The following is a 57,671-nucleotide window of genomic DNA, read 5'->3' as shown; positions in this document are numbered from 1 at the left end:
AAAATGAAGAAACACCTTTTAATCCAAGCAATCCTTATGCTGCTTCCAAAGTATTTAGCCATCAGATGATGCGTATCTATCGCGAAAGCTATGGGTTATTTATTGTTAATGGTATTTTGTTCAATCACGAAAGCGAGCGTCGCCCTCTTCATTTTCTTACCCAAAAGATAGCTTATGGTGCGGCCTGTGCTAAGCTCGGGATTAATAAGTCACCCGATGTGAACGAACGAGGCCTTGCACTGGTATCACAAGGTAAATTAGCGCTGGGTAATTTAAACATTGCACGTGATTGGGGTTATGCACCCGATTTTGTGCATGCAATGTGGCTTATGCTGCAGCAAGATAAACCCGAGGATTTTGTGATTGGTACAGGAAAATTACACACTTTAGCTGAAGTATGTGCTATCGCATACCAACATGTGGGTAAAGAATGGCAAGCACATGTAATCAGCGATCCAGCCCTGATTCGACCTTTAGAAACGTCACAGACGGTTGCAGATGCCTCCAAAGCACGACGGGTTTTAAATTGGGAGCCAAGAGTAAATATCCAAGATATGATTCAAAAAATGGTAGATGTACAAGTCGCGAGATTATTGAGAGTTATCTCACAATAGAAATGACAAAAAAAGGACAATGTTTTAGGGATAGATGAAATATGGATTTCTGGAAGCTACTTTTGTCTTTATTATTCGGGGCACATTTATTTTTTTTTAGCGGCTATGCAATTCGGTGGTTGTTTCTAGTATTTTATCCACAGAAATTAAATAATCGTATTACTCCTGACGCATTAGAATCTGTGACCGGTTATGCCTTGACGGCATTGTTATGTTTCCTTTCTTTAATCACCTTTGGGACATTAGTATATGGAGGGTTAATAGCTTCTGTCTGCTCCTGTGTTGCCCTATTCTATTTATATAAAACACAACAGCTAAGGATTAGAAAATCTTTTCGATTTACTCCATCGTTCATTATAAAAATTGCTTATTTAAGCGTAATTTTAATTATTTATTTACCCTCCCTTATTGGAAAAAGTACAGTATTTCATTTACCACCTATCGATGAGTTACCTAACGGAATCGCTGCAGTTATAGCTGCTGCTCATGCAGAACAATGGCCCGCTCCTAATCCTTATTTCCCAGAGCTAAGCTTTGCATACAATCTATTATTTTATTTCCCTTTAGGACTAATTGTTCGTGGTATTGCTAAAGCCAGTTATGTCATACCTGTATATAGCTGCGCTGTTTTATGGGCTTCATGGCAAGCACTGGGTATGCTTGAAATCACAATGGATAAGTTCAAGCTCAGTAAATATCAACAAATAACAGGATTATTATTTGCTACTTTTTTAAGTAGCTTATTACCATTTATCATAGCGTCAGATGCACCAATGGGTTATTTACTCAATTTTAATGGTTTGACTAATTTTAATATGGAAGAACCATTGACCTATTCCCTTTACCTACCACAATATATTTTTGTTTGTTGCTGCATCATTGGTTCCTGGGTTGTATACAACATGCCTCCCTCTCTATTGCGCAGCATACTTTATTCTTTGCTATTGAGCTCTGCTGCACTTTCCGGATTTTTATTTGCTCTAATTATTTTTATAACCTTTTTTCTATATTGGATATGGGACTGTTGGAAATATTATAGTACCTCTAAGTATCAAATTACCTCCCTTGTTTTATTCCTATGCGCTACAAGTTATTTTATATTGGAAGCTAAAAACTGGGCTGGTTATTCAAAGCTACTGGGTTTGTGGCCTCGCACCGGGTGGTCATATTTCCTTTTAAGTGAAGGGATTTTATTCTTGGGAATGCTGATGTTTTTTATTGCGTATAGAAGAAAAAAATGGACTCAGCTTGCTATGAGTTACGCCATTCCTTTTGCAGCTGCATTGTTAATGTTAATGATTGCTAAGGATACAGATCTTGCTTCAAAATCCGCTTTTTTCATCCATTCAGTATCCATTGTTATTGCAGTAATGGGTTATACATGGGCATGGAATAAACTTGGGAATTTTAATTTACTGAAGTGGCTATTATTTATAACTCCCTTGGCTTATTTTTGTTGCTTAAGCTTCATTCTAATTGGTTTTTATTTTGCGCATAGTTATATACCTTATTCTCAAAATGAGACTGCAGAATTAGAAAAGATGCAAGAACTGCCGTTTGGCTTAAGAATACTATTCAAAGAGCCAGACCAGCAGCGAGCTGCTTTGAGCGGACATCTTGTCTATATGGATTTTAAACCTTATCGAAAAGATGCTTACTTACCTGAGAATGAGCGGGTAAAAGCAAATATATTTTTTAGTAAAGAAGACATCGATCTTAAAAATAAAAAAATAAATGCTATATTCTCAAATAATGAACTTATAATAATCTCACCTACATCCAGTTCAATAAAACCATTAACATTATCTCAATTGACAAATTGGCAAGCATGGCAAAATAAATCTAAAAAATCAGAATTAAAAGTTGCTTTTGATATTTCTACTTTGGCTATAAAAAGTACTAAACAGTTGGTGGATGCAGCATTAATTATTCCCTTAACACTTCCAGAGGGAGTTTACCAAATATCCGCTAAAGTAATGGGGCAGGTTACGGCAGGAAGTGGGCATATTTCTCTCCATGGTTTAAAAAAATTAATTAATATTCCTGTTGGAAACTACAACAAGCCAACAAAATTCTCCACTATTTTTCAAATCATTGAAAAACCTAAAAGTCGATATGTTTTGGCCTTTGGCTTGGGTGGTTGGACACAAGGTCGAGGCCACATTCAATTAAAAGATGTGGTAATAGAGGAACTATCTTAATGGATGATAAATGAGTCAATTTGCTTCAGTTTTATTTTTAGTTTTTTTTCTTAAAATTCTATCAGTCGGATTGATTGCGCGACTTTTTATAAAACAATATTCAGATCTCCTTGGTTGTATTCTTGGGGCTTGGATGCTTGCCCAATGTTTTTATATTTTATGGATGTTGATTTTATCTGGTTTTAACATGTTAACTACTTTCTACATGTGGATTGGATTAATACTCTTTAATTTTTTTCTTTTGATTTTTTGTATGAGAATAAATGAAAGCCCCCAATTAAAACTAAGTAATTACAAATTATTGATGAACACTAATAGTTTAATCACTATCATCGGTGCATTAACGATTTTTCTGACTCTAACTTATCGAAGTTTATATTATTATGATAATACTTGGGATGCTATTACCTATGGATTAACACGTATTGATTTTTACGCGCATTATCACACTTTATTTATTATACAACCTACAAAGGCTATAAATATTTTCAGCAATGAATGGAATGGTGAATTAAATTGCCTATTTTATTTGTTGTGCGTCGGTAAAGAACAAGCTTGCTCTTTTGGGAATGTTGAAATTTGGTTACTTAGTTTTCTGGGTTATAGTTGGTTAAGTGCGATATTTGCAGTTCCTGTACGTTTTAGGCTTTTAGCAGGTTTATTACTAGCTACTACCCCAGTTATTCTAGGATTAACTAGTACAATTAAAGGAGATTTATTTGCAATCACTTGTTTTGCAATCGGTTTAGGCTTTACTTTTCGTGCTTTAGCTAAAGAAGACTCACAAAACAGTGTTTTAAATTTACTCTTTGCCTATACTTCATTTGGACTCGCGATGGGAGCAAAAATAATTGTTCTACCTTTCGTAGCCCTAGTGATCAGTTTCCTTTTCTTCCTAGTTGTTTTTCTACCTAATAAAAAAAGCAATTGGCTAATATTTCTAGGTAGTATTTTTCTATTTGCCATTGCAAATAGCAAGTATATTCTAAATTATTTTACTTTCGGTTCTTTTTTCAAACATCTAGAATCGCCTTACCCATCATTTAATAATATTATTAATAACTTAAAGGGGATAATTCACTCAGGAAGTGATATTTCGTTTCTTTTTTCACTACATCCAGGGTATCCGGTATTGAATTATGGTCTTGGATTTCTAGCTTTTCCAATCCTACTTTGGTTTATTTATAGCCTATGGTTAAGAAAGCATAATGTTTCCACATACAAAAAATTGCAAAATTATCGTTATAGGATTGTTATTTTTTTTCTGGGAATAGGCTTTAGTTATTTATTAATAAACCTACCCTGGTATCCATGGTGTTTTCGTTATTTCGCCCCATATCTATTGGTGCTAGTCACCTTTATAATAGCATTGCCTTTTCATTTTAAAACTCAGTTAGTATCCAATTATTATCACAACAAATTTCTGGTAATTTGTTCTGCTATTATAATAATGATTAATAGTATTTTTACTTTTTTACAACCTGGAGAGCTATTTCCTGTTTCCTATAATAGAGCGATGAAACAATCAGAAATGGAAAGAAAAGTCGCTCGTCATCCGTACCTATGGACTATCCTGAACAATAATCTAAAAGAGCTGAATTTAGATAAAATGCATAATAAGAATATTTTATTATTCAATGAAATTGGTTCAGCAGTTCTGCCATTTTTTGGTGAAAAACATCAAAATAATATTGAATTAACTGATAGTTTAAACTCTTTTAAAGAAAAAGCTTCTGTAAAAAAATATGATCTTGTGGTAATTGCTATACGTCCATCAACATCAATAGAATCAATAGAGAAATTTGCTACAGTGAAGTTACCCGGATATACCCGCATCAGTAACAATCCTTCTGATATTCTTTTCTTTTGGCTTCTATTTGTTCCTAATCAAGTTAATACTGCTAATGGTCAGAAAATATATCATCCCACAGTTTAACACTATGGGGATAAAAATAGTTGCAACATGGGCTCGATGCATTAACGAGGCTTAAATATTAGGTTATGATGCTGCTTATGCTGCATTCAGCATACATCATCCGAGGTTAAAAAAAAGTTACCATGCAGTATAGGTAATTTAGTATTGTACTTGATCAGAGTCAGCCTTTGAAATCGTTAATGTTCAGGATATGATTAAAAAACAGTTGATAGACTACCTACTCGGTTTTTGAAAGTCTAGTCTCAATAAAAAAAATAGGGAAATGACAATGTTTTTAGGAACCAGTCTATTTTGGATAACTATCGCGGGGATTTCCTTACTAACATTTATCGCTACAGTGTTAGGACGAGGTTGTGCTGCTTTTTTTCCTTATCGATTGAATGCACCTGCTTTATTTTTTCTATCCCCTATATTGGGTTTGGCACTGCTCACCATCATAGCGTCACTTCTGGGACGTTTTTTGCCGCTGGGAAATACAATATTTTTACCACTATTGGTAATCATAGTGTTCATTGGCGTTATTATACGTGAGCGAGATCCTTGGCAACTGTCATCTCATGCTTTAATGATGATCGTTTTTACTTTTCTTTGTGGAAGCAGCTTATTATTGACTCTGTATCTGTATGGGGGGTTTAATGCCCATAATGACGCATTTACTTATTTAGTACATAGCAATTGGTTACAAACGCACGCTTTTTACGAGCAGATTTCCCCAAATAGTATAACTCCCTCAACAACTCAGGTCGTTCTTTATCAAACCTTAGGTTTAAGGATGGGAGCAAGTTTTTTACTGGCATTAGTACAAGCATTGCTTCATCTTCAATGGTCATATGAAGCGTATCCTACGGTTGCTATTGTCAGTATAGCCAGTTGTTGCTTGGCAATTGGATTTCCTTTAGTGGGGATACTAAGAACTATGCCCCGGTTTCTACAATTAGTGCTTTTATCATTACCTGGATTTAGTTTAGGTGGACTGGTTTTTGGCGCTCATTTTGGTTTTTTACCACAAACTCTTGGTCTTGCTTTAGGCGCCGCATTACTGTTCACTCTCGGACCCTTATTTCAACGCTTGAGTACAATCCGAAAACCTATTCTCCTACTTCAACCGGCACTCCCTTGTGCTTTGCTATTCTCTGCGGCTGTTTATGCCTATTCTGAATTTTTACCATTTCTTTTATTTGGAGTTTTAGCAAGCGGTTTGTTGGTGGCTTGGCGTTTTCATGCTTGGAAAAATTTCACTCTTTTTTATTTGGTATTTCTGTTATTTTTTCTCGTGATATTGAATATGGAGTTAATGCGTACTTATAGCGCTTTGCGTCTTCAATCTCACACGATTGTAGGTACTGCCGTGGATTGGAAGTTAATTGGCTATCTAGCCCATGCATTAGGAATTCATGGCGGCGCTTGGGATATTTTCCAATGGACTAAACCTGATTATACCGGTAAGGATATTTTTGAGTGGACTGATCCTAGTTATGCAGACAGGTATATTTTATCTGGATATTGTATTTTGCTCTTGATATTTGCTTGTTTGACTCTAAGGGTTAAGCAGCTAAAGCGTTTTGTATTGAGTGGAGTTTTTTTACCCACGATTATGGTTTTACTTGTTTTAGGGGCTGGATTTATCTATTTCCGTTATTTTGTTCAAGCACCGTTTCCAATAGGTAAAGGACAAAGTTGGAGTCAGTTTAAATTGTCTGACTGGTCGCATCCTTTCCTGATGGCGATATTACTTTTCGCTTTCGCGAGTTGGTGGCAGCGTGGTAAAAGGTTATTTTATGTAACGATAAGTGTAGTATTATTTATCAGTTCATCGAGTGCCTTATGGCTGAGTATGATGCGAATTCAACCCTTGTTAGCAGAGTATGAGGGTATAAACAATTTAGATCAATTTTATCTCAATCTTCGCAAAGAAGTCTTAACCAATTGTCAGCCTGATGCGCCTATTTATCTTGCACTGCAAAAAAATGATAAGTTAAGACAAATGATCACTTATTTTTTGGCGGATCGTACATTAAATTCGGATTGGCGTAATGACGGTTATATTTCACCTTGGCTGCCATTGGCACAACAGTCTCCGAGCTTGAAAGCAAAACAGTGTGTCCTTGAATCTGTTAATAATAAAATGCTCTTGGATAAAGGCATAGTCATTGGTCCAATTCAATTAGGCATACTCTCCGGCAAAGAACGGGTACAAATTGTTGATGTCAGTGGAACATATGATAAAGAAAGCGATGAATATAATTGGTGGTATTGGGTAGAACATAAGGCACATTTTAAATTAACTCCCCTTTTTATTTCTAAAGAAATAAAACATACTCGGTTGCAATTTGAATATTCAACAAGAGGTCAACAACAACTAACATTGCACATTATGACTAAAAATGGCGTTTATAAAAATATAGTTATGGATAGTAAAGGAGATGAGTTGTTGAAATTTAGTCAAATTATCAATCTTTCACCCAATGAGTTAACAGAAATTGTTATTGAAACCAACGGCAAATCGTCTCCTTTGAGCTTAAACGATCAGCGAAAAGCAGCTTGGATCATTCGTAATTTATCAGTACGTCCGACAATAGATGTTTAAAATTCTTATCTTAGGCTTGGGAGGTATAGAGGAAATGATATCAAAATAGATAATTTCGGGACTTGAGATAGCTCAATGTGTTTAACCGATTGGAATAATTTTTAGATTAAAGATAGCATAAGCAGCAAGTCTGGAATCGGCTTCACTTAAACGCGTTGCGTTCCCATTTGTCGTAATGATAATTTTAGTTAGGAGTTCAGGAGGGATATCAAGTATCTGCTCATAGACTGCTCTCTTTTCATTTTTAGCATGATCAATAATAATCTGATGTTTAATACCTTTTCCTTTCAAATAAACGATTAATTGTTGCGACCCATGGAGATCGTACTCAAAAGACAATCTTGTTTTTTTCATTTCTAAAAATATATCTGGATGTTTTAGTTGGAAGATAATTTTATCCTTAACCCAATACCACCAATTTCTCCCATTCTTTTCTTGAGGATATGCATTATTAACATTAATAATTTCCATCTCAGCTATGGGGGGTATGAAATGAGGTTGAACCTCGGGATTAGTACTGATATTTAATCGCTCCAACAAAGCATCTACAAACCCATACCCAAATGCATTAATATTGTAATCCACCATTTGTAATACAATTAAATCGCTCTTCATCACATCATCTAAGATATCACCTTGGATCTGTTTTTCAGTCAATGAAGGAAAATCGTTAAAAGAGAAACTGCGTCCTGGTTTATGAATTGTTCGGGTTTTGAAGTAGCGTGAAAAAACTAAATCATCATAAGCTTTTGAACGATCCAGTGCAGATATGATTTGATCCATGAAACTATCACCTACGAAAAGGATTTTAGGGTGGTAATTAGCAGAAAATCTCGCTGAGGGTTGAGGGTATGGACTCAGTTTTTCCAAATTAACATTAGAAAATACATTCAACAGCCATAAACCATCCAAATCAACCAGTTCTGGTTTTTTGTAAATTGGATTGCCGCACTCAAGCTTAGGAATATCGGTTAATGTCTTCGTGGCATTATCAAATAACTGCTGAGCAACCATGCATCCTGTATAATAGTTCCAATGAACTCCTGTATTCGCATGGGTTTCAATAGCCTTCTTCCGATAAAGTGTGCGCAAAAACGGTGCGGAATCTATAACATTCACTCCTTGCTTTTTCAACTCATAACCAAGATTAGCTATTTTTCGAAATAGATTTTTATCTGTAGAAACTAATAATCTTTTACCGAGCCCTTGGGGATGAACATAAGGTTTGGAACTACTAATAACCACGACAAAATGCTTGCCATTGACTTCTAGCAATTGTTGAATTTTCTGAATTTTTTTAGCAAATTCATTATAAGACTTGGTTAAATTCTTGCGATTCGTATATGCATTGTTTAATTGATCAATCGATACTTTGAGGTATAGCCCATGTTCCTTGGTAGAATAAAGGTTTAGGCGTGGCATCTCTGAAAAAAGACGAAAGGATATTTCATTAAAACCGCGAATGAGAACCGTTCTAAATCCCGCTTTCTCATCAAACACGTTTTCCCAATATTTTTGCCATTTCCTATCAAACCAACTCGTTATCAAACTACTGGGTTTTTCCAAATTCTTTTCCACATAACCATACAACGGTTTTTCATGGACAATATGAAAAACCGATTGAAGAAGAGGTAGACATAAGAACAGTACAATGATAATTGAAAATATTCGGGTAAATACCTTTTCTTTGCTGTTCATGATCTAAAACCTAAAATAAAGAAAAGGCGTATAATCTGAACTAAACATCCCCATAGTTGCCAATGCTAACAAAACCACAGTCGCAGCAAATAGAAATGATTGCTCCCTAATACCCTGTATCACCATAGTATCGCTCCAGGCACTATGCCACCATGCGGGCAAACGTAATGTATTTCCAGGAACTTTAAAAAATACGATAATTGAACCAAGAAGTAATAAAAACAAATCACGATTGCCAATCAATAAACCCCAGGGGTGGTGATTGAATTTCAACGTAGTAATGCCCAACATCACTTTTATAAAACCAAGAGCATAGGCAAATGTTGGTGATCTAAAAAGTACCCAACCAAATAAAACAATGACCATGGTCATAGCAAAACGCAACAAATCGGGAAAATAATCCTTTAGTTTGGGATAGAGCTCTGAACAATATTTTTCCAAGCAAAGGAAAAAACCATAATAGGCCCCCCATGCTATAAAAGTCCAATTGGCTCCGTGCCAAAAACCAGAAATCAGAAAAACAATCCATAAATTAACAAAGGCTCTGAATTTAGAAGTTCGATTGCCCCCAAGAGGAATATACAAATACAAACGCATCCAGCTGGATAAACTAATATGCCATCGTCGCCAAAATTCGCTGATACTTTTAGATAAATAAGGTTGATTAAAGTTTTCGGGAAAACGAAAACCCATCATAGCACCTAAGCCAATGGCCATATCTGAGTATCCAGAAAAATCAAAATAAATTTGCAGCATATAAGAAAATGCTCCTGACCATGCCGCGCCCAAAGACAATTCATGTATAGGGAGAGAAAAAACACGGTCAGCAACGAAACCTAATTGATCAGCAATTAATATTTTTTTAGAAAATCCGACACAAAAACGAAAAAAACCAACTAAAAATAAAGAACTAGGATATGTTCTTTTTTGGATTTGATTACCAATATCATGATATCGAATAATTGGTCCTGCAATCAGTTGGGGGAATAAAAAAATATACAGTGCGCAATCGTAAAAATTTCTCGGAGGCGTAGCCCTTCCCTTAAAACTATCTACCAAATAACTGATTTTATGAAATGTGATAAAAGAAATTCCTAATAGTAATGGCCCACTGCCTTGAGGCAAAACTCCATGATATAAATTCAATGGGTACAAAATATCTTTAAGTATAAATGCAGTATATTTGAATCCAATCAAGATACTCACATTCAGAAAAACACCCAAACCTAAAAGTATTTTTTTTCTTGGAAGGGACAGAGTAGATGTTGTCGATACAGCTTTTGATAAAAGATAATCCAAATAAACCAAAAACAATAAAAGAAAAACATAAACCGGTTCCCCCCAAGAGAAAAAAATAATGCTTCCAATTAACGCAAACACATTGCGCCATTCTCCATGAGCTGGGCATAGATAATAGAGGGAAATAAAAATCGGTAGAAAGAAAAATAAAAACATGGGGGTGGTAAACAACATAATAAATCCCTTTAATCGTCTTAAAAGTATAATGATGTAAAATAAGTTTTATTTCCTTACCCACTTCTATATGTCAGCTATACCCTCTCGAATGTTTTGGTAGAACTTGCATTCTTCATTGGGGTACTTAAAAGACCCAACCTTATTTTCTCAGCAATATTTCGTCCTTCACGAATTGCATAATTAGTTCCGCGATCCTCTGGGTAGATATGAGCCATAGTAGATATCCATGCATTCGAGTATGGCGTTTTCTCATTAGGTAAATATTGTGAGTAATTTCGTTCGGTAACGGGTTGTGCGAATTCGGCACGCCATAATTTGTATTCCAACACCCAACTACGATCAAGCTTAGGAAACATGCGTTTTAAATGCTGGAGTGCAAATTCGAGATATTGTTCGTCACTGTAATGCCAAAGCGGATCTTCAACAGCAAGATAGCGCGACAAGAATGCGATATGGGTTCCACGATAATTGTCAGGAGAATCAAAATTGGTATGCTCTATCACACCGACAAAAGGAAACCCGGGATCATTAACATTCGTCCAATAAATATTCGATAAACTTTGTTTTAAGCGTAAGACAAGACATAAATTTCCTAAATATTTAACCCGTCTTAAGCGTTCAATCCACACAGGATCGGCAGTTCCTTCAAACAAATTGGCAATGATGGCAAAAGCAGGAGTAAAAAGAAATTGCTTCCCCTCTATGTTTCCTTGATTTGTAATCACTGAGCGTAGGTATTGACCATCGTTGTTAACACTAATTACTTTTTCGTTAAAGCTAACGGTACCTCCGGCTGCTTGTATTGCCTTAACCATAGCTTCTGCAAGGCGTCCGAATCCACCTTTAAAATAAGCAAGCTCCTCCCCTCCTTTTTTATCGCGCGTGCTACCCCGCAGTAATAATTTCTTCCAAAACCAAACAGCAGAAACTTCTTCAGCAAAGAGGGAAAATTTGGAAGTAATTAAAGGTTCCCAGACAGTTCGATATACATTTTTACCACATAGTGGTTCCAACCATTCACGAATCGTCAAATGTTCAATTTTGCGCCAATCTTTTACCTTACGTACTTGAAAGACAAGTAAACCTAAACGAATGCGATCAATAAAAGATAAGGCTTTGAAGCGGAGCAAATCCATGGGGGTCGATAATTTCCACATTCGGCCGTTAAAATACATCCCAGTACGGGAGGGTAACGTTATGATGTCCTCTTGCATTCCCAATTCTTTTACCAACTCAGGAACATAAAGATCGTTATTAAACCAATGATGGTAAAATTTTTCTAGTCTCACTCCATCTGCAAATTCAAATGTTCCTGCTAAACCTCCAGGTGTATCATCTGCTTCAATGGCACGTACACGATATCCCTGCTTTGATAGAACATAAGCAGCAGTAAGTCCAGTAAATCCTGCCCCAATAATAACAACATCATATTGTTCCATGTATCATTACCTTAATGATTAGTTAAAACAGTATTATTTTTACTCGAGTACCGCCATACAGAACGGAATAATTCAGGGGTAAATAATACAACGAGGCCGCCAATCACTGTGATTGGCAACCAAAGCGTAATATGAGCCAAAACCGCATAACTGGCAGCTTGTTCCGTGCTGCCTCCTAACATAGTTAACGCGGTAAAAGCAGCTAAGTGGAAAGGACCAATATATCCTGGAGAAGAAGGAAATAATGTGGATAAGGTAACCATAGCCATGATGAGGACAGCCAGGCTAAGTCCCTTGCTGAGGTCAAATCCCATGAGTACAAAGAGATACAGTCCGGCTTCAAAAAACCAGGCTAATAAAGATAATCCCAACAACGTTAAGAGTACTGAACTTTTGGACATTAGGGCAATATCTTGAAGAAGCTTAGCACATAGTGCTAATAATTTTCTTACCAATGTTTCTTTATCTGAGTACTTATTTACCCATTTCGTAATTATTTTCGCAATTTTAGCGCTAAACAATAACAAAAAGATAAAGGTAGTACCTCCTAGAATCACCAAACTCACTATGGAATGTACTAACCAAGAAGGCAGTTTTGTATCTTTTATAATCAATAAACTTATAAGGAGGCAGGCTAATAATGTCATTAAATCAATCAAACGCTCTATTAAAAGGCTGCTTGTTGCGGTGGTTTTATCAACCCCAATGGCTGAAGGAAAGATAAAGGCTCTCATCGCGTCACCAAGACGTAATGGCAATACATTATTCAATGCGAAAGAACCAAAAAATGGTGCAATGCAAGTTCTGACTTTGATCTTTGAACCAGCGGATTGCAACATAATAGCCCAGCGTATCACCCGGAATGAATAGCCCACTAAAAGAGATAAAACAGCTGGTATCAAATACATCCAATGAAATTGTGCTAAAGCTATCTTTAAACCTTTAAAATCCACGTTCTTAAAGATCAAGCCAAGACAAATTATGGTTAATGTCAGACCTAAAATGTGCCGAAGCCAGTGGGATTTTTTCTTAGACATTAGTTTACCCATAGTTGCCAAGGCGCATTGCCTTGATTCCAAAGTTGCTCAAGCATCCTTTTATCACGTAATGTATCGCATGGCTGCCAAAAACCGTTGTGGATGTACGCAGCTAAATGACCATCACGCGCTAGATTAGTGAGCGGCTCGCGTTCCCATGAGATAGTATCATCTTGAATATATTCAATAACCTGGGGCTCAAGCACGAAAAAACCACCATTAATCCAGCCAATTTCGTCACTAGGTTTTTCTTCAAAACTGAGTACTCGATTACGAGAATCAAGATTCAATACACCAAACCGGCCTGGGGGCTGAACCGCGGTAACGGTTGCTAATTTTCCTTGTTGTCGATGAAATGCCAAGGTCTTGGTAATATCAATATCTGCCAAACCATCGCCATAAGTTAGGCAAAATGTTTCATTATCCAAATAAGGGGCTGCTCGTTTTAATCGCCCTCCTGTCATGGTTTCGGAACCCGTGTCAATAAGTGTGATGCGCCAATTTTCTGATCGATTATCCAAAACTTGATACTCTCCTGTCCGGAGATCAATCGACATGTTTGACATATGTCGATAATAATTAAAAAAGAATTCTTTAATGAGATATCCTTTATAGCCAAGGCAGATGATAAAATCGTTGATGCCATGATGTGCATAAGTTTTCATAATATGCCATAGCAAAGGTCGTCCCCCGATTTCTACCATTGGTTTCGGTTTTAAATCAGATTCTTCTGCGATTCTTGTTCCTAATCCTCCCGCAAGAATAACTGCTTTCATAATATCATCCTAGTTAATATTTAAGTTCCGTTTCAGAAAAATTAAGGCTTTGTTCAATGACAGCAATAGGTTCGGAGCGCAAAGTAAGATAAATGCGTAGCAAATATTCTCCAATAATACCTAATAAAATAGAATTTAAACCGATGCCGAAAAGAACGAGTATGTGCATACTGGCAAGGCCGCGCGGTAAATCAGGATGAAGCACTCTCAAAAAAACATAGTAAATACTTCCTAACAAACTAATGACCAGCATCAAAATACCAGTAAATGAAGCAAACCGAAGCGGAACTGACGAATGATTAAAAACGGCAGTTAATCCCAAACTGACAAGACGGGTAATGTTAAATTTACTATCGCCCGCGATGCGCGCTTCACGTTCATAAGGAATGCCGATTTGTTTGAATCCTAAGTTTGCTATCATCCCGCGAATATAAGGATTTGAGGTTTTTATTTGTGAAAGCGCAGTGATCACCTTACGATCGATGAGTCTGAAATCTCCTGCGTCACGCGGTATTGGATGTTCACTAATTTTATCAATGACCCAATAACCGAATTGTCTAAATTTATTTAACAGCCAGCTTTCTTGCCGTTTTTTGCGAATACCATAAACTACCATGTAACCTTTTTGCCAATATTCAAAAAAATTTTCAAGCATTTCGGGAGGGTCTTGCAAATCAGCATCAATCTGCATCACTGCATCCCCACGGGTATGAAAATAATTAGCAAGAATGGAACGTTGAAATCCAAAATTTTTAGAAAATCGAATGGCTTTTATTCGTTGATCTGTTGTCGCCAAAGCAGATAACTTATCCCAGGTTTCATCATTGGAATGATTATCAGAGAATACAAATTCTAAATGACATTTCCCTGCCAATCTTGAACCTAAAGATGATAAGCGTTCATAAAGAGCATCTAAATTAAGGGCTTCATTTAAAACAGGAATAGAGATAGAAATTAACGGTAATCTTTGTTGTTTTGGATTTGTACTCTCTTCTAATTTAGACATGTTCACTCTCCTTGATGTACTGTAGACATGACCGTAAATAGGAAACAATAGCGGGTAAAGGATCCCGAAACGCTTCATCCTTTAAGAAAGTAGAACGGGAAAACACTTGATCACAATTATCCTTTAGGGGTTCAGGTAAAGCGCCAATCTGTAGTAAATCTAAACATCCAAACGCAGCAAAGAGATGATGAGCAAGGTATTTTAAAGTTAATGGTTGTCCGTGACTTAACTCAACAACACCACTTTTTTTAAGAAGAACTAAATTAATCATTGCAAGTACGTCATCATCAATGTGATGGTATTCCCTTAATTGATTTCCTGGTGACATTTTAAAATCACTGTGATGTAAAATAGCATGAAGTACTTGCCCAAGGAACATAAATGGGCTGGGTAATCCCACTCCATACAGAGTATGCAGACGAATATGCAATGCTGTCGCATGCTTCACTGAATAATTAGTAACATAGTCCCCTAGACGCGTTTTACTTGCAATATAAGCGTTACTCGTCTGCGACCCAATCAACGTTTCCATCACTGTGCCGAAAGTCACCGTATGGAAACCTAATCGCCCTGCTCCTTCGATTATGTTTTTGGCTAATGAGAAGTTAACCTGGAAATGTTCCATCTCCGGTTGATTAGGATCAAGTATACCTGCAGGGACAAACACCACGGGTGTTTGCTCACTCGCATTACTCCTCCATTTTTTATGCAGATCTTCGAAAAAATATGAGATTTTATCTGCACTATTTTTTTGCCACCATCCATCATAAATCTTACGATCTAAAAGAATTGGTTTATCGAGTGGTGAAAATTGTGCAAGTGAGCGGCCTAAACGACTACGTGCCCCTATAATAACCTTCATTTTCCAATCCCTTCGCGCCATGATTGAATTTGGTTTAATGTAAGTTGCCGTGCATTGCCAGGATTGTGGTAATAGTCGCGGTACCACAGCGCTGTTTCGGCGATCATACGTTGCGTATCCCAGACAGGACGCCACCCAAGTGTTTCTCTAGCAAGCGTACTATCCAAGGCGAGTGAACCTGCTTCAGGCAAAGGACTTTGCATGTAATTTAACTCAGGGTAAGCCCAGTGTTGGCCTATGAGATCGAGCATGTTTCGCACAGTATATTGAGAGGGTTCTTGCGGCCCTAAATTCCAGGGACGGCTGAAACGATTAGGTTCTTCAGAGAGTAACCCTGCCATTAACATAAGGTACCCATGAATTAAAGCAAGCACATGTTGCCAAGGACGCGTTGCATCAGGAAAGCGCAATGTTAAAGGAGTATTTTCAATAATGGCTCGGACAAAATCAGGAATCAAACGATCTTCAGACCAATCACCACCTCCGATAATATTGCCGCCACGAGCAGTAGCAATGGCAGGCCCCTTGCCCTCTGCGAAGGGATATGAGGTAGAGTAACTATGAATTACCATTTCTGCTGCAGCCTTAGATGCGCTATAAGGATCTTTTCCCCCTAGGGGATCATTCTCACGATAAGGCCATAACCATTCGTGGTTTTGATATACTTTATCTGTAGTAACACAGAGCACAGCACGCACGCATTTGATCAAACGTGCCGCTTCTAAGACATGGGCTGTTCCTTGAGTATTAACGAGAAAAGTTCGAACCGGGAGATGATAAGAGCGTCTGACTAATGCTTGAGCGGCCAAATGCAAAATAACATCTGGCTGAAATTGCTCCACTGCATGCAAGAGTTCATCAAAATTACAAATATCGCCAAAAGTTGTTAAAACGGAACCTTCCAACTGTAAGACATCAAACAATGAAGGCTTGGTGTCTGGGGGAAGAGAAAAACCAGCAACTGAGGCTCCAATCTGTTGCAGCCAAAGAGAAGTCCAACCACCTGTAAATCCAGTGTGTCCTGTGACTAATATTTTTTTTCCAGCAAGCGCTTGTTCGAAAGGCAACAAGTACATGGGCATCACTCCTTATTCCCATCTAATCAACACAAGTTTTTCCTCAGTGCAATGTCTCGTTCTTCATGTGCTCAGTAACACTAAAATACTAGTGTAAGATGTTGATTCGGTATTTCTCTTAACTCGACATCCTTTCTTCGTTAAATCTAAAGCAAAGCAGTTAGCGCTTCAGCTAATTACTGCATTCCACCTATAGTTTTTTAATTCTCATTTGGCAACAAATTTACATCTTCAACGCATTGTGTAGCGCAATACATTAGAAATGTTTTTTCTTGGTTAAAGAAAGACAAATAGTAAAACAGTTTTCTAGCTTTTTGTCTTGGAGGACATAGTTTCCTTATTTAGACTCGAGTTGTACAGCGAGTTAAGTTTATTTAAGTCCCTTTAACTTATGCTTGCAAATTCTAATGTACTTGATTCTTTTATGCAATTTAAAATTTTTAAAGAAGAAACGTCTCTGAGTCCATCGACAATTTAGTAAAATTAAATTACATTAACGAGCAAGCTAAATTTACCATTTAGTAAAAGAACAAAGGCATGTCATCAAAAATACAGGGGAAGTTTATGCAGTTAATACCTATAATTCTTTGTGGTGGTGCAGGTTCGCGCCTTTGGCCAGTTTCTCGAGAATTACATCCTAAGCCTTTTATCCGAATACATGATGGGCAAAGCCTATTACAGAAAGCTTTTTTACGTGCATCCTTATTGCCCGAAGTCAAAGAGGTAATGACAGTAACTCATCGTGAATTATTTTTTAAGATAGAAGACGAATATCGGGCGATTAATAAAAACGCCGTTTCAACTTCTTTTATTCTAGAACCCTTTGGGCGGAACACAGCGGCCGCGATTGCTATTGCAGCTTTGCAAATTAACAAAATATACGGTGAAAATATTTTAATGCTGGTCCTGGCGGCAGACCATTTAATTCATGATCAAGATGCTTTTCAAAATGCGGTAGCACAAGCCAGGGAATTGGCGATGCAAGGTCAATTAGTCACTTTTGGTATTCAACCTGATGCGCCAAGCACTGCTTATGGTTATATCGAAGCAGAAGGTTCCCAAGTACTTCGTTTCATTGAAAAACCTTCATTCGAGAAGGCGCAAACTTATTTGGCAACGAATCGATTTCTATGGAATTCCGGCATGTTTCTTTTTACTGTAGAGAGCGTGCTGCATCTAATGGAAAAATATTGCCCCGCTATTTTATCTGCAGCCAAACATTGTATCGATCAATCCAGTCATGCAGAAGGAAAAGGATTTAGCCAACTTGAACTGGATGCAGCGAGTTTTAATTTAGTACCCGATATTTCAATTGACTATGCTTTGATGGAGAAATCGTCAGAAATCGCAGTAGTTCCCTGTGATATCAACTGGACAGATGTAGGTTCATGGGCCACATTAGGTGATCTGGTGGAAGCAGATAATCAAGGGAACCGAATTGAAGGCGAAGCTTTTTTGCATGACGTCGCTAATTGTTATATTCAAAGTGATGAGCGTCTTGTAGGTGCGGTTGGCGTTGAGAATCTCGTTATCATTGATACTCCTGATGCATTGTTGGTGGCTGATAAATCCCGCACACAGGATGTGAAACACATTTACACACAACTTAAAATGCAAGGGCATGACGCACATAAGCTCCATCGTACTGTTCATCGACCATGGGGTACGTACACGGTGTTGGAAGAAAGCCATCGTTTCAAAATTAAACGTATTGAAGTAAAACCAGGAGCCAGTCTAAGCCTGCAAATGCATCATCACCGCAGCGAACATTGGGTAGTGGTAAGTGGTATGGCCAAGGTAGTAAATGGTGAGCAGACTTTTTTTGTCAATACCAACGAATCTACTTACATTCCAGCAGGTCATCAACATCGTTTAGAAAATCCAGGCGTGATTGATTTGGTAATGATTGAAATACAAAGCGGTGAATATCTAGGTGAAGATGATATTGTTCGCTTTCACGATAATTATGGACGTGCTTAAAATTATTAAAGGCAATGGAATATAACTTTACTTTAAGAAAAGTATTTCGTAAGGGAAAAAATGAAAAAAGCATTAATTACTGGAATTACAGGGCAAGATGGAACCTACTTGGCAGAGCTTTTACTTCGTAAAGGCTATGAAGTTCATGGAATTAAACGTCGTTCCTCTTTATTTAATACCGATAGAATTGATCATCTCTATCAAGATGTTCATCAAGAAGATCGAAGATTTATTTTGCATCATGGGGATCTCACGGATTCTACGAATTTAATTCGCATTATTCAGGAGATTCAGCCAGATGAAATTTATAATCTTGCTGCAATGAGTCATGTTGCAGTCAGTTTTGAAACTCCAGAATACACAGCTAATGCGGATGGGATTGGCACATTAAGAATCCTGGAAGCCATTCGTTTGCTTAAACTGAATGGCAAAACTCGTTTCTATCAAGCATCTACATCAGAACTTTATGGTTTAGTGCAAGAAGTGCCACAAAAAGAAAGCACACCATTTTATCCGCGCAGCCCCTATGCTGTTGCCAAGCTTTATTCTTATTGGATCACTGTTAATTACCGGGAAGCCTATGGTATCTATGCGTGTAATGGAATTTTATTTAATCATGAAAGTCCAATCCGCGGCGAAACTTTTGTAACCCGCAAAATTACACGAGCTCTGGCAAGAATTAAGCTGGGTTTACAAAAATGCCTCTATTTAGGAAACTTGGATGCAATGCGGGATTGGGGGCATGCGCGGGATTATGTAGAAATGCAATGGCTCATGCTACAACAGGAACAACCGGAAGATTTCGTAATAGCTACGGGCCAACAATTTAGTGTCAGAGAATTTGTAGAAGCAGCTGCACAAGTTGTCAATATTAACATTACTTGGCATGGTGAAGGCGATAAAGAGATTGGTTGTGATCAAAATGGTAACAAGATTGTATGCGTGGACCCGCGTTATTTCCGTCCTTCTGAAGTAGATAATTTATTAGGGGATGCAACTAAAGCAAGAGAAAAATTAGGCTGGATTCCCAAAACCAGCTTCCAATCATTGGTTTCTGAAATGATGCTAGAAGATCTCAAAATAGCGCAACGAGATGAGTTAGTAAAACAACATGGATTTGCAGCTTATGATTATCACGAATAAAGATACGACGATAAATACTTCATCAAAAATTTATGTTGCTGGTCACCACGGTATGGTGGGATCAGCTATTGTTCGACAATTGCAAGCGAAAGGATATAAAAATCTACTTCTTCGTAGCCGTGCTGAACTGGATCTTACAAATCAAGCAGATGTCATGGCATTTTTTAATCAAGAAAAACCAGATTATGTTTTTTTAGCAGCTGCGAAAGTCGGTGGAATTCATGCCAATAATTATTATCGTGCTGAATTTATTTATCAAAATTTAATGATACAAACCAATGTAATTCATGCTGCCTGGCAGGCTGGCGTTAAGCGATTATTGTTTTTGGGATCCAGTTGCATTTATCCACGAGATTGTCCTCAACCGATTTGCGAAGACTATTTATTAACAGATTCCTTAGAGCAAACAAATGAACCTTATGCCATAGCTAAAATTGCCGGGATAAAACTCTGTGAAAGTTATAACCGCCAGTATGGGACGCAATATGTATGTACCATGCCAACGAACCTCTATGGTCCCAATGATAATTATGATTTGCATAATAGCCATGTGCTACCCGCACTGATCCGCAAAACACATGAAGCGAAATTGCGACACGATGAACATCTTTTGATTTGGGGTACAGGTAGGCCTAAACGAGAATTCCTTTATGTAGATGATATGGCCGATGCTTGTGTATTTCTTATGGAGCATCCTGCCGCTCAAGGCATCTTTAATATTGGTAGTGGAATGGATGTGAGTATACATATGTTAGCTGAACTCATCATGGATGTGATTGGGTATACTGGAACTATCGCATTTGATCCAGAGAAACCTGATGGCACGCCACGGAAACTATTAAATATCGATCGTATGAAAGAACTTGGCTGGGTTGCTCGGACTTCTTTACGAGAAGGAATTGTAAAAACTTACCATGATTTTTTGAGCAATAAAAAGTATCAATCATGCCACAACACAATTCCCGCGTAAATTTTTCGATAGTAGGCTCTGTTTACATTTCGCTAGTGACCAAGATAGTAGAAATGTAACAGAGCCTAAAATAATTATTTGAAAATTAGGCTCCATTAAAAAGGAGCGCCTCTATACCTATGAATTAAAAATAAAGGAAGTGTATTTGATTGTAGCGAATATACATTGACGCTCTTTTAAGCTTATATAATGGAAGATTATTTCAGCTACAATACATCTGCAAAACCATCCTTTGTTTTCTGAAATCCAAGAAATCCTATATAGGCAACACACATACTCATTACAAAAAAGACACTTAGAGTAGTCCATTGGGGAAATGTTCCAAAAATAACAAGACCTCGAGCTTGTTCAATTATGAAAGTCAATGGATTGAGGAGTAAAATTTTTTGAAACATCTCAGGTAACATACTGATTGAATAGAAAACAGGCGAAAGATACATCACAATTTGTAAAAGAAAAGCCATCAGATGAGCAATATCTCTTATATATACCCCTGCCGAACAAAGAAACCAACTCAGACCCAAAGTAAAGAAGATTAAAGGGAGAAACAAAAAAGGAAGTAACAAAATCGTTATGTTAATTTTTCCTAGTAAAAAGAAAGAAAATGCTACTAATATTAACGTATTAATCATTGCATGAAATAGAGTTGTTCCAATGATCACCCATGGAAAAACTTCAATAGGAAAAACCACTTTTTTTACAAAATTAGCATTACTAACGATCATAATAGGTGAGCGATTCATACATTCAGAAAAAAAATTCAAAATGATTAAACCCACATAGATCAGTAATGAATACATTAGATTATTAGTGACACCTGGCCATTGGATACGCATAAAAACACTAAACACAAGCGTATAAAGACCTAGCATCAGTAAAGGGGCGAGTATTAGCCACAATACTCCTGCGAAAGAACCACGATATCTCATTAAGATATCTCGCTTAATGAGTTGGAAAATAAGGTTATGGTGACGCCATAACATTAAAAACATCTGTGCAGGATGATTTTTTGATAAATACCGACCCATTTCATTCCCTAACAAGTACACATCCAGATTGGAACTATACAACAGCATTCAATGAAAATACATACAACGCCTAAGTCATAGTACAAATAAATCATGTTAACTCGTTGTATACCATAATATTTATGAAAAACATCTCATTAAATATCTCAAATTAGCTTGTGCTATCTAAAGGGTATGTTTAAACTACTAAGTGCTGTTATGGTTAAGGATAAACATATTAGGGTTGCCCAGAGCACCAAGTTTAGAGAAATGATTCGTAGAATAGCTCACTCATTATTTAATGTAACACATATCAATTTGTTTTCAGTCGCTTTTAAAATGCTCGTGAACAGTAAACGCAAGTTTATTGGTATGGTAGTTGGCGCTACATTTTCTGCCTTCATTATCATGCAGCAACCGGCTATTTACCAAGGAGTAACTGATCGCATTGTAGCACCAATTCGGGCGATCACTGGAGTGGATTTATGGGTTATGACAGACAACTCATTTACATTTGCTGATCCTGTGCGTTTTGGGCCTATAGATGTCTATCGTGTTCGTAGTATTCCTGGAGTACTCTGGGCGAAACAAATATATCGATCCTGGCAAACGATGATTTATCCTAAAACTGCGAAAACTATAACATGGGAGCTAATTGGGGTAGATCCTGACACCCTACTTGGCTTACCTGACACTATGATTGCGGGCGACCGCTCCACAATCCACCGTGCCAATTCAATTATCATTGATGGTTATGCGTTAAAACAGTTTGAAAGACCGAATAAAAAATCCCTCCAACTTGGCGACAAATTGGTTGAAGGACGAAATAAGTGGATCATAACAGGGATTACAAAACCCCTACGTACTTATATGTACGAGCCTAAAGCTTATATGACGAGCAATCATATCCCCAATATTTCTAATAAGCCTTCTTTTATTTTAGTCAAACTAAAGCCTTCATCTAATCTCTATCAAGTTGCCTTTGCCATACGCAATGCAACGGGACTTCTCCCATTAACCCCCTCTCAATTCATCGATCGCGCCAATAAATTTTTCCGAGAAAAAACACCTATTATTATTGCGTTTATTGCTATAGCCATTGTTGGGTTTATTATTGGACTTGTTATGATGTGGCAGATTTTTACTAATTTTGTTTTAACCCATCTTCATCAATTTGGCATGTTGAAAATGTTAGGAGTTTCCAGTTCATCATTAATTAACATGGTATTATTTCAAGCTTCTATTATCGGTGGATTGGGCTATACCCTTGGGCTAATATTAACAGCCCTATTTGGATTTATTTTTCATGATACTACTGTTGCATTCCATCTCACTTGGCAGATCACTTTATTAGGTGCATTAGGTTCATCAATAATCATTGTTTTTTCATCCTATTTTGCTATCTTAAAAGTCTTACGTTTGGATACGGTAGAATTATGTCGCGACTCAAATTAATGGATACCAGTGAATCTCCAGTCTTACATTGTATGGGTATTGGCAAAACCTACCAAACGGGTACTACCACGATTTCTGTATTAGATAATTTTTCATTAGCACTTAATCCAGGCGAAATAGGCATGTTAATAGGGGCATCTGGATGCGGAAAAACAACGTTGCTCATGATCGCCGGAGGGATTCTCTCTCCTGATCAAGGAATTTGTTCGATATCAGGGAATGACCTTTATAAAATGTCACCGAAAAAAAAAGTTGCTTTTCGTGCCGCCCATATCAGCTTCCTTTTTCAACATCTTCATTTATTTCCGTCTTTGTCTGCTCTTGAAAATGTAGCGTTGCCGTTATTGATCGATGGGGAGTCACCTGAGAAAGCCCATCAGAAAGCAAAACAATTGATGATTCGTTTAGGATTGGAAATCCATATTCATTCCAAATTAGATACTCTGTCCGGGGGACAAAAACAAAGAATAGCGATGGGACGTGCATTAATTCGCGCACCCCATTTAATTCTTTGTGATGAACCCACCAGCAATTTAGATAGGGATAGCAGTGACTTGGTTTTTTCGCTGATACAGGAATACGCTCAAATGTATGGATGTACTTTTTTAATTTCTACTCATGATTATCGTATTATGTCACATGCGGATAAAATACTTGAGTTTAAGGGATTAAATGATTATCAAGTAACTTATCGAAAGGAAACAGTATGAAAAGAAAAATTATTGGTGGGAGTTTTCTGTTACTTTTGATCATTGGCTTATGCTCATCTTTTTTATTGAGTCGTAAAATGATAACCGCTCAAAATATATCAGTTCCAGTTGCTGCAATTGAAGAAATAATTGCCCCCGCGATTCTTGACTCTGGAAACGATATGACTCATGTTCCCAGCATTCAAAGTGGAATTGTAAAAAAAATCAATGTCACAGTGGGACAGATGGTAAAAAAAGGAGAAATTTTATTCTCACTCGATGACACCATAGGACTACATAATGTAACCGTCAGTAAGATTGCGCTTCAACAAGCAGAAAATAATTTCATGATCCAAACAAAAAACTTAAAGCATGCCCAATCGCAATTAAAACGTTTAAAGAGTATTGATAAGCGTGCTCTTAATCCAGCTGAATTACGGGAAAAAGAATATGAAGTGAAAATGGGTAGAATTCAAATCAAACAATTACAGAACAGTTTAGATGCTGCAAAGGCGAATCTTAGAAATGCAAAATTGGCACTGAATCAATTTTACATTGCCTCGCCCAAAAATGGCATTGTTTTACAAATTAATGCGCATGTTGATGAATTTGTTGGAGCAGGAAGTCAAGTGATACTCTTAGGAGATGCTCAAAAGGTGATTGTCCGAGTTTCTATAGAAGAGCGAGATGCGAAAAAATACTCCCCTGAGGCCTCCGTTTATTTAACTGGAGATAAACTAAAGATCCCTTTAACCTTTATTCAACTCGATCGCTACATTATTACTAATGATCGCCTCAACGCGCGAGTACAAGAAGCTTTATACTTTTTTGATCGAAAAGATTACCCTGATCTTGCTGCAGGTCGACAATTTGATGCCCATATTGCTGTTAAAAAGAAGACATGATCATCCCATGAAATATTATATTTCTTATTTTACATTAGTTGTTACTCTAATTCTGAATGGATGTTCCATAGGTCCAAAATATGTTCCGCCCAGCACTCCCCTGCCATCCAGCTGGGGTCACAAAGTACAACGTGCCAACTTGGTAAACAACGAAGAGGCGTGGTGGCGTAATTTTCACGATCCCTTATTAAACGATCTGATTGAACAACAAGCAGTCTATAGTTTAAATTTAAAAATGGCACAAGCAAGAGTAAATGTAGCAAGAGCCCAACACGCTGTAGCTGTAGCACAATTATTGCCATCATTAGGTCTTACTGCGTCCCCTCCTACTGGAACAGGATTTGATATCAATCAACTGATTGCGTTAAGTGGCTCTTTAAATCCCGATTTTTTTGGAAAACAGCGCCAAATGAACCAAATGGCTAAAGCAAATTTACAAGCTGAGCAAGCAGACCTGGATTTTGCCTTGATTAATTTATACTCCGAAATTGCCTCCTCCTACTTGGAGTTACGTGAAGCACAGACAAAAAATGCTGTATTGCTCCATAATATTTCAGGCAACAAACAAACACTGCAATTTATCAAGTCCCGCTATAAAGCAGGATATGCAAGTTACCTGAATATATCGCAACAAGATGGACTAATTGAAACGCAAGCAGCTGAATTAGAACAAAATAAAGCATACATTACCGCCCTACTGCACAAAATAGAGTTATTAACTGGAAATAATCCAGGTGTATTGGCAAAAAAATTATTACCACCTAAACCAATTCCTCAAATCACTCAAAATATTAATCTGGGAATTCCTGCTGAACTATTACGTCGACGGCCAGATATTAGAGCAGCGGAACGACGAGTAGCGGCTTCTCATGCTAATATTCGTGTTACCATGTCAAACTTATTGCCTCAAATCACAGTAGGATGGTTATTAGGATGGCAAACACAAACTATTGCAGGCAGTATTCTTACTGCACGTAATTTTTTCACAGTACAAAATCCCGAATCCAGATTCTTTGGAACTTTTGGAGCGCCCTTATTCAATGTTGGTTTATTCAATAGTATTGAATTACGAAAACGTGAAAAAGTTATTGCAGTCATCCAATATCAAATCGCTGTATTGCGTGCATTGCATGAGGTTGAAACTCAATATGATTATTTTCAGCATCATAAAAAAAGTCTCAGTCATCTCAAGCGTGCAGTGGAACAAAAACGTCTTGCTTTAAAACTGGCTCGAGCTGCTTATCATAAAGCCTCCTCTGATTTTAATACAGTGCTTCGTGCAGAAGAAGAATTGAATTCCATAGAGTTTGCTTATTTACAAAATATGGTTCGACTTCAAGTAACTCAAATTAATCTTTATAAGGCATTAGGAGGAAATCTACCCTCCTCGAGAACAAAGGTCGTTGTACAAAAGAAGGCCATTAGTAGAGGATGATAAGAACTCTTAAATGATCAGTTAAATTCTTATTCAAACAGGCGTATAAATCAAGCATCAGATCATTGCTATGCCAATGCTCTGAAAATATAGTACAAAGTGTGAACCTTTAGGAGAAGCAAAAAAATGCATCAACCAATAGATGCAGTATATACCTGGGTAAATTGTAATGATCCTCAATGGCTTGATGAATTTAACCAATACAAAAATATATCATCAAATTTATCAAGCTCCATTCACAAGGCTCGCTTCCGAGATTATGGAGAGCTATTTTATAGTCTATTAAGCCTAGAAAAATTTGCACCTTGGATAGAAAAAATCTTTATTATAAAAAAACGCTATCAATTTCCTAAAATTGATGGATTATCCCAAATCATTAAAAAAAAAATTATTTGGATCGATGAAATCGATATTTGCCCTCCGGAAATACATATTGATCAATTTTCCCCAACATTTAATAGTCTTGCTATCGAAGCAAACTTACACAGAATTCCGGCACTTAATGAACAATTTATTTATTTTAATAATGATATGTTTCTTGGTCGGCTAGTGCCAGAACAATATTTCTTTGATAACAATCAAGCTCGATTCGCTGTAAGCACTAAAATCATACCCAATATTTTACCTAAGAGGATTATATCAGGTCATGATCGTCATTATTTTAATGCATATCAAATTTTTAAAAAAAAATATATGCCTCCCAAAAACTTAGGCTATGCTTTTTTTCATTTTCCAATACATCAATGTACTCCTTTATTTAAAAGCAGTTATCAACAAATGTGGGCAAACAATACAATCAAAGAAAAACTTTTGGCAACAAGTCAATCTCGTTTTAGAACTGATGACAACATACATGCTGTCTTTTTATCTTGCTTCATAAACTTGTATTTTAAAAAAGCTTATCTTATTCAAGAGAAAGATTATTTTTTTCGTCTAGATTGCCGCAATCTGGAGAACAGTCTAAATGCAATAAAAAAAGATAAGCCTACCAGATTCTGTATTAACGACGGTTTAGTTGTTAATAAGGAAAATTTAGATGTATTTAATCAGCTAATGCAGGATTTATACTTAAACTAAAACATCTTTTTATTAAGCCCATAGAAAATTAACTATTTTTTACACGATACTTATAAGCAATTTATCTCATTGACAGGAGTGGAATAAAAGGCTATTTTAAACTTTCATTGTGATGATACTGTATGTTCAATCTGAGATATTCCTTAATAGTGCCGGATCGTTTTTAGATTGTTTCGTTAAATCAGAAATTGACTTTTAATAAGTAAGCTTTGTCTATTTTATAAAAATATGAATCTACTAAAATGAGAATAGCGTTTGTATCAACTTGTGACTATGCTACCCCTAGCGGTGTTAAAAATCATGTCTGCGACCTGGCGAATGAGTTAACAAATCAAGGAAACTCGGTTTATATTATCGGACCATCTTCGAAACCCTCCATAACCTCACGTATACCCAATTTTATTCAGATTACTTCTTTTCCTTCGGCAGCGAAAACAGGAAGATACATCCCCCCGCATATCTTACTCAGTCCAAAAGCAATCTCCTTTTTATATAAAGTTTTAAACTCCGAGAACTTTGATATAGTCCATATCCAAGAACCTTTAATACCGCCCTTGTGTATCAGTGCATTGTTCCACAAAAAAACGCCCTTATTTGCTACTTTTCATACATATTATGAAGAAGGACAACTGCTTTATCGGATGTTTCGTCCTATATTAAACACATGGTTAAACCGGCTACATGGACGAATCACTGTTTCCCAACCAGCAACAAAATATATCGAACAATATTTTCCTTATGATTATAAAATTATTCCTAATGGAGTTAACTTGGATAAGTTTTCTTCATCTGTCCCATCTATTCCCCTGTTAGATGATTCGGATTATATTAATTTATTATTTGTCGGCCATGCACAATATAAACGAAAAGGTTTGCGATATTTATTGGAAGCTTATCAACTTTTAAAAGTAAATTACCCTAAACTACGGCTGATAGTCACTGGAACAAGATGGACAGGAGCGTCTGTTCCCCATGAATTGAATCATTTTGATCTGCAAGACATTCTCTATTTAGGGACAGTGAGTGATGAAGAGTTAGTTGCCCTTTATCAAACCGCAGATATTTTTTGCGCTCCATCAATTGGTAATGAAAGTTTTGGTATTGTTCTAATTGAAGCAATGGCAGCGGGCATCCCTATTGTTACTACAAAGATTGAAGGTTATATGAGTGTTGTGCGTGATAATCATGACGCTTTGCTCGTTCCACCCAAAGACAGTAACGCATTAGGACAGGCCATAAAACGGCTTATCGACGATCCGGTTTTGCGTCAGAGGTTAATTCAACAGGCTAAAATAAGTGTACAGCGTTACTCCTGGAAAAATTTAGCAAAAGAAACCTTGGAATATTATAATGAACAATTAAGTCAATAATTAAAAATGTCTTGATAATTTGTTCTTAAAACCTAATTCAAGGGCTCTCTTCTTAAACTGTCCATAAAAGCATCTACCTTTGTAAAATGATCTGCCCATGTGGGAAGGCTATAATGAGATAATCTTTTAAGCTGAGATACTCGTTGTGCGCTATTGTTGTCAGTATAGGCTTCAATCATTGCTAACCAGGATAACCCATCAAGTGGATCAAGATATTCTGGAATATCTGCAGCAATTTCTTTAAAAACAGGCAAATCACTGGCAATGACAGGTACTTTTAAAGATAAAGCTTCCGCTAAGGGTAGCCCATAACCCTCTGCAAAAGTTGGAAATAATAAAGCCTGCGCATGACTTAAATAATTCACTAACTCATTATCATCTACAAAACGTTCGATAACTAATTCTCGTAAAATTTCACATCGTTCTAAAAAGTCAACGATATTTTCCAACTCCCAACCTCTTTTGCCTATTATGACCAATCGAGGCGTTTTTTCCTTCATTCGTTCCGCCAAACGACGCCACACTTGGAACAACAGTAAATGATTTTTTCTCGGTTCAATAGTTCCCAGTATCACAAAATAAGGTTGAGCGAGCAGCTGTTTTGTCATTACTGCTGGAGAGTCAAACAAAGTATTACTCCCTAATAATACAACCTCAGTTGGAGGTAATTGTTTATGACTGGATGCGGTAAATGCGTGCAGTTCTTCTAACGTTGATCTCGAATTAGTCAGGATACCATGTGCAAACGTTACTACATGAGCAACCATCGCTAAAAACTTTTTAGGTCTTTTGGGGGGACAATATTCAGGATATTTCAAAGGAATTAAATCATGTACCATAAATAGATTCATAACTCCTGCTTGTTTGCTTATTTGAGGATAACCATCAAATCGGGTAGGCTCAATATTCAACAAAAAACTTCCCGCTAAATTTTGTTTGTTTTGTTGCCTCAAAACCGATTTAATCAACAATAATGCGATCCTGACCCGATAAAACTTTGATTTGGAATCTATCAAGTGCATTATCTGACGTGTAGCACAATGCGACAAAATAAAATTAAATCGCCAACGAACAAGTTTAAGCTGAAATACCCCTCGGACGTTTTTTTTATAATAGTGTAAATAGGAAATTATCACTCGATCGATTCCTGTTGGACGACGTCCTAAAATGACATGTAATAACAATCGAGACATTCCAAGCAATATTTGTTTCATTCTCCATTCCAAGCAATCGATTAAAAAGCGTAGATTTTTCCTTTTCCTCATTTCCCAATCTTCGGAAAAAATAACATCATACGATTTAAATTCCTTCCGCAAGAGAGGACTATAGGTTCTGAGGAAATGCAAACTCAGGAAACGTTGCCCAAGCTTTTCTCATAAATTCTATAGGTTTTATAGTGTGTTGCATTAATTAACTCAAGTCCTGCTTGCATGGCATGATTGTCTTCCAATATCCAGGACAACTCTCCCTGTTGATAGTTGAGCTGATTTATTTTTCGGAAGTATTCATAATAAAGCAGCCCTCCTATTGGAAGATGCTGATATTTTTGAAGTACACCCAATAATGGAACACGGCCTTGATTAATTATTTTTTTAACTTTGAATTGCCAAAGTAACTTTAAGAAATTGAAAGGAAATAATTTACCGTTTCTTGCATGAATTAATAACTGATTCAGATCTGGAAGTCCCACTGAAAATCCACATGGTTCTCCATCTACCTCAGCAATAAATATTAAATTAGGTAAAATTGAAGATTTTAACTCTGAAGCTAAATAATAAAATTCCTCGACATCTAAAGGTAAGTAACCCCAGTTTTTTGCCCAGGCATCATTATAAATTTTAACGATCAATTTTATTTCATTTTTAAAATCCTTCATATTGATTGTTCTGATTGTAATATGATATTTATCACATATTTTTTTTATGATCTGTATTTTTTTAGGGTCAAATGCAATCTCATCCATACCCACAGTCCATGCCTGAAGATCCTTTATTTTTTTATATCCTTCTTGTTCTACTAGATTTATATAGTACTCAGGATTTTGAGGCATCATAATATAGGGTTTCGTATCAAAAGCAGAAATTTGTAACCCGCATTCATAATTTATTGAAGGATTCATTGGTCCACGCATACCCTGCATGCCCTGTCCAACAACCCAACGTTCTGCGTGCTTAAAAAGAACACTCGCTACTTCATTCGAGTTTTCACATTCAAAAAAGCCCCAAAAAGCAATTTTTTCATCATGTATTTTGTGATGCAATCTATTAATGATAGCCGATATCCTACCAACAGCCTTATTTCTATGGTATGCAACCCAATGATTAATTTCTGCCTCTTTATAAAATGGATTTTTTTTATCTAGGATACGTTTTGTAGTATGGTGTAATGGGGGAACCCAGTTCTCATTGTATTTATGTAGTTGAAAGGGGACGTGTAAAAAATCATTAAAGTGTTTCGATTTTTCGCATAAAACCACGTCAATTGACATAAAACCTCCATTTTAAAACGTTATTACTTCCATTTAAATGCAGGATTTGAGTATGCGTTCTTTACTTATTTTATGCAACCTGTTACTTGCATAAAAAAGCAGAAGTTGTAAGATCTCTTCAATCAGTATTGCTAAGTTTTTCAATTTAAAATTGTTCACATAGAATCTAAGTTTTTGAAAAGCATTATGCGATTTAGATTCGTTAATACAATTTAAATTTGATTATCTAAATAAGGATTTTTATGAATCAGCAAGTACAAAAACGTGTTTTACAGGTTATAGCAAAAGTTCTTATTCTTCCACCTGAAAATATACAGATAACTCAACCCCTGCATGAGATTTGTGACGACTCCCTGGATATGGTTAATTTAGTATTTACTTTAGAAGAAGAGTTTAACCTAGATATTGCAGATAAAGCAAAAGAAGCTAAAACCGTTTATGACATTATTGTGATCATTGATACTTTAATGCAACAAGCTACTGAGCACAGTGCTGTATGACCTAATCATGTCGTTATCACTGGCTTAGGGGGCTATTTCAGCGCTGAGAAATAATCATAAAGATTTCGGAAATCTCCTTTGCCATAGTGAATCAGGTATCTCGCCCATACAATAAAGTAGACTGCAGTGACATGCGATTTACAAGGTACAGAGGTTAAAAATATTAATATGGATGAGTACTTCCATCCTAAAGAATTGACATGACTCGAGCGCTTTGCACAATTTGCATTAATTTTGGCGCAAGAAGCAATAGAAGATGCAAAATATAGATCCTAATGCAATTGCAAATTGGGGGAGTAATGCTGTTCTTGTTTACGCCGTTATAGTTCCACTTGGCAAAAACAGCTATTTTAACAAATATTTACTTTTAGCTCCCATTCAACATATCATAGCTGTAACTACATTATCAAGGAACGAATTATATGATTTATAAAGGAATGTCACTCAAATTAAAACCTGCTTTTTTAAGTAGATTTGAATTATAACCGTGTTCGAATGAGAAAGTAGGAACTAGTATTTATCAACCAAGCAAAAATATACTAGATGTATGCAGTTTATAAAATGGATAAAACTCAATGCAAGATTTTATTTCTATCGTTGATGCTCTCCAAGGACATGTAAAAGAATATCCTGATTGTATCGCTATTAAATTTTTAACACAAAAAAATTATGAAACATTGACTTATAAGGAACTTGATCAACAAGCTCGTCGATTGGCTTATATATTGCAACAACATGAATCTTACTATGATGAGCGTGCTGTCATCCTGTTACCACCTGGATTAGATTACGTTGTTGCTTTTTTTGCTTGCCTTTACTCAGGAGTCATTGCTGTTCCAGTATATCCACCCAGAAGAAATCAGCATAAAAATCGTGTTTTTTCTATTCTTGAGGATTCACAAGCGAAATTTGTGATTACAAATCAAACTCTTGCCGCTGAGTTTATGGAATATACGGTTATAGACATTGATTCCACGCGCAAAGAAGTTGTTGAGAAATACCGCTCGTTTCCTGTTGAACAAAACAAAATTGCTTTTTTGCAGTATACCTCTGGATCGACAAACACACCCAAGGGTGTACTAATCAGTCATTTAAATCTGGTTGCAAATATTAAGGGGATACTCAGCTTTACCCCATCTAAAGAAACTGAGCGAGACAAAGTGTGTTCCTGGCTGCCTCCTTATCATGATATGGGTTTAATTGGATGTGTACTTACATCAATATATAAAAGATTTGAGCTTATCTTAATGCCGCCAGCTTACTTTTTACATTCACCCCTACGCTGGTTAGAAATTATTTCTCAAGAACGAATTACACTCACTTGTGTTCCTAATTTTGCTTTTGATTTCTGTGTAAAGAAAATTACCCCAGCTCAAATCAAGCAATTGGACCTAAGCTCTTTGCGTTGTATATACAATGGATCTGAACCAATTCAATTTGAATCAGTTCAGCAATTTATTAATACATTTGCTATCACAGGCCTATCGCCACAAACAATATACCCATGTTATGGTCTAGCTGAAGCTACATTAATGCTCACTGCAAAACAATATAATGCACCAGATACTTCATTAAAATTAATTAAATCGAATTTTGAATCAGGAACGATCTCCATTGCACCAGAGTCATTAAATCATTCTACTATGAATATAGTAAATTGTGGCCATTGCCTCTCGGATCATAATATTCGCATTGTTGACCCTCATACATTAAATGAATTGCCCGAAAGCAGTATAGGTGAAATATGGGCAAGTGGACCAAGCATAGCAAAAGGGTATTGGAATAAAGCGGACCTCTCTAAAGCCACTTTTGAAAACCAGTTACCTAATACTCCTGATCTATTCTATTTAAGAACCGGAGATCTTGGCTTCATCCACCAAGGAAATTTATACGTTACAGGACGAATCAAAGATTTAATTATTATTCATGGTAAAAATTATTATCCTCAAGATATTGAGCAAGCCATTACTCAGAATCAGGCGGCCTTTGAACCTCAAGGAGCAGCTGCTTTTGCTATAGAGGTGGATGAAAGACAAGAGTTAATTGTGGTCCAAGAGGTCAAACGTGTTGCACTAAATCGTGTTGAATTTGACTTATTATTTTCTGAAATTCGAGCCGTTCTTTTGGATCAATTTGGGTTAGTACCCTATTCTATCGTTTTAATAAAACCTTATACCCTTCCTAAAACTTCAAGTGGGAAAATCCAACGTTGGCTTACCCGTAAGTCATTCCTCGATAAAACTTTAAAAAATATCGCATTCTGGAAAAAAGAAGACCAAAATCCAACCGATGGCTTTTCTCTAACCTTATCAGTCAAGGAAGTTAAACAATGGTTAACCGATTGGTTAATGCGTCGCCTCAGCATGGTTTTGTCCGAACATGATTATGATAAATCAATTACTGCTTTAGGTATAAATTCTATTGCAGCAGTGGAATTATCCAATGATTTACAAACTAAAATAGGAAAACAGATTGAATTACTGCCTTTATTTGAACAATATACTTTAAATCAACTCATCGCTTTTTTGGCAGAAAACATTCCTGCTAAAGATTTAAAACAAATTAAAAACACACAGGTGATTCACTCTTTAGTAGATAAACAATTCATGCATAAATCATCAGTCAATGGTGAGTCATTTAGTCTTGTGGATTTTCCTGTATCGTTTGGATTAGGAAGTTTGATACAACATTCTGATACAAAGTTAGATAATCATTTTATTAGTGATTTAAAAAAAATTTATTTCAATGTTAATGAAGGTATATCCAGCAATACAACTATAATCGATGGAAAACATTATATTAATTATTCGGGTTATAATTACTTAGGCTTATCTGGCGAACCTAGTGTTACTGAGGCGGTAATTGCTGCAGTAAAAAAACTGGGTACCTCTGTTTCTGCCAGTCGCCTGGTTTCGGGTGAAAAATCACTTCATGGAGAATTAGAAAAGGCAATCGCTGATTTAATCGGTACAGAAGATTGTCTCGTATTCCCTTCCGGATATTCAACCAACATCACTGTTATTACACATTTGTTTGGCAAAAATGATCTTATTATTCATGATGAGCTCTCACATAATAGTATTATTCAAGCTGCTGTGTTTTCTGAAGCTGAACGTATTGCCTTTCCACATAATAATCACCAATTCCTCATTGATTTTCTCGAAAAATATCGCGATCAATATAGAAAAGTATTAATTGTCACGGAAGGGATTTTTAGCATGGATGGAGATATTGCTGATGTTCCCGATCTTATTACCATTAAAAAGCAATTTAATACTTTTTTAATGATAGATGAAGCGCATTCGATTGGTGTATTAGGAGAAACCGGCAAAGGTATTCGTGAACATTATAATTTAGATTCCAAAGATGTCGATATTTGGATGGGAACACTAAGTAAAGCATTTGCAAGTTGTGGAGGTTACATAGCGGGCTCTCATGAATTAATTGAAAATCTTAGGTATACCGCAGCTGGTTTTGTTTATTCAGCGGGCATATCACCTGCAAATACTGCCGCTGCATTAGCAGCGATTGAAGTAATGAAGAAAGAACCTCAACGAGTAAGTATGCTGCGTGATAGGCATACGCTGTTATTGTCTTTATTAAAAGAGCAAAACATCCCCACAGGATTAAGCAATAGCACACCAATTATTCCAATTGTTGTCGGCGAAGACTCAGCAGCAATTCAACTGAGTCATTACTTAAAAGAAAATCACATTTTGGCTTTACCTATTATTTACCCTGCAGTAGAAAAAAACTTAGCAAGAGTAAGATTATTTATGAATTGTTTACATACAGAAGAACAACTCTATAAAACTGTAAGCTTATTGAGAAACTATGTATTTTTCAAAAATAAAGTTAGAAAAGAACACGATGCGAATAGCAAAGCCAACCCACTGAGTTTAGAAGAACAGTGTGTCTGAATTTATACACGGGTATTTTGTAGCCTGGGTGCAGCCCAGACTACAATTTAAATTTCCCCCTAATTGATCTTATATTATGAATAATAGGACATTAAGGATGTCGCTACAAAAAAAGCAATCAACGCATACAAAAAACCAAATATCATATCAATAACATAATGAAATCTTCCATAAATTGTACTAATTATCAATCCCATTCCAAAAGGTAAGATGTAGTAAAATAATGGGGTATGTAAATACCACGTTGTTAATAACACAGCAGAAGCTACGCCTGTATGGCCACTCGGGAATGCAGTGCCAGGGGTCGAGCCATCTTGTAATAATTTATGAGTAAGTCGAAAGAAAAAACCGCGACTACGATGATCTTTAATTTTCTCAAAAATGTTACGAGGCCCATAAGCTGGAATAATGCTATGGGTTAGGTAACATGAAAAAAGTAACAATAAGATAACAAATTGACACTCATAGAATGGTACAAATTCTTGTCTAAGATAAAAAAATAAAGGCACCCCATAAATCAGTATAAAAAAAGTTAAATAACATAAATGCAGGAACTCGGAAAGAAATAGTGAGTTTGCACGATTGTTATGATGAAAATTTAGTACCCAAGCAAAATATTTTTCCTCAAGATGTATGAGTTTTTCATCATAATAAATCTTATTAAATGCAGATGCTAATACCTCAGTTTCTCTATGCAACAAGGGTAAAAATAATAAAGGAGACCAATCATATAAGATTTTTAAAGAGTTTGAATGAATAGGCATAAAAAATGGAAACGCTTCCCATAATATAACGATGCAATTAATGGAAATAAAAGTAAGGCGTAACTTTTTTTTTCTAGGGTTAGACATCCCTAAAATAAAAGTCGAAATAATGAGATAAATAATAACCAATAAAGCTACTGTTAACATAAATTCAACCTAAGTGAATAATAATCCAAATTTCTAGTACTTTACTTATGACCACTCAGGCAGATTTATGTTTACTCGCATGATAAATAGTCAAAAAAATTGTCTGTATTATCGTAAATGTTGACAGAAAAATTAAAAGCAGGAGCAAAACTCCTGCCCAATAAGAACTAAATAAGGAGGTAATCAAGATTCCTATCATGAAAAAAAGCATTTCCCCACGATTCATAACACGCCAAATTAATGTTTCATTATCATCGGATACTGCGCCGCGATGATTGGCATAAGCAACTATAAATGATGGCAAAATAACTACAAAGGATGTAATACAGATTAATTGATCCAAACTTAAATAAAATGCTTTAATTTCACAAAAGAAATAGGAAAAAATAATAGCAAAATCCACAAACCTATCAATGGTTCCATCGACAAATGCGCCTAAATTGGACGCTTTATTTCGGGCTCGAGCAACAGAGCCATCAATGACATCAAAGATACCTGCTAAAAGAAAAAGTAAAATGGCAGTAATATAGTAATGGGAATAAGAATAAAAAACAGCGATCGTTGCTAAAATTAAAGAATTTATTGTATAAAATCCCGCAGGGAAAGGACTATATTTTGCAAAAAATTTACCGAGAAACATGGAAGTCTTTTGCCAGGTCCGTGATTTTTCTTTTATCATGATTAAATCCAATTAAACATATATAAAAACTTGATAGATTTTATAACAATAAATGCAGCAACATCCTAAATTGCCATTAGTTAATATAGAAGATAATAACAAACAATTACAAGACCGTCATCTCACTAACTTGCTTTTAACTGTTTAGTTAATCATTTATAGGGATATAAATTCCCTCCTATTTTTTATTGATTTACTTACTTTTGTAACAATTTTAAATCATTTGTTTTGTGCAAAAACAAATCAGGCGGAGTTTAACAGGGAATAGTATGATATTTTCCACAAAAGGAAAAATATTGGTTACAGAATCCAAGGTATGTTTACATTTCGCCAGCTTGCGCTAAAATGACCTAATTTTCGAGTACCGAGCACAGTAACATGGAGTATGTGAGCATCGGAAAATATCAGGACAGTTTGACTAAGAGAGTAGAAATGTAATCAGACTCTAGGGCATATAAGGATTTAAGATGCAAGATTATAAAAGGATAAGATTATTTAAATCGGACTTTCTAGAACGTTTCTCTGTTGTCCACCCAATTATACCCGCGATTATTTATATCCCCATATTGTTTTATTGCAGTTTTCATATGCAAGTATCCTTGCAATCCCTAATCTTGATTTTTTCGGGTATTTTTTTGTGGACCTTTGTTGAATACACAATGCATCGATTTTTTTTTCATTTGCCAATTAATACCAAGTGGGCAAAAAAAATAAGTTATACCATCCATGGAATTCATCACAAGGATCCGCATGACCCTTTGCGACTGGTTGCACCACCACTAATGAGCATTCCCATTGGATTGCTTTTTTTATATATTTTTTCTCGTTTTTTTACATTAAACAATTTCTTTAGCTTTACCTTCGGTTTCACGTTAAGTTATCTAGGATATGATTACTTACATTGGACACTTCATCATAGTAAATCAAAAAACAGGATAATTTATTACTTACGCAGAAATCATGCCATACATCATCATCACATCCCCCCGAAACGCTTTGGAGTAACAAGTCCTTTATGGGATTTTATATTTAATACCTACAACCCTAACAAAAAATAATAATTAAATAATGCCTAACCTACCTAGCAATAGAGTCCGTAGAAAAGATATGAAAGAGTATAAGCCGAATGAATAAACAAACTATATTAATTACAGGAGCAAGTCGTGGTATTGGCGAGCAATTAGCAATACATTATGCTGCAACCAATATAAATTTGATTTTAGTTGCGCGAGATCTCCATGCTCTGAACAACGTTGCCCAACGTTGTCAAGAACAAGGTGCAAATACAATTTATGAAAGTATTGATGTCCAAAATGCTGCTCAATTAAAAAAATTTATTATCGATGTTGATAATAAAATGCCTATCGATTTAGTGATTGCTAACGCGGGGATCTCATCTACATTACAACCTGATTGGCAACCAGAAAAGGAAGAGCATATTAACCAGGTTTTTGCTATTAATTTGCAAGGGACTATGAATACCGTCACCCCGCTAATCCACAGAATGATAGAAAGAAAAAAGGGACAAATAGCCATGATGAGTTCCATTGCTGGCTTACGTGGATTACCCCAGTCTCCAAGCTACTGCGCCAGTAAGGCAGCACTTCATATATACGGCCAGTCCTTACGTGCTTGGCTTATTCGATATCAGATCCATGTTAATGTGATTTGCCCTGGGTATATTAAAACGGATATGTCGGATCGACTTACAGGGCTGAAGCCTTTTTTAATGTCAAGCGAGAAAGCAGCAAAAATAATACAAAAAGGATTACTAAAAAATAAAGCGTCCATTGTCTTTCCATGGCCTTTGCATATGCTAATCAAATTAGCTCATTTACTTCCCTCAAGACCGGTAGATGCAATTTTAAATCGCTATGAATCTTACATTAGCTAGCTTATATTATATATACACAAAAATCTGGAAAAATTTTAATATAAATAAGGGCTTGGAAATCCATGACAAATAAGAGTTATTCTTCATTTATTTTTGTGAATGAAGCTGATTTTCATAGGCGGCGGCGTAAAGAAATATTATTAAAATATCCTGTAGTTAAAGATTTATTTGGTCATGAATCCAAAACCATTTATATTAGTTTGGCTTTATTATCCTTTCAGCTAATATTAGCTTATTGGTGCAGAGCAACAACACTATTTTGGTGGTTATTTATTTTGTATTTTATAGGAGCCACAATAAATCATGCCCTTTTTACTGCGATTCATGAAATAACTCATAATTTGGCATTTAAATCAAAAAAGGCTAATCGTTATTTTGCACTCTTAGTTAATCTGCCATTAGGAATTCCTGCAGCAATCAGTTTTGAAAAATATCATCATTTGCATCATCGACATCTAGGTGATAAGAAAAAAGATGGTGATGTCCCTTTATTGATTGAAGCAAAAATATTCAATTCCATACCAGGCAAACTACTCTGGTTACTTATTCAACCTCTTACTTACAGCCTTCGTCCCATAATTAAATGGCCACAAAAAATGTCTTCCTGGGAGATAAGTAATATTACTCTGCAATTATTGTTTGATGTTCTAGTGATTTTTTTATTTGGTTGGAAGTTTTTAGGCTTTTTAATTTTATCTACTTTAGTGGGGATGAGTATTCATCCCCTGGCAACTCATTTTATCGCCGAGCATTATGTAGCGCATAAACAACAGGAAACGTATTCCTACTATGGTCCATTGAATTATCTTACTTTTAATTTTGGACATCATGTTGAGCATCATGATTTTCCAGGCATCCCCTGGTCCAGAACTTCTCAATTAAGAAAAATAGCTCCAGAATATTATAACAACTTGCATGTGCATAGCTCATGGATTGGGTTTATGAAAGAATTTATCTATTCAAAAAAAATTAATTTATTTTCTCGAGTGGTCCGATAGCGAACTACGTGGCGCTTTTTGTTATCACTCTTTCACTATCGCTCTGCTTCTGCAGTAGCCGTTTCATATACCTAGTCGCTTAGATCAAAATGTTTTATAATTAATTTAAAAAAATGACTTAAGGAAAAATCCAAATCACATGGAAAGATTTTTACAATTTATTGAAAAAAGCTTCATTCTTAAAAAAATTTCTCAGAAGTATGTAGATCTCTATAAAAGAAAAAAATTAATCGCAAAATTACATCGTAATTTGAAGTTATTTTTTTTAAGAAACGAAAAAATCGAATTTACAGTATCTAATGAACCTGAAATTTCTGTGATTTTAGTTCTTTACAATCAAGCACAATTTACCCTTGAGTGTCTGCGTTTATTACAACAACAAAGAAATATAACTTTTGAGGTTATTATTATTGATAATGCCTCAAGTGACTTAACTCATCAGCTTTTAGATTGTTGTCATAACGTTTTAGTCATAAAAAACGTTCAAAATGTTGGATTTCTCCAGGCTGCAAATCAAGGAGCCCAAATTGCTAAAGGCAAAAATTTGTTATTTCTTAACAATGACATCTGGCAATTAAATATAGATGCTTTTGCTATTGCATTACAAACACTAAATAGTAATAAAAAAATTGGCGCTGTCGGGGGTAAAATTATTCTTCCCAATAGTTTACTCCAAGAAGCAGGCGTGTTTATAACACAGAAAGGTATTTATCAATATGGACGCGATAAAAAGCCTGATATTTTTGAAGTTAACTTTCAGAGGCATGTAGATTACTGTTCTGGGCTATTTTTGCTAACTCCTAAAGACTTATTCCAAAGTTTAGGTGGTTTTGATGTCATCTATGCTCCCGCTTACTGGGAAGATAGTGATTATTGCCTAAGAGTAAACCTTGCTGGGTTTAAAGTGATTTATGAACCACGAATAATTATAGGTCATATTGAGGGAGGTAGCGCAACTAAAAAAGGATATTCTCGCACCTTAGGTGAGAGAAATATTGTCCTATTTCATAAAAAGCATACGGCATGGCTCCAAACAATAAGGCATTTAACTAACTTTTCACGCTTTACTTCCCATAGTGTAGTAATTTCCAGGTATCATAAACGTGATTGCAAACGTCTATTATTTATTGGTGATAATATTCCTTCTCTACATACATTAAATCTAATGAAATCAGCCTGCAATTCGGAATACGCAGTAAGTTATTATCCACTGAATAAACTTGATCTCTCATGGGATCAAATTTATAGCCTATTTGATATTCGAATTGAAGTCTGCAATGGCTTGAGTTTGCCCACTCTGGATAAATTTATTCATATTAGAAAAAACTACTATAACCAAATACTTGATGAGAATGGGAATCAAGAAAAATGGTCAAAATATTCTCGATTTCTTGCGAGCTCTTCTTAATTTACCGTAGGTATTTATAAAATAATCCTTGATATAACAAGAATATTGGGCACTCTAATCACTATGGGCAATCCCGGTGGAATGGGTGTCTTAAAGGGTGTAATAATTTTTAATATTGATAAACAGATCATTGATTTTTTTCCAGATAGATATTACATTGTCTTTCCACACAACAATTAGAATAATATGCAATCACTTTAATCAATGTATTAACTGAAAGGAGTATTATTAAATGTTTGGGAAAATGTACAATTTTTTTTCTGGAACAAAAGAGGAGGCTAACCCAAATCAAGGCTTCACCAATCAAGCAGATGTGTTAAGCCATGTTAAACTTGAGGAAGGTGAAAAAGGTATTTGTGCACAATTAGCCAATCTCTATACCAAATACCAGATGGATGGGTCTCCATCGAGCACACCTGATTTTCTAAACGGCACTTCGCAAGAAATTTATGATGCAGCATTAAAAGAAAGGAGACATCAGGAGGATTTATTCAAGCACGGCAAGGATGGATTGCATAGTGCTTTTGTGGATAAGAAGGCTCCCTACTTTTCCAGTTCTGATACAGTAAAAGTATCTGATCTGAATTCGGAATCCCTTGCACAAATAGTAGATGAGGCTGGACCAAATAACATCGTAACATACCCTGTCAAAAATGCAGGTCGTGCACGACATACAATTGCTTTTGGCAAAAGCAAAATTGGAGACTCATGCTATTCTTTTAGCGCCAATTTTCCTCCTAAAGAACACCCGTGCAATGCGTTTACAGAGCTTGCAAAGGAAATAACGGAATTAGGTGATCAAGATAAACCAGTGATTATTGCCACTCATTATATGAGGAGATAGGTTTCCATTGGTTGCGTTTTATGGGATCAACAATTTATGGTAGAGAAAGACCTCCTTTGGGTTGCATTGCAACTCGGAGATCTTTGATTATTTTTTCTTAAAGTCATTTTAATTTAACATTGTATCCAGTCTTGTCAGATAATCCATATCGTCTTCATTATCCCTTTGTACACTGAAAAAGGAAGATGAGCATTGTGAAACTGAAATAGTTTCTTCTACAATTACAGATTCTGAATTATCTGAAATTGTTTCTTCTACTGTTTGTTCTGCAGTTACCTCTACTGTACATTCTGAATTATCTGATATTGTTCCCTCTACTGTTTGTTCTGCAGTTACTACTATTGTTGTTTCTACAGAATTTTCCTCTGAATCAGACTCACTATTATAGCTGCTCTGAGCTGAACTATGCATTCTGTCGTAATCTTCCTCTGTGTATTCATGATAACTTAATTCTGGATCATCAATAGAACCTGTTGAAGTATGCACTTCTCCTTCTTTTGTAAATATTTCTTTCCACTTTGCTATTTTATGCAAGATCCAACCGCTAATGTAGCCAGACTCATAAAAAGCGTCCTCGTGCTCTTCGTGGCATTCAATATCCCAATTTTTATGTGCATTAGTTGATGCATGTGGCTTTCCTTGTTCTCTTGCTTGCTTATCCATTTCCGCATGTCCCTTAACTTGTTTTACAAAGATAGGAATAGGCTTTTTGGGCATGGGCTCCCCTTGCCATTCCTGAGCGTAATTTTGCCCTTTCATCACGCCAACTGACTCTGTAGCATGCTGTGAGGCTTGCACATCCGGATCCTTAGAAACAGTATTCAGTTTATTAGCAAATTTCTGCCTGTTTCCTTGATGATATATACCATCAGCTGGAGGATTTGCCATTGGCTCCCCCGTAGCAGTATAATAAATACCAGCTGCTAATCCACCCACGAACTGTTTGCCTTGGCTTATAACATACTGCTTTCTTGCTTTCTCAACTTCGTCAATATCATCCTTATCAACATGATCAAACTGGTTGGCACCGTATGGATCGTATTCCACAGAAGTTTCTTTTTTTGGTTGATCGTCATTCGTTGATTTTTGATTTTGTAACTCTTTATAGTTCTTTGATAACATAATTATACCCCTAAAAAATATGATTAAAAATTCACAAAATGTTTAAGTATTTTTCTATAGGGAAATGATTATGATTTACTTTTGACCTAAAGATAAATTTTAAGACAACTTGTGCAAGGATTATTTTAAAAAAGAAGGATTAAGAATTTATTAGTGCTTTGCATAAAACTTATTCGGATCCATATAAAAAAAACATGTAGTAAATATTTTCTAATTGAATGGAATTTGATCGCTTTGAGGAGAGATAATCGAATTGGCTTTCACCATAAATCGAATTGTGAATCCTTAAGAGGAATAAAAAAAGATAAAAAAGAAACTTGTGGTTACAATATCGAACACATGAGAAAAACAAATGAGAATCAGAAATTAAGCAGGAATTTCGGTCTGTAATTCATCAAACTACTTTATAAATAATTTCATAGAAAAACACATCTTCTTCTCTTTAATTTTAAATTGAGGGAAGTTCCGCTCCTAAAAAAGCCATTGTCGTCAAGAAGTATTGTAAGATCATTTCCTTAATTTTCCCGATATGAAAAAAGATCTGAGAAATTCTATTTGCATCTTTAATTTGATTGGGTATAGTCTAACACATTTGTAAAAATCAACAGACCACTTATCTGCATCACGATGCGTCAAATTCAAGCATCATCAGAATTCTTGCCCAGATAAGTAGTAATAACAACAGGAAGCCAGCTATGTACACAGGACCGAACTATCAACTCGGGGAAACTTACGACATGTTGCGCGACAGTGTCCACCAATTTGCTCGTGCTGAAATTGCTCCACTTGCTGCTCAAATCGATGAAAGCAATAGTTTTCCCAATCATTTATGGAAAAAATTAGGGGAAATGGGTTTACTGGGAATTACAGTAAGCGAAGAGTATGGCGGCGCCAATATGGGGTACCTTGCCCATGTCATCGCTATGGAAGAAATTTCTCGAGCATCTGCATCTATAGGTCTAAGTTACGGTGCTCACTCCAATTTATGCGTTAACCAAATTTATTTAAATGGTACGCATTCGCAAAAACAAAAATATCTGCCTAAACTTATTAGTGGAGAATATGTTGGGGCTCTGGCTATGAGTGAGTCCAATTCAGGATCCGATGTAGTCAGTATGCAATTACATGCTCGTCCAGAAGGCAACAAATATATTCTCAACGGCACCAAAATGTGGATCACCAATGGGCCTGATGCGGATGTCCTGGTTGTTTACGCCAAAACTGACAAACACGCTGCAAGCAAGGGAATCACTGCCTTTCTAATTGAAAAAGGAATGCCAGGCTTTAAGACAGCTCAAAAACTCGACAAGTTAGGAATGCGGGGCTCAAATACCTGCGAATTGGTATTTGAACATTGTGAAGTTCCGGCGGAACAGGTTTTGGGCGAAGTCAATCGAGGTGTTAAAGTATTAATGAGTGGACTGGATTATGAACGTACCATTCTGGCATCAGGCCCAGTAGGAATTATGCAAGCGTGTATGGATGTTGTTTTACCTTACGTACATGAGCGAAAACAATTCGAACAACCCATAGGTGAATTTCAATTCATCCAAGGTAAATTAGCCGATATGTACACTGATCTGAACGCCTCAAGAGCATATTTATATGCTATTGCCAGAGCATGTGATCAAGGTATAGTCAGCCGTAAAGATGCTGCAAGTGTGATTTTATATACGGCTGAAAGAGCAACACAAATGGCATTACAAGCAATTCAAATTCTTGGCGGTAATGGATATATTAATGAGTATCCCACAGGACGTTTACTGCGTGATGCAAAATTATATGAAATAGGGGCTGGTACTTCTGAAATCAGAAGAATGCTTATTGGACGAGAACTTTTTAAAGAAACAGCATAAGGAAAAATGAAAATGGAACAGAATGACATAGTAATCGTTGCGGCAAAAAGAACTCCTATGGGAGCCATGCTAGGAAATTTATCAGCTCTTTCGGCTCCAGAATTAGGAGCAATTGCACATATGGCTGCCCTATCTCAAGCAGGAATTAGCCCAGCAGAAATAGATGAAGTAATCAGTGGCTGTGTCTTACAAGCTGGAATTGGTCAAGCGCCGGCACGACAAGCTGCAATTAAAGCAGGATTGCCCAACTCTTCAGGAGCTACCACCATCAATAAGATGTGTGGTTCAGGAATGAAAGCAGTCATGTTAGCTCATGACTTAATTCGAGCAGGCACTGCACATATTATCCTTGCCAGTGGTATGGAGAGCATGAGTAATGCACCTTATCTATTGAGCAAGGCACGCTCAGGATACCGGCTAGGACATGGTGAATTAAAAGATCATATGTTCCTCGACGGATTAGAAGATGCCTATGATAAAGGAAAATTAATGGGGGTTTTCGCAGAAGCTACGGCGAGTCACTTTCATTTTAGCAGAGAGCAGCAGGATGAATTCGCTACCCGTTCCATGACCAGGGCACTCCAAGCAATAGAAAATGGAGATTTTAAAGAAGAAATTGCCCCGGTAACAATTAATACACGTAAGGGTGATATTACAGTGAATGTGGATGAAGGTCCTGATGCTGCAAAAATCGCTAAGATAGCCCAATTAAAACCTGCATTTAAAGCAGATGGAACCGTTACTGCTGCCAACTCAAGTTCTATATCTGACGGTGCAGCCAGTCTGATTTTAATGAGTGCTGGACAGGCAGAAAAACGCGGTATTCAACCCATTGCCCGCATTGTTGCTCATGCAAGTCATTCACAAGCACCAGAGTGGTTTACTACAGCACCAGTAGACGCCATTCGCAAAGTCATGAATAAAGCATCCTGGAAACAAAATGATGTGGATCTTTATGAAATAAATGAAGCATTTGCTGTAGTAGCAATGGCCGCTATAACACAACTTGAATTAAATCCAGAACACGTTAATATCCACGGCGGAGCTTGTGCTTTAGGTCATCCAATTGGTGCATCCGGTGCACGTATTTTAGTAACGTTGATACACGCCCTGAAGCATCAAGGGAAAAAACGCGGTGTCGCTTCCTTGTGTATTGGTGGTGGAGAAGCAACTGCTATGGCAATTGAATTAATTTAAAAATAAAAAAGCCCCCCTCTTCCATAAATGGAATAGGGGATCTCTTACAAAAAAAGTAATAGCTCATGTCCCCATATTAAGCAGTTGGATTTTCGCACATGCTGCGCCAAATACAGCTGTTCCTGATAGGGACTGAGCCCTTACAAAAAAGGATGTTCATGCTACGACACAGTCTTATCTACCTGTTACTGAGTATTTTGGTAGTACTCTTCGCAAAATACGCACATCTTGTTATTGTCTATGTTGATATGTTTTTTACCTACGTTAATTTGAAATTAACCCCTATATTCAGCCAAACAGGCTGGGGGCTTGTAGTTCGCAAAATTTTAGTTCTTGTCGTATTACCGGTAGTGATTACTGCCGTCCCAGCGCTTATTTACAAGTTCATCAAAGGAGGCAATATGCCTCACTTTATTGCGATTACTTGGATTATTTGGACAATCATTGTTTTAAGCGATATTTTGGTACTACGATAAGGAACAGGCATGGCAAAATTAATCAGTCAAATCAACACAAGTAGTCAAGAATTCAAAGAAAATCAAACAGCCATGCAATCCTTAGTGGATGAGTTACACAATCGAATTCAGTACATTGCTTTAGGCGGTGATGAAAAAGCACGTGCCCGTCATTTAAAACATGGTAAATTATTACCAAGAGAACGATTGCAGCAATTACTTGATCCTGGAAGTCCTTTTCTTGAACTATCCCAACTTGCAGCTTATCAAGTATATGACGATGTAGTCCCTGCTGCAGGAATTATCACAGGGGTCGGCTGGGTTTCAGGTATTGAGTGTGTTGTTGTTGTCAATGACGCCACGGTAAAAGGCGGTACTTACTATCCCTTAACAGTAAAAAAACACTTAAGGGCACAAGAAATCGCGCTAATGAATCATTTGCCCTGCATTTACCTGGTAGACTCCGGTGGAGCTTATTTGCCCCATCAAGATGAAGTCTTTCCTGATCGCGATCATTTTGGACGAATCTTTTTTAATCAAGCGCAAATGTCTGCGCAAAATATTCCGCAAATTGCAGTAGTGATGGGCTCTTGTACTGCGGGTGGCGCTTATGTTCCTGCAATGGCCGACGAATCAATTATGGTTAAAAATCAAGCCACGATTTTTCTTGGCGGACCACCTCTTGTCAAAGCAGCTACAGGTGAAGTCATCAGTGCTGAAGAATTAGGCGGTGCTGATGTCCATTGCAGGCATTCAGGCGTAGCTGATCACTACGCCGAACATGATGCCCATGCTCTTCATCTAGCACGAACCACTATAAGCAATTTAAATCGTAAAAAACCACATCAATTAACGCGGATTGAAACCGTAGAGCCACTCTATGACAGCAAAGAATTAAATGGCATAGTACCTGCTGACCCCCGAAAACCCTTTGATATTCGAGAAATTATTGCACGCATTGTTGATGGTTCTGAATTTGATGAATTTAAAGCGCTCTTTGGCACTACATTGGTTTGTGGCTTCGCACACTTATACGGTTATCCCATAGGAATTATTGCAAATAATGGCATCCTATTTAGCGAAAGTGCCTTGAAGGGAACCCACTTTATAGAACTTTGTTGCCAACGTAAAATTCCTTTATTGTTCCTGCAAAATATTACTGGTTTTATGGTTGGTTCTAAATATGAAGCCTCTGGTATTGCCAAACATGGCGCAAAAATGGTAACCGCAGTTGCCAATGCCAATGTTCCTAAATTTACAGTAATCGTTGGGGGTAGTTTTGGCGCAGGGAATTATGCCATGTGCGGACGTGCCTATAATCCTAATTTTCTCTGGTCTTGGCCTAACTCACGCATTTCAGTCATGGGAGGAGAACAAGCTGCTAATGTTTTGGCGCAAGTGAATCGAGACAAATTGGCAAAGCAAGGAAACGATTGGCCTGTAGAAGAGGAAGAACGCTTTAAAGAGCAATTACGCTCCCAATATGAGGCTCAGGGAAATCCTTATTATGCCAGCGCCCGATTGTGGGATGATGGTGTTATTGCCCCTCAAGATACACGCAAAGTATTAGGGTTAGGGTTATCAGCCGCATTAAATGCCCCTATTGAATCAACACGCTTTGGCGTATTTCGCATGTAAGGAGACACAAGGTGAGCGACTTGTTGTTTGAAATTCAAGATCACTTGTATTTACTCACTTTAAATCGTGTGAGTAAGCACAATGCTTTTGATAATCAGCTTTTAAGCGAGATGCAACATCAGCTTGATGCTGCTATTGCCAATTCTAATGTTCGTGTCATAGTGCTCAAAGCAAATGGAAAACATTTTTCTGCAGGGGCTGATTTAGCCTGGATGCAAAACATGGCACGTTATAATGAAGAAGAAAATCTCAAGGATGCCATGGTACTTGGTAATCTGATGTACACTTTAAATAAAAGCCCTAAACCCACTTTAGCTATGGTACATGGCTCTGCTTTTGGTGGTGGAGCAGGTCTTGCAGCGGCATGTGATATTACTATAGCTTCCCAATCAGCACGTTTTTGTTTTTCAGAAGTTAAATTGGGTCTTATACCGGCAGTAATTAGTCCATACGTCGTGCAAGCCGTTGGGGAACGTAGCGCTAAAGCATTATTTATGAGTGCTGAGGTTTTTGATGCAGCAAAGGCATTGTCATTACATTTAGTACAACACTGTGTTCCTGAGGAAAACTTGTTGGAATTTACACTTAATTATGCAAAACAAATCAGCAACAATGCACCCGATGCAGTCAGAGCATCAAAACAACTGGCAAGCTATGTAGCAAATAAAAAAATAAATGATGAACTTGTTTATTACACTGCTTCCTTAATCGCTCAAAAAAGAGTATCCGCTGAGGGACAACAAGGGCTTAATGCATTTTTAAAGAAAGAAACACCAAACTGGAATTAGTAGCCTGGGTGCAGCACAGCGAAACCCGGGATCGGTAAACGATGTATTCCCGGGTTCCGCTGTGCTGCACCCAGGCTATAAAGTACTCGGACTCCATTAAATGAGTTTAAGTGGTTATAAAAGTAAAAATTAGATGAGGCACTAATGTTTAATAAAGTTCTTATTGCCAACCGCGGTGAAATTGCCTGCAGAATTATCAAAACTGCTCAATCTATGGGCATACAAACAGTAGCTATTTATTCCTCGGTTGATAAAGACAGTCTGCATGTACGAAGTGCTGACAGTGCATATTGTGTTGGTGACGCACCTGCTAAAGACAGCTATCTGAATATCACTAACATTATTCATATTGCCAAGGAATGTGGAGCGCAAGCCATTCATCCCGGTTATGGATTTTTATCTGAAAACCCCGAATTTGCCAATGCATGTAAAGAAGCTGGCATTGTTTTTATTGGTCCTTCAGTCGAAGCAATGGAAGCAATGGCATCCAAACAATTAGCTAAACAATTACTGGAAAAAACCAAAGTCCCATTAACCCCGGGCTATCACGGCAGCGAACAAGCAGAAGACAAATTACTGGCTGAAGCAAAAAAAATAGGATTTCCTGTCCTACTCAAAGCGGCTAATGGCGGTGGTGGCAAAGGGATGCGTGCTGTTCATCACGAATCTGAGTTTAGTGCTGCTCTGGCCGGAGCAAAACGTGAATCAATGGCAAGTTTTGCCGATGACACAATGATTATAGAAAAACTGGTGCTTCATCCTCGTCATGTTGAATTACAAATCATGGCAGACAATCATGGCAATGTTGTTCATTTATTCGAACGCGATTGTTCTATTCAACGGCGACATCAAAAGATTATTGAAGAAGCTCCAGCACCCAATTTATCTGTTTCTTTACGACAAAAACTTGCTGAGGCAGCTTGTGAGGTAGCTCGATCTATAAAATACAGTGGCGCAGGTACTGTTGAGTTTTTAGTAGATGATTCAGAACATTTCTATTTTATGGAAATGAATACTCGGTTGCAGGTAGAACATCCAGTGACTGAAATGATTACCGGGCTTGATTTAGTCGCATGGCAGCTGAAAATTGCTGCCAATGAAACGTTACCTTTAACTCAAGATAGAATTCAAGCACATGGTCATGCTATCGAATGCCGTATCTATGCAGAGGATCCGCATCATGACTTTATTCCATCAATAGGACAAATCCACTTTTTGCAAGAACCTTCTGGAGATGGAATACGCATTGATACAGGGGTACAAATTTCATCACAAATTACTATGTACTATGATCCTATGATCGCCAAGCTTATCGTATGGGGGGCTAATCGCGATGAAGCATTGTCTCGATTAGGGCTTGCTTTATCCAGTTATTTTATTGGCGGAGTCAAAACGAACATTCCGTTTTTACAAGCGATTTGTCAACACGCCAAATTCAGGCAGGCAAAACTCAGTACCGATTTTTTAAGCCAGGAAGAAATCAAACTTCCAGCAACAGATAAGGAAATAGCCTTAGTCATGGCTGTGAGTTTTGATTATTTAAACAACATTAATACATTTCGGGATCCCTTATTGCAAGAAGCGTTTGCCTGGCAATCCCAAATATCAAGCCATTGGATATGGCGCTATAAAGATCAGGATGAATTGATTGAAGCATTTATCACGCCAATGGATAAAAACCACTTTAAAGTTCGATTCAAAACACAGGAACATTTGGTTTATGCTCATTTAACTGGCGATAAAATCTATATTGAAACAAAGAAACAAAAGCATCACGCTACAGTTGAAAATAAAAAACAATCTTTGACCTTGTATGCGAGTCAGGGGCAAATTACTATTGAGCGGTTTAACTGGGGAACACTTGGTGCGCAAACCAACGTTCATAAAGGACAGCTTACAGCACCAATGCCAGCAACTGTGGTCGCAATTTTAAAAAATATCGGTGAAAAGGTAAAAGCAGGTGAACGTTTAATCGTTTTAGAAGCAATGAAAATGGAACATACCATTCATGCCCCTACTGACGGCACTTTGTTGGATATATTCTATACCGTTGGTGCACAAGTGAATGAAGGAGAAGAACTGCTGTCATTAAGTGAAGAAGATTCTTAAAATATAGGTTTGGTCGTTAAAATATATTGCTGGATGAAACGAAACTAACTCAGAAGAGCATATGATTACAGGTTTGCTATACCACAGCAACGTATGACCACCTTGGAAAATTAAAAGAGATAATTATGGACTATCCGCAAAATGTAACCATTATAGAAGTAGGCCCGCGCGATGGCTTGCAAAATGAGTCTTCTTTTGTATCCAGCAAACACAAAATTGAATTAATCAATTTACTCAGTGAATCTGGCTTGCAATATATCGAAGTAACTAGTTTTGTATCTGCAAAAGCCATTCCACAACTGGCAGACCATAATGAAGTATTCCGTGCCATAGATAAAGTCCCATCCATACACTATTCTGCGTTAGTTCCTAATGAGCACGGCATGCTCAAAGCATTGGATGCTGGTGTTAAAGAAATTGCAGTATTTACTGCAGCAAGCGAACAATTTAACCAACGAAATATTAATTGCTCCATCGACGAAAGTATTTCTCGTTTTAAGTCCGTCCTTATTTTAGCAAAAGAAAAACACATCAAGGTACGAGGATATATTTCCTGTGTCCTTGGTTGTCCTTATGAAGGGAGTGTAGCTCCCGAAAGGGTAGTTGAAGTAACGAAAAAATTATTGGATTTGGGTGTAGATGAAATTTCATTAGGAGATACTATAGGTGTTGGAACTCCATATCAGACCCATCTATTACTCGAACAAATACTTAAATTATTGCCACTGAATCAATTGGCAATGCATTTTCATGACACTTACGGTCAGGCTATAGCAAATATTTATACTTCATTACAACACGGAGTCCACCGTTTTGACAGTTCAGTTGCTGGACTTGGTGGTTGTCCTTACGCACGTGGTGCAAGCGGTAATGTTGCTACCGAAGACGTTCTATACTTAATGCATGGTTTAGGAATAAATACAGGTGTAGATATATTTAAAATTGTGACGGCTGGCGACATGATCTGTAAAATTTTAGGACGTAAAAATCAATCAAAAGTCGCGAATGCAATGTTAGCAAATCCCTGTAATTAGAATATTTATCACGTTATACCCCACTTCTCCCAGACTGCCTCTGTTAATTATATAGAGTCTGGCTGAAATAAAATGATAAATAAAAGGTAATAGCTCAAATTCCTGTGTTCATTGAACGGTCGGATTTGAGGCTGAGCACTTACAATAAGAGAGAATGAAATGAATGACATCTTATGGAAGCCCAAATATCCTAAAAAAAGTAAAATGTGGCAATTTATGGAGTTCGCTGCCAAACAAAACAGTCAGATTTTTGAAAATTATCAAGATATGCATACCTGGTCCGTTAAGCATCCTGACTCCTTTTGGCCAACACTTTGTGATTTCTTTCATGTGCAGTTTAATACAGAACCTTACCAAATCCTGAATCATGAAAATGAAATGATAAACGCACATTGGTTTGCTGGGGCTCAATTTAATTTTGCTGAAAAACTGTTATCACGCAGAGATAAACATCCTGCTTTAATTAGCCTCAATGAAGACAACAGCAAACAAGTAATTAGTTACGAGCAGCTACATGATTTGGTTGCACAATGTGCAGCAGGTTTAAAAGCGATCGGAGTTACTGCCGGCGACAGAGTAGCTGCTTTAATGCCCAATACCGCACATACAATTATCGCCATGCTTGCTACTACCTCATTAGGAGCGATTTGGTCTTCTTGTTCCCCTGATTTTGGCGCTCAAGCCGCAATTGATCGCTTGGGCCAAATTGATCCTAAAGTATTGTTTATCTGTGATGGGCATCAATATCAAGGAAAAAAACACAGTGGGGCAGAAAAGATCAAACAACTGAATGATGCGATTAACTCACTCATCCAAATTGTAATTTGTCCTAATATAAACGAGTCCATCGATATTTCTGCACTGCCTAAAGCACAACATTGGAGGGATTTCCTTCGCCCAGCAAGTCATTGTGAATTTGTTGCCATGCCTTTTGAACATCCAGTTTACATTATGTTCTCATCAGGAACTACTGGAAAACCCAAATGCATTGTCCATGGAGCAGGAGGAACCCTATTACAACACCTTAAAGAATTAGGATTACATACCGATCTGCATGCTAAGGACAACTTATGCTTTTATACTACGTGCGGATGGATGATGTGGAACTGGACTGTTTCCGCACTTGCCCTAGGAGTGACTCTCACGTTATACGAAGGTTCTCCAACTTATCCAGAGAGCAATCGTTTATTCAAACTCATTGCGGAAGAACAGGTTACTGTTTTTGGTACGAGTGCCAAATTCATCTCTTCAGTAGAAAAAGAAGGAGTTAAACCCAAAGAAGAGTTTGATTTTACTCATTTGCGTTGCATCCTCTCTACAGGCTCCCCCCTTCTACCTAAAAACTATGATTACGTTTATGAACAAATCAAAAAGGACGTCCAGCTTTGTTCTATTTCAGGGGGGACAGACATCATTTCTTGTTTTGCCTTAGGTAATCCAATGCTGCCAATTTACAGAGGTGAATTGCAATGCTTTGGCCTTGGTATGGCTGTTGATGTCTTTGATGAACATGGACATCCCGTTCGTGAAAAACGTGGGGAATTAGTCTGTACTGCCCCCTTTCCATCCATGCCCGTAGGTTTTTGGAATGATCCCGAAAAAACCGCATATCAACACGCTTATTTCGGACGATTTCCCGGAATATGGGCTCATGGAGATTTTGCAGAGATTACCGCCCACAATGGATTAATCATTTATGGACGATCAGACGCTGTTTTAAATCCTGGAGGCGTGCGTATCGGTACCGCTGAAATCTATAGACAAGTAGAAAAAATAGATGAAGTGGTGGACAGCATTGTAATTGGTCAAGATTGGCAAGATGATGTGCGTATCGTTCTGTTTGTTAAATTACGTGACGATATGAAGCTCTCGGAAGAGTTAATAAATAAAATTCGCTTAACGATTCGTCAGAATGCCTCACCAAGACATGTACCAGCAAAAATATTGCAAGTTGCAGATATTCCTAGAACAATTAGTGGAAAAATAGTAGAAGTAGCTGTCAGGCAAGTCGTGCATGGCTTACCTGTAAATAATTTGCAATCTCTGGCAAATCCTCAGGCATTAGATTATTTTAAAAATCGCGAAGAATTACAACAATAAAAAATAGATGCTGCATTTTTACCAAAATGCAGCAGTACCATAACTATGAATAAAATTATCTCTTGAAAAATCTGTGAGCCCTTGCATGGCAATGAAAATTCTTAACCAATTTAACGACTTATTTTTGTATTTACTATAGCCCAGTGCTTAAATTGTCGCGTTCATCTGGATTTAAAGTCTCAGATTGCTCATATTCTTGTTTTACTTTACTTTTAAACTCACCCCACGATTTTGCAGAATCCAGTTCAAAGGCAGTTTTGTCTATTTTTGGACCATCATTCGTTGCATGCATCCTATGTGTATCCCACTTTGCGTTAAAATCCTGTTGTGCCTCAGGGCTCAAAGAATTGGCATAACATTTACTCAGCTGATTGATTTCAGACTTTTCATCTTTAAGTTCTTCAGTTGGTCGATTAACCCATGTAATTCTGAAACATTGTGGGGGTCCTGAAGAATAATGTGTTTGTACGTTATCAGGATTAACATTTAAACCAAGCCCTTTCATCAGGGAGATAGCTAAATCTTTCCCAGCCTCTTTGCCGCTTTTATCTTTACCTGAAGTAGGTAATCCTTTAATAATATCTATAAGTCCTTTTTGAAATCCTTCATCTACTTCTGCTGCTCTTTTCTTAATTTCTTGTTCTATAAACTGTTTTCTTTCTTCAGGATTTTGTATTCTCTCAGCTGCTTCACGTATTGCTTTAGCCCTTTTTTGTGCCTCTTGCCCAGCAAAAAGATAAGCCATTTGATTTGCAGGATCATCCTCATCAAAATGATAGCCATCAAATATCCACTTCCCATCTTTTTTTTGGAGTGACTTACTAGGACGAGGCATTATTTTTCTCCTGTATGCATATTTCGAAGGGGTTATTAATCTTGATAGTGAAACTTATATATTTTTAAAATAGGATACCCATCACAAATAATCAAGCAACATGATTCGATGTGTGGCACTGCTCCCACAAGCACCTGCTGCGTCGCTTACTCCAAAACTCATTCGTCACATTAAAACTCGAATAAAATTAGAGGTACTGCATTTGTTTATACCAAGAACTTGTGTATAATGCTGCAATGGCGTCGATTTGAAATTCAGCTTGCGGACGCTCAAAAAAGAGTTCTTTTTTGAAAATACGGCTAAAGCGGATATGATTACATTCCTCTAAGTCTTCCGTCCGCATGCATAATCTCAGGTTATAATAATGATTGAATTAAGTGGATTATCCAAATCCTTTTCGGGTAAATCTGTTCTGCGTGACATTAATCTATTTATCCAAGAAGGTGAAATTTTCGGAATCATTGGTAAAAGTGGTGCTGGGAAATCAACCTTATTAAGATGCATTAATCTTCTAGAACGGCCTGATGAAGGCCATGTCATTATTGATAACCAATATTTGACGCGTCTTTCAAGAAAAGATTTGGCTTTAGCGCGCCACAAAATGGCAATGATTTTTCAACAATTCAATTTACTCAACTCCAAAAATGTTTATGACAACATCGCACTCCCCATGCGCATTCAAGGAATTGACGAAGAGGTCGTTCGTAATAAAATCGAAGAATTATTGCCAATTGTCGAATTAAACGATAAAAAACTGGCATACCCTGCCCAACTCAGTGGCGGGCAAAAACAAAGAGTGGCTATTGCTCGTGCCTTAAGTTGCTCACCTAAAATTCTGCTTTGCGATGAGGCAACCTCAGCATTAGACCCCGAAACAACAGACTCTATTTTAGCGTTGCTAAAAAAAATTAACGCGCTTTATGGCATCACTATAATCCTTATTACTCATGAAATGGATGTAGTGAAGCGTATTTGTAACCGGTTGGCGGTAATGGTTGATGGCGAGTTGGTTGAAACCACCGCCCTTGCTAATGTATTTAATAAAAAAGACAGCCTGGCTCGAAGTATGCTTTATGCGCAACTCAGCCCCCAATTGCCCGAATGTCTTACTAAAAGACTCGCAGATTACGTAACCGATAAACCTTTACTGCGCTTATTCTTCCAGGGTGAAGAAGCAACAGTACCTTTTATTAGTCAAACAAGTCGTGAGTTAAATCTGGACATTAACATCTTGCTGGCCAATATAGATCGTTATGATACGGTAACCTGTGGCGTTGTGGTTGTTGAATTAACTGCACATCAATTTTTACTTGAGGCATTTATCGAACGCTGTGAAAAAGCCAATTTAACTGTGGAGGTTTTAGGTTATGTCCTTCCCGATGGCATATGATTTAATCATTGCAACATGTGAAACACTGTATATGGTAGCTATCAGTACTTTATTTGCAATTATACTCGGCTTGCCTTTAGGAACCTGGCTCTATTCGTCCAGTCACATTAAACCAATGCCTAAAGTGTATAAAGCATTGTCTGCCTTCATTAACATGGCGCGCTCCATACCTTTTATTATTTTATTAGTAGCAATTATTCCATTCACCCGGCTCATCGTTGGTACTTCAATTGGAATGAATGCAGCCATAGTACCCCTTACTCTTGGCGCAACACCCTTTTTTGCTCGATTGGTAGATAATGTTTATCGTAGCTTACCTTTAGGCCTTATCGAAACAGGGTATTCAATGGGCGCGAACACCCAACAAATTATCTTGCATATTTTATTACCCGAAGCGAAGCCTGCGTTAATTCATGCTATTACTGTTACAGCGATTACATTAGTGAATTATTCAGCAATGGCAGGAACTGTTGGTGCTGGCGGTCTGGGTACTTTGGCAATTAACTATGGTTACCAACGTTTTGATGCCGGAGTCATGATATCGACAGTAATTATTTTGATTGTGATGGTACAACTGATGCAAATGGCCGGAGATTATCTGGCAAAACGTTTTTTACATAACTAGGGGCTGCTTCCATTTCGCTAGCTTGAGCTAAAATGGTCTGATTTCCAAGTACCGAAGCACCGCATACACGGGGGATGTGAGCATATGAACGCAGAAAATCAGCACAGTTTAGCCAAGATAGTAGGAATGGAAATAAACCCT

The 57,671-nt window shown here is 37.0% G+C and carries 45 protein-coding genes (1 of these 45 only partly in view); 30 read left to right on the top strand and 15 right to left on the bottom strand.

Annotated features, from left to right (window positions below; all coding sequences use genetic code 11):
• The 4 genes from LXO92_RS09005 to LXO92_RS08990 all read left to right on the top strand — a co-directional run.
• Positions 1-614 carry the 3' portion of a GDP-mannose 4,6-dehydratase gene (locus tag LXO92_RS09005; RefSeq protein ID WP_232890825.1) on the top strand. 400 nt of this gene lie to the left of the window's left edge, so 614 of the gene's 1,014 nt are visible here — the last part of the coding sequence; its start codon lies off the left edge, out of view; its stop codon occupies positions 612-614.
• A 41-nt stretch (positions 615-655) separates the two neighbouring features.
• A complete protein-coding gene (locus tag LXO92_RS09000; protein WP_232890824.1) occupies positions 656-2,815 on the top strand; it encodes a hypothetical protein in 2,160 nt (719 codons plus the stop codon).
• Positions 2,816-2,825: 10 nt separating this feature from the next.
• Positions 2,826-4,751, top strand: coding sequence for a hypothetical protein (locus LXO92_RS08995; RefSeq protein WP_232890823.1), 1,926 nt, complete (start codon positions 2,826-2,828; stop codon positions 4,749-4,751).
• Between the two features lie 268 nt (positions 4,752-5,019).
• Complete coding sequence (locus tag LXO92_RS08990; protein ID WP_232890822.1) at positions 5,020-7,338, top strand: hypothetical protein; 2,319 nt, start codon at positions 5,020-5,022, stop codon at positions 7,336-7,338.
• Positions 7,339-7,419: 81 nt separating this feature from the next.
• Here the strand turns inward: LXO92_RS08990 and LXO92_RS08985 are convergent, their stop codons facing one another.
• The 8 genes from LXO92_RS08985 to rfbG form a co-directional block, all read right to left on the bottom strand.
• Positions 7,420-9,036: an alginate O-acetyltransferase AlgX-related protein gene (locus LXO92_RS08985; protein ID WP_232890821.1), complete on the bottom strand. Its 1,617-nt coding sequence runs from the start codon at positions 9,034-9,036 to the stop codon at positions 7,420-7,422.
• A 3-nt stretch (positions 9,037-9,039) separates the two neighbouring features.
• Positions 9,040-10,509, bottom strand: coding sequence for an MBOAT family O-acyltransferase (locus LXO92_RS08980; protein WP_232890820.1), 1,470 nt, complete (start codon positions 10,507-10,509; stop codon positions 9,040-9,042).
• A 77-nt stretch (positions 10,510-10,586) separates the two neighbouring features.
• Positions 10,587-11,951: an NAD(P)/FAD-dependent oxidoreductase gene (locus tag LXO92_RS08975; RefSeq protein ID WP_232890819.1), complete on the bottom strand. Its 1,365-nt coding sequence runs from the start codon at positions 11,949-11,951 to the stop codon at positions 10,587-10,589.
• Positions 11,952-11,962: 11 nt separating this feature from the next.
• Positions 11,963-12,988 (bottom strand): lysylphosphatidylglycerol synthase transmembrane domain-containing protein, encoded by a 1,026-nt coding sequence (locus LXO92_RS08970; protein ID WP_232890818.1) that lies wholly within the window; start codon positions 12,986-12,988, stop codon positions 11,963-11,965.
• Positions 12,988-13,764: a glucose-1-phosphate cytidylyltransferase gene (gene rfbF / locus LXO92_RS08965; protein ID WP_232890817.1), complete on the bottom strand. Its 777-nt coding sequence runs from the start codon at positions 13,762-13,764 to the stop codon at positions 12,988-12,990. The genes LXO92_RS08970 and rfbF overlap by 1 nt, the downstream gene beginning before the upstream one ends.
• Before the next feature lie 13 nt (positions 13,765-13,777).
• Positions 13,778-14,770 carry a glycosyltransferase family 2 protein gene (locus LXO92_RS08960; RefSeq protein ID WP_232890816.1) on the bottom strand — a complete coding sequence of 331 codons (993 nt, stop codon included), beginning with the start codon at positions 14,768-14,770 and terminating at the stop codon, positions 13,778-13,780.
• On the bottom strand, positions 14,763-15,632 hold the full coding sequence (locus LXO92_RS08955) for an NAD-dependent epimerase/dehydratase family protein (RefSeq protein WP_232890815.1): 870 nt from the start codon (positions 15,630-15,632) through the stop codon (positions 14,763-14,765). The genes LXO92_RS08960 and LXO92_RS08955 overlap by 8 nt, the downstream gene beginning before the upstream one ends.
• Positions 15,629-16,708: a CDP-glucose 4,6-dehydratase gene (gene rfbG / locus LXO92_RS08950; protein WP_232890814.1), complete on the bottom strand. Its 1,080-nt coding sequence runs from the start codon at positions 16,706-16,708 to the stop codon at positions 15,629-15,631. The genes LXO92_RS08955 and rfbG overlap by 4 nt, the downstream gene beginning before the upstream one ends.
• A gap of 564 nt (positions 16,709-17,272) precedes the next feature.
• Between rfbG and LXO92_RS08945 the strand changes: the two genes are divergently transcribed.
• Genes LXO92_RS08945 through fcl form a run of 3 tightly spaced genes read left to right on the top strand, consistent with a single transcriptional unit; the run spans position 17,273 to position 20,801 of the window.
• Positions 17,273-18,688, top strand: a complete 1,416-nt coding sequence (locus LXO92_RS08945) for a mannose-1-phosphate guanylyltransferase/mannose-6-phosphate isomerase (protein ID WP_182352348.1) — start codon at positions 17,273-17,275, stop codon at positions 18,686-18,688.
• 60 nt (positions 18,689-18,748) lie between these two features.
• On the top strand, positions 18,749-19,831 hold the full coding sequence (gene gmd, locus LXO92_RS08940) for a GDP-mannose 4,6-dehydratase (RefSeq protein WP_182352347.1): 1,083 nt from the start codon (positions 18,749-18,751) through the stop codon (positions 19,829-19,831).
• On the top strand, positions 19,815-20,801 hold the full coding sequence (fcl, locus tag LXO92_RS08935; RefSeq protein WP_232890813.1) for a GDP-L-fucose synthase: 987 nt from the start codon (positions 19,815-19,817) through the stop codon (positions 20,799-20,801). The genes gmd and fcl overlap by 17 nt, the downstream gene beginning before the upstream one ends.
• A 206-nt stretch (positions 20,802-21,007) precedes the next feature.
• Here fcl and LXO92_RS08930 read toward each other — a convergent pair whose 3' ends face one another.
• On the bottom strand, positions 21,008-21,829 hold the full coding sequence (locus LXO92_RS08930) for an ABC transporter permease (RefSeq protein WP_232890812.1): 822 nt from the start codon (positions 21,827-21,829) through the stop codon (positions 21,008-21,010).
• Positions 21,830-22,003: 174 nt separating this feature from the next.
• Here LXO92_RS08930 and LXO92_RS08925 point away from each other — a divergent pair, with 174 nt between their 5' ends.
• From LXO92_RS08925 to LXO92_RS08900, 6 genes are all read left to right on the top strand, one after another.
• Positions 22,004-23,263, top strand: coding sequence for an ABC transporter permease (locus tag LXO92_RS08925; RefSeq protein WP_232890811.1), 1,260 nt, complete (start codon positions 22,004-22,006; stop codon positions 23,261-23,263).
• Positions 23,245-23,973: an ABC transporter ATP-binding protein gene (locus tag LXO92_RS08920; RefSeq protein WP_182352343.1), complete on the top strand. Its 729-nt coding sequence runs from the start codon at positions 23,245-23,247 to the stop codon at positions 23,971-23,973. The genes LXO92_RS08925 and LXO92_RS08920 overlap by 19 nt, the downstream gene beginning before the upstream one ends.
• Positions 23,970-24,857, top strand: coding sequence for an efflux RND transporter periplasmic adaptor subunit (locus LXO92_RS08915; protein ID WP_232890810.1), 888 nt, complete (start codon positions 23,970-23,972; stop codon positions 24,855-24,857). The genes LXO92_RS08920 and LXO92_RS08915 overlap by 4 nt, the downstream gene beginning before the upstream one ends.
• 7 nt (positions 24,858-24,864) lie before the next feature.
• Positions 24,865-26,292: an efflux transporter outer membrane subunit gene (locus tag LXO92_RS08910; RefSeq protein WP_232890809.1), complete on the top strand. Its 1,428-nt coding sequence runs from the start codon at positions 24,865-24,867 to the stop codon at positions 26,290-26,292.
• A gap of 126 nt (positions 26,293-26,418) precedes the next feature.
• The gene (locus LXO92_RS08905; protein WP_232890808.1) at positions 26,419-27,369 is read left to right on the top strand and encodes a Stealth CR1 domain-containing protein; all 951 of its coding nucleotides are present in this window, start codon (positions 26,419-26,421) and stop codon (positions 27,367-27,369) included.
• A gap of 242 nt (positions 27,370-27,611) precedes the next feature.
• Positions 27,612-28,739 carry a glycosyltransferase family 4 protein gene (locus tag LXO92_RS08900; protein ID WP_232890807.1) on the top strand — a complete coding sequence of 376 codons (1,128 nt, stop codon included), beginning with the start codon at positions 27,612-27,614 and terminating at the stop codon, positions 28,737-28,739.
• Positions 28,740-28,771: 32 nt separating this feature from the next.
• On the opposite strand, the gene LXO92_RS08895 is transcribed toward LXO92_RS08900, so the two are convergent.
• Complete coding sequence (locus LXO92_RS08895) at positions 28,772-29,953, bottom strand: glycosyltransferase family 4 protein (protein ID WP_232890806.1); 1,182 nt, start codon at positions 29,951-29,953, stop codon at positions 28,772-28,774.
• A 134-nt stretch (positions 29,954-30,087) separates the two neighbouring features.
• Complete coding sequence (locus LXO92_RS08890; RefSeq protein WP_182352338.1) at positions 30,088-31,227, bottom strand: GNAT family N-acetyltransferase; 1,140 nt, start codon at positions 31,225-31,227, stop codon at positions 30,088-30,090.
• A 242-nt stretch (positions 31,228-31,469) separates the two neighbouring features.
• Between LXO92_RS08890 and LXO92_RS08885 the strand changes: the two genes are divergently transcribed.
• Together LXO92_RS08885 and LXO92_RS08880 are read left to right on the top strand one after the other, a co-directional pair.
• Positions 31,470-31,727, top strand: coding sequence for an acyl carrier protein (locus tag LXO92_RS08885; protein WP_182352337.1), 258 nt, complete (start codon positions 31,470-31,472; stop codon positions 31,725-31,727).
• A gap of 575 nt (positions 31,728-32,302) precedes the next feature.
• Positions 32,303-35,647 carry an aminotransferase class I/II-fold pyridoxal phosphate-dependent enzyme gene (locus tag LXO92_RS08880; protein WP_232890805.1) on the top strand — a complete coding sequence of 1,115 codons (3,345 nt, stop codon included), beginning with the start codon at positions 32,303-32,305 and terminating at the stop codon, positions 35,645-35,647.
• Positions 35,648-35,721: 74 nt separating this feature from the next.
• Here the strand turns inward: LXO92_RS08880 and LXO92_RS08875 are convergent, their stop codons facing one another.
• Both LXO92_RS08875 and LXO92_RS08870 read right to left on the bottom strand, forming a co-directional pair.
• Entirely contained in the window at positions 35,722-36,558 is an 837-nt protein-coding gene (locus LXO92_RS08875) for a phosphatase PAP2 family protein (RefSeq protein ID WP_182352334.1), read from the bottom strand.
• Between the two features lie 55 nt (positions 36,559-36,613).
• Positions 36,614-37,237 (bottom strand): CDP-alcohol phosphatidyltransferase family protein, encoded by a 624-nt coding sequence (locus LXO92_RS08870; RefSeq protein ID WP_232890804.1) that lies wholly within the window; start codon positions 37,235-37,237, stop codon positions 36,614-36,616.
• 467 nt (positions 37,238-37,704) lie between these two features.
• Between LXO92_RS08870 and LXO92_RS08865 the strand changes: the two genes are divergently transcribed.
• The 5 genes from LXO92_RS08865 to LXO92_RS08845 all read left to right on the top strand — a co-directional run bounded on the left by LXO92_RS08865 (position 37,705) and on the right by LXO92_RS08845 (position 42,381).
• Positions 37,705-38,295, top strand: a complete 591-nt coding sequence (locus LXO92_RS08865; RefSeq protein ID WP_182352331.1) for a sterol desaturase family protein — start codon at positions 37,705-37,707, stop codon at positions 38,293-38,295.
• A 68-nt stretch (positions 38,296-38,363) separates the two neighbouring features.
• Positions 38,364-39,131 (top strand): SDR family NAD(P)-dependent oxidoreductase, encoded by a 768-nt coding sequence (locus tag LXO92_RS08860; RefSeq protein ID WP_182352329.1) that lies wholly within the window; start codon positions 38,364-38,366, stop codon positions 39,129-39,131.
• A 62-nt stretch (positions 39,132-39,193) separates the two neighbouring features.
• Positions 39,194-40,129 carry a fatty acid desaturase gene (locus LXO92_RS08855; protein ID WP_182352789.1) on the top strand — a complete coding sequence of 312 codons (936 nt, stop codon included), beginning with the start codon at positions 39,194-39,196 and terminating at the stop codon, positions 40,127-40,129.
• Positions 40,130-40,268: 139 nt separating this feature from the next.
• Positions 40,269-41,537: a glycosyltransferase family 2 protein gene (locus LXO92_RS08850; protein WP_182352327.1), complete on the top strand. Its 1,269-nt coding sequence runs from the start codon at positions 40,269-40,271 to the stop codon at positions 41,535-41,537.
• 232 nt (positions 41,538-41,769) lie between these two features.
• Positions 41,770-42,381, top strand: a complete 612-nt coding sequence (locus tag LXO92_RS08845) for a hypothetical protein (protein WP_182352325.1) — start codon at positions 41,770-41,772, stop codon at positions 42,379-42,381.
• A 108-nt stretch (positions 42,382-42,489) separates the two neighbouring features.
• Here the strand turns inward: LXO92_RS08845 and LXO92_RS08840 are convergent, their stop codons facing one another.
• A complete protein-coding gene (locus tag LXO92_RS08840; RefSeq protein ID WP_232890803.1) occupies positions 42,490-43,503 on the bottom strand; it encodes a hypothetical protein in 1,014 nt (337 codons plus the stop codon).
• A 695-nt stretch (positions 43,504-44,198) separates the two neighbouring features.
• On the opposite strand from LXO92_RS08840, the gene LXO92_RS08835 reads away from it, so the two are divergent.
• The 8 genes from LXO92_RS08835 to LXO92_RS08800 all read left to right on the top strand — a co-directional run bounded on the left by LXO92_RS08835 (position 44,199) and on the right by LXO92_RS08800 (position 54,680).
• Entirely contained in the window at positions 44,199-45,359 is a 1,161-nt protein-coding gene (locus LXO92_RS08835) for an isovaleryl-CoA dehydrogenase (protein WP_182352321.1), read from the top strand.
• A 12-nt stretch (positions 45,360-45,371) separates the two neighbouring features.
• A complete protein-coding gene (locus LXO92_RS08830; RefSeq protein ID WP_232890802.1) occupies positions 45,372-46,556 on the top strand; it encodes an acetyl-CoA C-acyltransferase in 1,185 nt (394 codons plus the stop codon).
• Positions 46,557-46,714: 158 nt separating this feature from the next.
• A complete protein-coding gene (locus tag LXO92_RS08825) occupies positions 46,715-47,032 on the top strand; it encodes a hypothetical protein (RefSeq protein ID WP_182352317.1) in 318 nt (105 codons plus the stop codon).
• Positions 47,033-47,041: 9 nt separating this feature from the next.
• The gene (locus tag LXO92_RS08820; RefSeq protein WP_232890801.1) at positions 47,042-48,649 is read left to right on the top strand and encodes a carboxyl transferase domain-containing protein; all 1,608 of its coding nucleotides are present in this window, start codon (positions 47,042-47,044) and stop codon (positions 48,647-48,649) included.
• Positions 48,650-48,660: 11 nt separating this feature from the next.
• Complete coding sequence (locus LXO92_RS08815; protein ID WP_182352313.1) at positions 48,661-49,437, top strand: enoyl-CoA hydratase-related protein; 777 nt, start codon at positions 48,661-48,663, stop codon at positions 49,435-49,437.
• Between the two features lie 144 nt (positions 49,438-49,581).
• On the top strand, positions 49,582-51,546 hold the full coding sequence (locus LXO92_RS08810; RefSeq protein ID WP_232890800.1) for an acetyl/propionyl/methylcrotonyl-CoA carboxylase subunit alpha: 1,965 nt from the start codon (positions 49,582-49,584) through the stop codon (positions 51,544-51,546).
• 125 nt (positions 51,547-51,671) lie between these two features.
• Positions 51,672-52,580: a hydroxymethylglutaryl-CoA lyase gene (locus LXO92_RS08805; RefSeq protein WP_182352310.1), complete on the top strand. Its 909-nt coding sequence runs from the start codon at positions 51,672-51,674 to the stop codon at positions 52,578-52,580.
• Positions 52,581-52,739: 159 nt separating this feature from the next.
• Positions 52,740-54,680 (top strand): acetoacetate--CoA ligase, encoded by a 1,941-nt coding sequence (locus LXO92_RS08800; RefSeq protein ID WP_232890799.1) that lies wholly within the window; start codon positions 52,740-52,742, stop codon positions 54,678-54,680.
• A gap of 133 nt (positions 54,681-54,813) precedes the next feature.
• Here the strand turns inward: LXO92_RS08800 and LXO92_RS08795 are convergent, their stop codons facing one another.
• Positions 54,814-55,515, bottom strand: a complete 702-nt coding sequence (locus LXO92_RS08795) for a hypothetical protein (RefSeq protein WP_232890798.1) — start codon at positions 55,513-55,515, stop codon at positions 54,814-54,816.
• 364 nt (positions 55,516-55,879) lie between these two features.
• Between LXO92_RS08795 and LXO92_RS08790 the strand changes: the two genes are divergently transcribed.
• On the top strand, positions 55,880-56,905 hold the full coding sequence (locus LXO92_RS08790) for a methionine ABC transporter ATP-binding protein (RefSeq protein ID WP_182352306.1): 1,026 nt from the start codon (positions 55,880-55,882) through the stop codon (positions 56,903-56,905).
• On the top strand, positions 56,883-57,530 hold the full coding sequence (locus LXO92_RS08785) for a methionine ABC transporter permease (protein WP_182352305.1): 648 nt from the start codon (positions 56,883-56,885) through the stop codon (positions 57,528-57,530). Before LXO92_RS08790 ends, LXO92_RS08785 begins: the two co-directional genes overlap by 23 nt.
• Positions 57,531-57,671 lie beyond the last annotated feature (141 nt).

Source organism: Legionella resiliens (assembly GCF_021344005.1).
Taxonomy (GTDB): domain Bacteria; phylum Pseudomonadota; class Gammaproteobacteria; order Legionellales; family Legionellaceae; genus Legionella; species Legionella resiliens.
Note: the sequence above shows the minus strand (reverse complement) of the source record. Positions and strands in the feature narration are given on the sequence as shown.

Coding starts and splice junctions, on each gene's coding strand:
- LXO92_RS09000 (WP_232890824.1), top strand. CDS start 656: ATGGATTTCTGGAAGCTACTTTTGTCTTTATTATTCGGGGCACATTTA.
- LXO92_RS08995 (WP_232890823.1), top strand. CDS start 2,826: ATGAGTCAATTTGCTTCAGTTTTATTTTTAGTTTTTTTTCTTAAAATT.
- LXO92_RS08990 (WP_232890822.1), top strand. CDS start 5,020: ATGTTTTTAGGAACCAGTCTATTTTGGATAACTATCGCGGGGATTTCC.
- LXO92_RS08985 (WP_232890821.1), bottom strand. CDS start 9,036: ATGAACAGCAAAGAAAAGGTATTTACCCGAATATTTTCAATTATCATT.
- LXO92_RS08980 (WP_232890820.1), bottom strand. CDS start 10,509: ATGTTGTTTACCACCCCCATGTTTTTATTTTTCTTTCTACCGATTTTT.
- LXO92_RS08975 (WP_232890819.1), bottom strand. CDS start 11,951: ATGGAACAATATGATGTTGTTATTATTGGGGCAGGATTTACTGGACTT.
- LXO92_RS08970 (WP_232890818.1), bottom strand. CDS start 12,988: ATGTCTAAGAAAAAATCCCACTGGCTTCGGCACATTTTAGGTCTGACA.
- rfbF (WP_232890817.1), bottom strand. CDS start 13,764: ATGAAAGCAGTTATTCTTGCGGGAGGATTAGGAACAAGAATCGCAGAA.
- LXO92_RS08960 (WP_232890816.1), bottom strand. CDS start 14,770: ATGTCTAAATTAGAAGAGAGTACAAATCCAAAACAACAAAGATTACCG.
- LXO92_RS08955 (WP_232890815.1), bottom strand. CDS start 15,632: ATGAAGGTTATTATAGGGGCACGTAGTCGTTTAGGCCGCTCACTTGCA.
- rfbG (WP_232890814.1), bottom strand. CDS start 16,708: ATGTACTTGTTGCCTTTCGAACAAGCGCTTGCTGGAAAAAAAATATTA.
- LXO92_RS08945 (WP_182352348.1), top strand. CDS start 17,273: ATGCAGTTAATACCTATAATTCTTTGTGGTGGTGCAGGTTCGCGCCTT.
- gmd (WP_182352347.1), top strand. CDS start 18,749: ATGAAAAAAGCATTAATTACTGGAATTACAGGGCAAGATGGAACCTAC.
- fcl (WP_232890813.1), top strand. CDS start 19,815: ATGATTATCACGAATAAAGATACGACGATAAATACTTCATCAAAAATT.
- LXO92_RS08930 (WP_232890812.1), bottom strand. CDS start 21,829: ATGGGTCGGTATTTATCAAAAAATCATCCTGCACAGATGTTTTTAATG.
- LXO92_RS08925 (WP_232890811.1), top strand. CDS start 22,004: ATGTTTAAACTACTAAGTGCTGTTATGGTTAAGGATAAACATATTAGG.
- LXO92_RS08920 (WP_182352343.1), top strand. CDS start 23,245: ATGTCGCGACTCAAATTAATGGATACCAGTGAATCTCCAGTCTTACAT.
- LXO92_RS08915 (WP_232890810.1), top strand. CDS start 23,970: ATGAAAAGAAAAATTATTGGTGGGAGTTTTCTGTTACTTTTGATCATT.
- LXO92_RS08910 (WP_232890809.1), top strand. CDS start 24,865: ATGAAATATTATATTTCTTATTTTACATTAGTTGTTACTCTAATTCTG.
- LXO92_RS08905 (WP_232890808.1), top strand. CDS start 26,419: ATGCATCAACCAATAGATGCAGTATATACCTGGGTAAATTGTAATGAT.
- LXO92_RS08900 (WP_232890807.1), top strand. CDS start 27,612: ATGAGAATAGCGTTTGTATCAACTTGTGACTATGCTACCCCTAGCGGT.
- LXO92_RS08895 (WP_232890806.1), bottom strand. CDS start 29,953: ATGAAACAAATATTGCTTGGAATGTCTCGATTGTTATTACATGTCATT.
- LXO92_RS08890 (WP_182352338.1), bottom strand. CDS start 31,227: ATGTCAATTGACGTGGTTTTATGCGAAAAATCGAAACACTTTAATGAT.
- LXO92_RS08885 (WP_182352337.1), top strand. CDS start 31,470: ATGAATCAGCAAGTACAAAAACGTGTTTTACAGGTTATAGCAAAAGTT.
- LXO92_RS08880 (WP_232890805.1), top strand. CDS start 32,303: ATGCAAGATTTTATTTCTATCGTTGATGCTCTCCAAGGACATGTAAAA.
- LXO92_RS08875 (WP_182352334.1), bottom strand. CDS start 36,558: ATGTTAACAGTAGCTTTATTGGTTATTATTTATCTCATTATTTCGACT.
- LXO92_RS08870 (WP_232890804.1), bottom strand. CDS start 37,237: ATGATAAAAGAAAAATCACGGACCTGGCAAAAGACTTCCATGTTTCTC.
- LXO92_RS08865 (WP_182352331.1), top strand. CDS start 37,705: ATGCAAGATTATAAAAGGATAAGATTATTTAAATCGGACTTTCTAGAA.
- LXO92_RS08860 (WP_182352329.1), top strand. CDS start 38,364: ATGAATAAACAAACTATATTAATTACAGGAGCAAGTCGTGGTATTGGC.
- LXO92_RS08855 (WP_182352789.1), top strand. CDS start 39,194: ATGACAAATAAGAGTTATTCTTCATTTATTTTTGTGAATGAAGCTGAT.
- LXO92_RS08850 (WP_182352327.1), top strand. CDS start 40,269: ATGGAAAGATTTTTACAATTTATTGAAAAAAGCTTCATTCTTAAAAAA.
- LXO92_RS08845 (WP_182352325.1), top strand. CDS start 41,770: ATGTTTGGGAAAATGTACAATTTTTTTTCTGGAACAAAAGAGGAGGCT.
- LXO92_RS08840 (WP_232890803.1), bottom strand. CDS start 43,503: ATGTTATCAAAGAACTATAAAGAGTTACAAAATCAAAAATCAACGAAT.
- LXO92_RS08835 (WP_182352321.1), top strand. CDS start 44,199: ATGTACACAGGACCGAACTATCAACTCGGGGAAACTTACGACATGTTG.
- LXO92_RS08830 (WP_232890802.1), top strand. CDS start 45,372: ATGGAACAGAATGACATAGTAATCGTTGCGGCAAAAAGAACTCCTATG.
- LXO92_RS08825 (WP_182352317.1), top strand. CDS start 46,715: ATGCTACGACACAGTCTTATCTACCTGTTACTGAGTATTTTGGTAGTA.
- LXO92_RS08820 (WP_232890801.1), top strand. CDS start 47,042: ATGGCAAAATTAATCAGTCAAATCAACACAAGTAGTCAAGAATTCAAA.
- LXO92_RS08810 (WP_232890800.1), top strand. CDS start 49,582: ATGTTTAATAAAGTTCTTATTGCCAACCGCGGTGAAATTGCCTGCAGA.
- LXO92_RS08805 (WP_182352310.1), top strand. CDS start 51,672: ATGGACTATCCGCAAAATGTAACCATTATAGAAGTAGGCCCGCGCGAT.
- LXO92_RS08800 (WP_232890799.1), top strand. CDS start 52,740: ATGAATGACATCTTATGGAAGCCCAAATATCCTAAAAAAAGTAAAATG.
- LXO92_RS08795 (WP_232890798.1), bottom strand. CDS start 55,515: ATGCCTCGTCCTAGTAAGTCACTCCAAAAAAAAGATGGGAAGTGGATA.
- LXO92_RS08790 (WP_182352306.1), top strand. CDS start 55,880: ATGATTGAATTAAGTGGATTATCCAAATCCTTTTCGGGTAAATCTGTT.
- LXO92_RS08785 (WP_182352305.1), top strand. CDS start 56,883: ATGTCCTTCCCGATGGCATATGATTTAATCATTGCAACATGTGAAACA.